Source organism: Brevundimonas sp. VNH65 (assembly GCF_049445955.1).
Taxonomy (GTDB): Bacteria; Pseudomonadota; Alphaproteobacteria; order Caulobacterales; family Caulobacteraceae; genus Brevundimonas.
In genome coordinates, this window is the sequence record NZ_JBMSDX010000004.1 from 221,300 (window position 1) to 267,439 (window position 46,140).

General features: G+C 67.8%; 50 protein-coding genes (1 of these 50 running past the window's edge). 18 read left to right on the top strand and 32 right to left on the bottom strand.

Going from position 1 to position 46,140, the window contains the following annotated elements; all coding sequences use genetic code 11:
* Nucleotides 1-52, bottom strand: the 5' end (the start) of a protein-coding gene (locus tag ACO2Q1_RS09430; RefSeq protein ID WP_423329250.1) for an LLM class flavin-dependent oxidoreductase. The gene continues 956 nt to the left of window position 1, outside the view; 52 of the gene's 1,008 nt are visible here — the first part of the coding sequence; it begins with the start codon at nt 50-52; its stop codon lies off the left edge, out of view.
* A gap of 157 nt (nt 53-209) precedes the next feature.
* On the opposite strand from ACO2Q1_RS09430, the gene ACO2Q1_RS09435 reads away from it, so the two are divergent.
* Entirely contained in the window at nt 210-1,157 is a 948-nt protein-coding gene (locus ACO2Q1_RS09435; RefSeq protein ID WP_423329251.1) for a hypothetical protein, read from the top strand.
* Between the two features lie 22 nt (nt 1,158-1,179).
* Here ACO2Q1_RS09435 and ACO2Q1_RS09440 read toward each other — a convergent pair whose 3' ends face one another.
* Nucleotides 1,180-2,343 carry an aminotransferase class V-fold PLP-dependent enzyme gene (locus ACO2Q1_RS09440; protein ID WP_423329252.1) on the bottom strand — a complete coding sequence of 388 codons (1,164 nt, stop codon included), beginning with the start codon at nt 2,341-2,343 and terminating at the stop codon, nt 1,180-1,182.
* Nucleotides 2,344-2,430: 87 nt separating this feature from the next.
* Nucleotides 2,431-5,286, bottom strand: coding sequence for a preprotein translocase subunit SecA (gene secA, locus ACO2Q1_RS09445; RefSeq protein ID WP_423329253.1), 2,856 nt, complete (start codon nt 5,284-5,286; stop codon nt 2,431-2,433).
* A 313-nt stretch (nt 5,287-5,599) separates the two neighbouring features.
* Here secA and ACO2Q1_RS09450 point away from each other — a divergent pair, with 313 nt between their 5' ends.
* Together ACO2Q1_RS09450 and argJ are read left to right on the top strand one after the other, a co-directional pair.
* Nucleotides 5,600-6,487 carry a foldase protein PrsA gene (locus tag ACO2Q1_RS09450; protein WP_423329295.1) on the top strand — a complete coding sequence of 296 codons (888 nt, stop codon included), beginning with the start codon at nt 5,600-5,602 and terminating at the stop codon, nt 6,485-6,487.
* Entirely contained in the window at nt 6,484-7,917 is a 1,434-nt protein-coding gene (gene argJ, locus ACO2Q1_RS09455; protein WP_423329254.1) for a bifunctional glutamate N-acetyltransferase/amino-acid acetyltransferase ArgJ, read from the top strand. Before ACO2Q1_RS09450 ends, argJ begins: the two co-directional genes overlap by 4 nt.
* A gap of 140 nt (nt 7,918-8,057) precedes the next feature.
* Here argJ and ACO2Q1_RS09460 read toward each other — a convergent pair whose 3' ends face one another.
* From ACO2Q1_RS09460 to trhA, 7 genes are all read right to left on the bottom strand, one after another.
* Nucleotides 8,058-9,665 (bottom strand): methyl-accepting chemotaxis protein, encoded by a 1,608-nt coding sequence (locus ACO2Q1_RS09460; RefSeq protein WP_423329255.1) that lies wholly within the window; start codon nt 9,663-9,665, stop codon nt 8,058-8,060.
* 2 nt (nt 9,666-9,667) lie between these two features.
* The gene (locus ACO2Q1_RS09465) at nt 9,668-9,997 is read right to left on the bottom strand and encodes a hypothetical protein (protein ID WP_423329256.1); all 330 of its coding nucleotides are present in this window, start codon (nt 9,995-9,997) and stop codon (nt 9,668-9,670) included.
* 186 nt (nt 9,998-10,183) lie between these two features.
* Entirely contained in the window at nt 10,184-11,356 is a 1,173-nt protein-coding gene (gene rlmN / locus ACO2Q1_RS09470; protein ID WP_423329257.1) for a 23S rRNA (adenine(2503)-C(2))-methyltransferase RlmN, read from the bottom strand.
* A gap of 263 nt (nt 11,357-11,619) precedes the next feature.
* Nucleotides 11,620-12,918, bottom strand: coding sequence for an ATP-dependent protease ATPase subunit HslU (gene hslU / locus ACO2Q1_RS09475; RefSeq protein ID WP_423329258.1), 1,299 nt, complete (start codon nt 12,916-12,918; stop codon nt 11,620-11,622).
* A 179-nt stretch (nt 12,919-13,097) separates the two neighbouring features.
* A complete protein-coding gene (locus ACO2Q1_RS09480) occupies nt 13,098-13,517 on the bottom strand; it encodes a hypothetical protein (RefSeq protein ID WP_423329259.1) in 420 nt (139 codons plus the stop codon).
* Nucleotides 13,514-14,173, bottom strand: coding sequence for a polyhydroxyalkanoate synthesis repressor PhaR (phaR, locus tag ACO2Q1_RS09485; RefSeq protein WP_423329260.1), 660 nt, complete (start codon nt 14,171-14,173; stop codon nt 13,514-13,516). The genes ACO2Q1_RS09480 and phaR overlap by 4 nt, the downstream gene beginning before the upstream one ends.
* 75 nt (nt 14,174-14,248) lie before the next feature.
* On the bottom strand, nt 14,249-14,953 hold the full coding sequence (gene trhA / locus ACO2Q1_RS09490; RefSeq protein WP_423329261.1) for a PAQR family membrane homeostasis protein TrhA: 705 nt from the start codon (nt 14,951-14,953) through the stop codon (nt 14,249-14,251).
* Nucleotides 14,954-15,145: 192 nt separating this feature from the next.
* Here trhA and ACO2Q1_RS09495 point away from each other — a divergent pair, with 192 nt between their 5' ends.
* Nucleotides 15,146-16,321, top strand: coding sequence for an acetyl-CoA C-acetyltransferase (locus ACO2Q1_RS09495; RefSeq protein WP_423329262.1), 1,176 nt, complete (start codon nt 15,146-15,148; stop codon nt 16,319-16,321).
* Between the two features lie 100 nt (nt 16,322-16,421).
* On the opposite strand, the gene dapD is transcribed toward ACO2Q1_RS09495, so the two are convergent.
* From dapD to argB, 3 genes are read right to left on the bottom strand one after another with little or no spacing between them, the layout of a single operon-like run.
* On the bottom strand, nt 16,422-17,279 hold the full coding sequence (gene dapD, locus ACO2Q1_RS09500) for a 2,3,4,5-tetrahydropyridine-2,6-dicarboxylate N-succinyltransferase (RefSeq protein ID WP_423329263.1): 858 nt from the start codon (nt 17,277-17,279) through the stop codon (nt 16,422-16,424).
* Entirely contained in the window at nt 17,276-17,938 is a 663-nt protein-coding gene (locus tag ACO2Q1_RS09505) for a pyrimidine 5'-nucleotidase (RefSeq protein WP_423329264.1), read from the bottom strand. Before ACO2Q1_RS09505 ends, dapD begins: the two co-directional genes overlap by 4 nt.
* A gap of 28 nt (nt 17,939-17,966) precedes the next feature.
* Nucleotides 17,967-18,893, bottom strand: coding sequence for an acetylglutamate kinase (gene argB / locus ACO2Q1_RS09510; RefSeq protein ID WP_423329296.1), 927 nt, complete (start codon nt 18,891-18,893; stop codon nt 17,967-17,969).
* Between the two features lie 254 nt (nt 18,894-19,147).
* Here argB and ACO2Q1_RS09515 point away from each other — a divergent pair, with 254 nt between their 5' ends.
* Nucleotides 19,148-20,314 carry an outer membrane beta-barrel protein gene (locus tag ACO2Q1_RS09515; protein WP_423329297.1) on the top strand — a complete coding sequence of 389 codons (1,167 nt, stop codon included), beginning with the start codon at nt 19,148-19,150 and terminating at the stop codon, nt 20,312-20,314.
* Between the two features lie 214 nt (nt 20,315-20,528).
* On the opposite strand, the gene ACO2Q1_RS09520 is transcribed toward ACO2Q1_RS09515, so the two are convergent.
* Together ACO2Q1_RS09520 and ACO2Q1_RS09525 are read right to left on the bottom strand one after the other, a co-directional pair.
* Nucleotides 20,529-20,726, bottom strand: coding sequence for a hypothetical protein (locus ACO2Q1_RS09520; RefSeq protein ID WP_423329265.1), 198 nt, complete (start codon nt 20,724-20,726; stop codon nt 20,529-20,531).
* A gap of 164 nt (nt 20,727-20,890) precedes the next feature.
* A complete protein-coding gene (locus tag ACO2Q1_RS09525) occupies nt 20,891-21,565 on the bottom strand; it encodes an OmpA family protein (protein ID WP_423329266.1) in 675 nt (224 codons plus the stop codon).
* A gap of 232 nt (nt 21,566-21,797) precedes the next feature.
* Between ACO2Q1_RS09525 and ACO2Q1_RS09530 the strand changes: the two genes are divergently transcribed.
* Complete coding sequence (locus ACO2Q1_RS09530; protein ID WP_423329298.1) at nt 21,798-22,709, top strand: isopenicillin N synthase family dioxygenase; 912 nt, start codon at nt 21,798-21,800, stop codon at nt 22,707-22,709.
* 36 nt (nt 22,710-22,745) lie between these two features.
* Here ACO2Q1_RS09530 and ACO2Q1_RS09535 read toward each other — a convergent pair whose 3' ends face one another.
* From ACO2Q1_RS09535 to ACO2Q1_RS09590, 12 genes are all read right to left on the bottom strand, one after another.
* On the bottom strand, nt 22,746-24,329 hold the full coding sequence (locus ACO2Q1_RS09535) for a pilus assembly protein TadG-related protein (protein WP_423329267.1): 1,584 nt from the start codon (nt 24,327-24,329) through the stop codon (nt 22,746-22,748).
* Nucleotides 24,330-24,531: 202 nt separating this feature from the next.
* On the bottom strand, nt 24,532-26,412 hold the full coding sequence (locus tag ACO2Q1_RS09540) for a M2 family metallopeptidase (RefSeq protein ID WP_423329268.1): 1,881 nt from the start codon (nt 26,410-26,412) through the stop codon (nt 24,532-24,534).
* Nucleotides 26,413-26,485: 73 nt separating this feature from the next.
* Nucleotides 26,486-27,175, bottom strand: a complete 690-nt coding sequence (gene mtgA, locus ACO2Q1_RS09545) for a monofunctional biosynthetic peptidoglycan transglycosylase (protein ID WP_423329299.1) — start codon at nt 27,173-27,175, stop codon at nt 26,486-26,488.
* A 119-nt stretch (nt 27,176-27,294) separates the two neighbouring features.
* Nucleotides 27,295-27,426 (bottom strand): hypothetical protein, encoded by a 132-nt coding sequence (locus ACO2Q1_RS09550; protein ID WP_423329269.1) that lies wholly within the window; start codon nt 27,424-27,426, stop codon nt 27,295-27,297.
* 56 nt (nt 27,427-27,482) lie between these two features.
* Nucleotides 27,483-28,451 carry a WD40 repeat domain-containing protein gene (locus ACO2Q1_RS09555; protein WP_423329270.1) on the bottom strand — a complete coding sequence of 323 codons (969 nt, stop codon included), beginning with the start codon at nt 28,449-28,451 and terminating at the stop codon, nt 27,483-27,485.
* Between the two features lie 17 nt (nt 28,452-28,468).
* The gene (locus ACO2Q1_RS09560; RefSeq protein ID WP_423329271.1) at nt 28,469-28,678 is read right to left on the bottom strand and encodes a DUF2093 domain-containing protein; all 210 of its coding nucleotides are present in this window, start codon (nt 28,676-28,678) and stop codon (nt 28,469-28,471) included.
* Nucleotides 28,675-29,079, bottom strand: coding sequence for a type II toxin-antitoxin system VapC family toxin (locus ACO2Q1_RS09565; RefSeq protein WP_423329272.1), 405 nt, complete (start codon nt 29,077-29,079; stop codon nt 28,675-28,677). The genes ACO2Q1_RS09560 and ACO2Q1_RS09565 overlap by 4 nt, the downstream gene beginning before the upstream one ends.
* Complete coding sequence (locus tag ACO2Q1_RS09570) at nt 29,076-29,351, bottom strand: AbrB/MazE/SpoVT family DNA-binding domain-containing protein (RefSeq protein WP_423329273.1); 276 nt, start codon at nt 29,349-29,351, stop codon at nt 29,076-29,078. Before ACO2Q1_RS09570 ends, ACO2Q1_RS09565 begins: the two co-directional genes overlap by 4 nt.
* A gap of 31 nt (nt 29,352-29,382) precedes the next feature.
* Nucleotides 29,383-30,528, bottom strand: a complete 1,146-nt coding sequence (locus ACO2Q1_RS09575) for a CobW family GTP-binding protein (protein WP_423329274.1) — start codon at nt 30,526-30,528, stop codon at nt 29,383-29,385.
* A 152-nt stretch (nt 30,529-30,680) separates the two neighbouring features.
* Complete coding sequence (locus ACO2Q1_RS09580) at nt 30,681-31,685, bottom strand: cation diffusion facilitator family transporter (protein WP_423329275.1); 1,005 nt, start codon at nt 31,683-31,685, stop codon at nt 30,681-30,683.
* 75 nt (nt 31,686-31,760) lie between these two features.
* Nucleotides 31,761-32,420 (bottom strand): hypothetical protein, encoded by a 660-nt coding sequence (locus ACO2Q1_RS09585; RefSeq protein WP_423329276.1) that lies wholly within the window; start codon nt 32,418-32,420, stop codon nt 31,761-31,763.
* Between the two features lie 59 nt (nt 32,421-32,479).
* Complete coding sequence (locus tag ACO2Q1_RS09590; protein WP_423329277.1) at nt 32,480-33,799, bottom strand: class I SAM-dependent methyltransferase; 1,320 nt, start codon at nt 33,797-33,799, stop codon at nt 32,480-32,482.
* Nucleotides 33,800-34,001: 202 nt separating this feature from the next.
* Here ACO2Q1_RS09590 and rplU point away from each other — a divergent pair, with 202 nt between their 5' ends.
* The 3 genes from rplU (at nt 34,002) to ACO2Q1_RS09605 (ending at nt 35,584) form a co-directional block, all read left to right on the top strand.
* Nucleotides 34,002-34,508, top strand: coding sequence for a 50S ribosomal protein L21 (gene rplU, locus ACO2Q1_RS09595; protein WP_423329278.1), 507 nt, complete (start codon nt 34,002-34,004; stop codon nt 34,506-34,508).
* A 90-nt stretch (nt 34,509-34,598) separates the two neighbouring features.
* Nucleotides 34,599-34,883, top strand: coding sequence for a 50S ribosomal protein L27 (gene rpmA, locus ACO2Q1_RS09600; RefSeq protein WP_423329279.1), 285 nt, complete (start codon nt 34,599-34,601; stop codon nt 34,881-34,883).
* Nucleotides 34,884-35,050: 167 nt separating this feature from the next.
* Nucleotides 35,051-35,584, top strand: a complete 534-nt coding sequence (locus ACO2Q1_RS09605; protein ID WP_423329280.1) for a GNAT family N-acetyltransferase — start codon at nt 35,051-35,053, stop codon at nt 35,582-35,584.
* A 119-nt stretch (nt 35,585-35,703) separates the two neighbouring features.
* Here ACO2Q1_RS09605 and ACO2Q1_RS09610 read toward each other — a convergent pair whose 3' ends face one another.
* Both ACO2Q1_RS09610 and ACO2Q1_RS09615 read right to left on the bottom strand, forming a co-directional pair.
* A complete protein-coding gene (locus tag ACO2Q1_RS09610) occupies nt 35,704-35,901 on the bottom strand; it encodes a hypothetical protein (RefSeq protein ID WP_423329281.1) in 198 nt (65 codons plus the stop codon).
* A gap of 109 nt (nt 35,902-36,010) precedes the next feature.
* Nucleotides 36,011-36,520, bottom strand: a complete 510-nt coding sequence (locus ACO2Q1_RS09615) for a hypothetical protein (RefSeq protein WP_423329282.1) — start codon at nt 36,518-36,520, stop codon at nt 36,011-36,013.
* Between the two features lie 186 nt (nt 36,521-36,706).
* Between ACO2Q1_RS09615 and ACO2Q1_RS09620 the strand changes: the two genes are divergently transcribed.
* From ACO2Q1_RS09620 to ACO2Q1_RS09645, 6 genes are all read left to right on the top strand, one after another.
* A complete protein-coding gene (locus tag ACO2Q1_RS09620; RefSeq protein ID WP_423329283.1) occupies nt 36,707-37,909 on the top strand; it encodes a threonine ammonia-lyase in 1,203 nt (400 codons plus the stop codon).
* Complete coding sequence (locus tag ACO2Q1_RS09625; protein WP_423329284.1) at nt 37,890-38,420, top strand: FKBP-type peptidyl-prolyl cis-trans isomerase; 531 nt, start codon at nt 37,890-37,892, stop codon at nt 38,418-38,420. The genes ACO2Q1_RS09620 and ACO2Q1_RS09625 overlap by 20 nt, the downstream gene beginning before the upstream one ends.
* Before the next feature lie 256 nt (nt 38,421-38,676).
* Entirely contained in the window at nt 38,677-39,660 is a 984-nt protein-coding gene (locus ACO2Q1_RS09630; RefSeq protein ID WP_423329300.1) for a TerC family protein, read from the top strand.
* Nucleotides 39,661-39,764: 104 nt separating this feature from the next.
* Nucleotides 39,765-40,430, top strand: a complete 666-nt coding sequence (locus ACO2Q1_RS09635) for a TetR/AcrR family transcriptional regulator (RefSeq protein ID WP_423329285.1) — start codon at nt 39,765-39,767, stop codon at nt 40,428-40,430.
* Between the two features lie 54 nt (nt 40,431-40,484).
* The gene (locus ACO2Q1_RS09640; protein WP_423329286.1) at nt 40,485-40,712 is read left to right on the top strand and encodes a hypothetical protein; all 228 of its coding nucleotides are present in this window, start codon (nt 40,485-40,487) and stop codon (nt 40,710-40,712) included.
* Nucleotides 40,709-41,614: a DeoR family transcriptional regulator gene (locus tag ACO2Q1_RS09645; RefSeq protein ID WP_423329287.1), complete on the top strand. Its 906-nt coding sequence runs from the start codon at nt 40,709-40,711 to the stop codon at nt 41,612-41,614. Before ACO2Q1_RS09640 ends, ACO2Q1_RS09645 begins: the two co-directional genes overlap by 4 nt.
* Nucleotides 41,615-42,059: 445 nt before the next feature.
* Here ACO2Q1_RS09645 and ACO2Q1_RS09650 read toward each other — a convergent pair whose 3' ends face one another.
* From ACO2Q1_RS09650 to ACO2Q1_RS09660, 3 genes are read right to left on the bottom strand one after another with little or no spacing between them, the layout of a single operon-like run.
* Nucleotides 42,060-42,686: a recombinase family protein gene (locus ACO2Q1_RS09650; RefSeq protein ID WP_423329288.1), complete on the bottom strand. Its 627-nt coding sequence runs from the start codon at nt 42,684-42,686 to the stop codon at nt 42,060-42,062.
* A 35-nt stretch (nt 42,687-42,721) separates the two neighbouring features.
* Nucleotides 42,722-43,207 (bottom strand): GNAT family N-acetyltransferase, encoded by a 486-nt coding sequence (locus tag ACO2Q1_RS09655; RefSeq protein ID WP_312573082.1) that lies wholly within the window; start codon nt 43,205-43,207, stop codon nt 42,722-42,724.
* A 31-nt stretch (nt 43,208-43,238) separates the two neighbouring features.
* Nucleotides 43,239-43,475, bottom strand: coding sequence for a hypothetical protein (locus ACO2Q1_RS09660; RefSeq protein ID WP_248119931.1), 237 nt, complete (start codon nt 43,473-43,475; stop codon nt 43,239-43,241).
* A gap of 26 nt (nt 43,476-43,501) precedes the next feature.
* Here ACO2Q1_RS09660 and ACO2Q1_RS09665 point away from each other — a divergent pair, with 26 nt between their 5' ends.
* From ACO2Q1_RS09665 to ACO2Q1_RS09675, 3 genes are all read left to right on the top strand, one after another.
* Nucleotides 43,502-43,951 carry a hypothetical protein gene (locus tag ACO2Q1_RS09665; RefSeq protein WP_409736061.1) on the top strand — a complete coding sequence of 150 codons (450 nt, stop codon included), beginning with the start codon at nt 43,502-43,504 and terminating at the stop codon, nt 43,949-43,951.
* Between the two features lie 169 nt (nt 43,952-44,120).
* A complete protein-coding gene (locus ACO2Q1_RS09670; RefSeq protein WP_412878650.1) occupies nt 44,121-45,575 on the top strand; it encodes a hypothetical protein in 1,455 nt (484 codons plus the stop codon).
* On the top strand, nt 45,572-46,021 hold the full coding sequence (locus tag ACO2Q1_RS09675; protein WP_423329289.1) for a uracil-DNA glycosylase: 450 nt from the start codon (nt 45,572-45,574) through the stop codon (nt 46,019-46,021). Before ACO2Q1_RS09670 ends, ACO2Q1_RS09675 begins: the two co-directional genes overlap by 4 nt.
* Nucleotides 46,022-46,140: the final 119 nt, after the last annotated feature.

The window sequence follows — 46,140 nt, forward strand, 5'->3', positions numbered from 1 at the left end:
CGTCGGAACCTTCGGGCACGGGGGCGAGGTCGAGAATGGAAAGCGTGGTCATCAGGCCCATATGGGGCGGGTCGCAGCCCATCCAAGATCGCGTATCGGGCGACCGGGGGCGACGCGGCGGCGTTTCCCGCGTTACAAGGGCGTGACGATGACGACGACCGCCGCCCGATGCCCCTGACACGACGACAGCCGAGTAGGACCGCCGCCGCATGCGCCGCTTTCTGATCTGGTCGGGCCTGGCCGCCCTGATCGGCCTGGTGCTGGCCATCGCCGGGGTCTGGGCCTACGGCCATTTCTACGCCCGGTTCCAGCCGGTGACGATCGATCGCAACCAGGGCGAGGTCGAACGGCTGCTGGCCCAGTCGTCATGGATTTCCGAGACCGAGGGCGGCGAACCGGCCGTCTATGTGATCGGCGCGCCGACCGATCCGGCCCTGCGCGGCTGGCTGGGGGAAGAGGGCGCCAAGCTGCGCGCAGCGGGCGCCCAGGTGCGGGTCGTCGCCTTCCTGCCGGCCGGCGAGGACGGTCGCCCGCAGGGTACGGCCGCCGATCGCGCGGCCCTGGCCGAGCTGTGGCTGGGGCGCGATCCGCGCCTGCTGCAGCAATGGCTGGCGAGCGCGCCCGGAAGCTGGAAGGCGCCGGGCCTGGCTCCGGCCGACGGCAATCTGGCCCGCAGCGCGGTGGCGGGCGCGGGCGCAGGCTTCGCCCGTGATCTGGCCGGCGAGCTGGGCCGGGCTGGAGTGCAGGTGCGGTGGCCGATGGTGATCTGGCGCGACCGCGAGGGCTTCCTGCGGGCCTGCGCCTGTTCGGACCGCCGGTCGTGGGCCTTCGTCCGCGACGAACTGAACGCGCCGGACGCCATCGGCCGGGACGCGGCGCCGGCCCTGCCGCTGGAGCCCGACGTCGAAGAGGTTCCGGCGACGCCCCTACCCGCGCCCCTGCCCTATCCGCAGCTCGGCCCCAGCCCCGCGCCGTCCCCGGCGCCTGAGGCCGCGACCCCGCCCGCAGCGACGCCGACACCCGCCCCGGCGGAACGCCCGGCCGCGCGACCGGCGCCGCCGTCGCGGCTGGAGCGGCCCACGCCCCGCCCCGCGCCCGCCAAGCGGGAACCCAGCCGTCCCCGGCCGCCGGAAGAGGAAGACACCCGCTTCTACTGACGTCGCCAGAGATCGGGCGGGATCAGTCCAGCGCCGCGCAGGCCGAGACCAGGGCTTCGACGTCGGCGTCATCCTGATAGAGGCCGAAGCCAAAACGGATCACGTCGTCGCGGACGTCCGTGACCACGCCGCGCTCGAGCAGGGCGGCGCGCCAGGCGGCGGCTTGGGGATGGCGCAAAGCCAGGAAGCGGGCGCGCGGCGCATCGTCCGTGATCGGATTGAGGGCTTCGGCGTGGCTGAGCGGCCCGCAATCGCCGTCGCCCAGGGCCTGGGCGAAGCGCGCCTGAAGTCCGCGTGCATGGTCGGCGATGCCGGCGGTGGTCAGGCCCTGGTCGTCCAGCAGGCGGCGCACGGCGTTGAAGCGATAGAGGGCCGAGACGTCGAAGGTGGCCCCCCAGAACCGTCCGCCGTCGGCGCGATAGCCGACGCCGCCCGCAGGCCCTTCCAGATCGCCGAACTCGGCGAACCAGCCGGTCATGACCGGTCGAGGGCAGAAGCCCGGCGGGGCGTGGAGGAAACAGGCGCCCTCGCCGGCCATGGCGTATTTGTAGCCGCCCGCGACATAGAACAGCCGGTCCGCCAGCCCCGACAGGTCGGTCGGCAGGGCCATGAAGCCATGATAGCCGTCGACGACGACCCAGGGCCCGTCCGGCCGGGCCAGGGCGGCCAGTTCGGCCAGGCGGTCGAACACCCGTCCCGAACGGAAGAAGACCTGGCTGACCAGGATCAGGTCATGGCCGCCTCGACGCGCGGCCGCCAGGAAGCGGTCGGCGAAGTCAGCGAACGGTTCGACGGCCACGCGCTCGACCACCGCCTGACCGGCCTCTTCCCAGCGTTGGGCCTGACGGCGGAAGGAGTGGAACTCGCCGTCGGTGGACAGGATGCGCGCCGGCGTCCGGTCGAGCCCGGAAACCAGCCGAACCAGCAGGTCATGGGTGTTGGGCGCGAAGACGACGCTGTCGGACGAGGGCAGGCCCAGCTCACGGGCGACGTGCCCCTGCGCCTCCGGCACGATCTCGCCGAAGATCAGGTCCCACTTGCGATCGGCATGCCGCGCCGCATCGTCCCAGGCGGCCTGCTGGGCGTCGAAGCTGACGTCCGGCCAGAGATGATGGCTGTGGGCCGCGAAATGCAGACGGCCGGGCGCCAGGGACAGGGCGCGGGAGAAGAGGGGCTTGAACGACATCGGCCGACCCTAGCGCGGGCCGGCCGATGCGTCACGAAGGCGACAGGCAGGGAAGGCGAGCCGAGCATGGCGCGGCGCGTCAGCGCCTCAGATCAGCGCACCGTGGCAGTGTTTGAACTTGCGGCCCGAGCCGCAGGGGCAGTCGGCGTTGCGCGAGGTGCGCTCCCAGCCGACAGGCAGAAGTTCGACCGGCAGGCGCGAACGATCGTCGCCGGTGAACTGACCTTCGGGATTCTGGGACGCCGGGTTCAGCATCTCGTTCTCGCCGGTGCCGGGGTTCAGGTGGATTTCCTGGAACTCGGGCATTTCCAGCTCAGGCGGCGGGGCGAAGCGGAACTCGACGGTCATCAGCCAGCGGGTGACGTTCTGACGCAGTTCGTGCAGCAGACCCTCGAACAGGTTGAAGGCCTCGGTTTTGTACTCCTGCAGCGGATCGCGCTGGCCGTAGCCGCGCAGGCCGATGACGCCGCGCAGATGGTCCAGATGCACCAGGTGCTCGCGCCAGGACATGTCGATCTGCTGCATCAGGAACTGACGCTCGATCCCGCGCGTCTGGTCGGCGCCGATGAGCTCCAGTCGTTCGGCGGCGCGGGCGTCGGCGGCGGCCTGGATGCGCTCCTCGACCTCCTCGTTGGACACGCCTTCCTCGGCGGCCCAGTCGTGCAGCGGCAGGTCGAGGCCGAGGATGTTCTGGACCCGGTCCTTGAGCGAATCGATGTCCCACTGTTCGGCATAGGCCTTGGGCGGCATGAACCGCTCGACCAGGTCGGAGATCACGTCCTGGCGGAACTCGGTGACCATGTCGGACAGGTCGGTGGAGTCCATGAACTCCTGACGCTGTTCGAAGATGGCCTTGCGCTGGTCGTTGACGACGTCGTCGTACTTCAGAAGGTTCTTGCGGATGTCGTAGTTGCGGGCCTCGACCCGCTTCTGGGCCGTCTCGACCGCGCGGTTCAGCCAGGGGTGGCTGATGGCCTCGCCCTCGGCCACGCCGAAGTTGCGCATGATGGCGTCCAGCCGGTCGCCGGCGAAGATGCGCAGCAGGTCGTCCTGGCAGGACAGGAAGAATTTCGACACGCCGGGATCGCCCTGACGGCCGGTGCGGCCGCGCAGCTGGTTGTCGATGCGGCGGCTCTCGTGACGCTCGGTGCCGAGGACGAACAGACCGCCGGCGGCCAGGGCCTGTTCGCGCGCCACGGCGATCTCGGCCTTGAACTCGGCCTCCTTGGCCTCGTGCATGGCCGGAGTGACCTCGACGGCCATGTTGCGCTGTTCCTGGGACCAGCGTTGCAGGCGCATCTCCAGGTTGCCGCCCAGCTGGATGTCGGTGCCGCGACCGGCCATGTTGGTGGCGATCGTGACCACGCCGGGCAGGCCCGCGTCGGCGACGATATAGGCTTCCTGTTCGTGCTGGCGGGCGTTCAGGACGCTGTGGGGGATGCCCTTGAACTCGGTGCGCCATTTGATGTCATAGGCGGCGTCGCCGACCTTGGCCGCCTCCTTGTCCTTGCCGGCGAACTCGGGCTTGAGCGTGCGGGACACCTCGGTCTTGTGCTCGTAGGTGTCGAGCATCTTCGAGAGGGTCTCGGACTTCTCGATCGAGACCGTGCCGACCAGGATCGGCTGGCCGCGCACATGGCAGTCGGCGATCTGGGCGCAGATGGCGTTCAGCTTCTCGGCCTCGGTGCGGAAAACCTCGTCGTCGTGGTCGATGCGCAGGACGGGGCGGTTGGTCGGCACCTCCATCACGTCCATCTTGTAGATGTCCATGAACTCCTGGGCCTCGGTCGCGGCCGTGCCGGTCATGCCCGAGAGCTTGGTGTAGAGACGGAAGTAGTTCTGGATGGTGACCGAGGCCAGGGTCTGGTTCTCGGGCTGGATCTGGACGCCTTCCTTGGCCTCGATGGCCTGGTGCAAGCCTTCGGACAGGCGGCGGCCGGTCATCATGCGGCCGGTGAATTCGTCGATCAGGACGACCTCGCCGCCCTTGATGATGTAGTCCTTGTCGCGCGCATACAGGGTGTTGGCGCGCAGGGCCTGGTTGACGTGGTGCACCAGGGTGATGTTGGCGGCGTCATAGAGGCCGGTGGTGTCCTCGGCCAGGTGACCGCCGGCGATCAGCATCTCCTCGATGCGTTCCGAGCCTTCCTCGGTCAGCAGGGACTGTTTCTGCTTCTCGTCCAGATCGAAGGTGGCCTTGTCCTGGATCAGCTCCTTCACCAGCACGTCGACGATCCGGTAGAAGTCGGAGCGGTCCTCGGTCGGGCCGGAGATGATCAGGGGCGTGCGCGCCTCGTCGATCAGGATGGAGTCGACCTCGTCGACGATGGCGTAGTGGTGCGGGCGCTGCACCATCTCGGCCCGGTCATAGACCAGGTTGTCGCGCAGATAGTCGAAGCCGAATTCGTTGTTGGTGCCGTAGGTGATGTCGGCGCCGTAGGCCGCCTGGCGCTGGCCGGACGACAGGCCGTTGACGATGACGCCGACCTCCATGCCCAGGAAGCGATAGATCCGACCCATCTGTTCGGCGTCGCGTCGGGCCAGATAGTCGTTGACGGTGATGACGTGGACGCCCTTGCCCTCGAGCGCGTTCAGGTAGACGGGCGCGGTGGCGACCAGGGTCTTGCCCTCGCCGGTGCGCATTTCCGAAATGCCGCCCTCGTGCAGGATCATGCCGCCGGCCAGCTGAACGTCGTAGTGGCGCTGGCCCAGGGTGCGCTTGGCCGCCTCGCGCACCACGGCGAAGGCCTCGTTCAGGATCTTGTCGAGGGTTTCGCCGGCTTCCAGACGGTCGCGGAACGTCTGGGTCATCATCCGCAGTTCGTCGTCGGAGAAGGCGGCGAACTTGTCCTCGAGGGCGTTGATCTTCTGGACGCGGCTCATGAAGTCCTTGACCTTGCGGTCGTTGGAGGAGCCGAACAGTTTCTTGGCGAAGCCGAGCATTAGGATTCCGAAGGCGGTCGAGCGTCCGAAGGGCTCTGATGAGGCGGGACCGACGCCGGGTCGAGGACCCGGGACGAGAGCGATGGGGCGCGCCGGAAAGCGGCATTCTCCACCTGCGGTCCGCCGCGCCGCGCGGGCGCGCCAAAGGGCCGCGCAGATGGTCGAAAACCCCTCGACTTGGGCGCAGGCGGGACTTAAGCACCGACCCTATCCCTGTCAACGCGAGGGGTCTTTTCCGCCCGAGCCGAGGAGGCTGTTCGTGAACCCGATCCGCGCGCCCCGCCCCGCCGTTTCGCAGGCCCTGTCGGCGCTGATGCTGGCGGCCACGCTGGTCCTGGCGGCCTGCGGCGGCGGCGGCGAGGCGGATCGTCCGCCCGAGCCCGGCGACCGCGCCGTGGCCCGCGTCCAGGGCCAGACGGTCTGGGCGTCCGACGTCAAGCGCGAGGCGGTGGCCCAGGGTCTGGTCGGCGAGGGCGAGCCGCTGGACGTCACCTCCGAGCTGTTCCGCCGGGTGCTGGACGAAGTGGTGGACCAGAAGCTGTTGGCCCGGGAGGCCGAGCGGCGGGGGCTGGACAATTCGCCGCTGGCCCAGCGCCGGCTGCAGGCCACCAAGGAACGCATCCTCGGCGACATGCTGGTCGAGAACGAGGTCAACGGCCGCATCAACGACCAGCGGGTGGAGGCCCTGTATCAGGAGCAGCTGCGTCTGGCCCGCACCTCGGAGGAGATCCGGGTGCGGCTGATCCTGTCGCGCACCCGGCCCGAGGCCGAGGCGGTGGTCGGCCTGCTGAACCAGGGCGCGGCCTTCGCCGCCGTGGCGCAGGAGCGGTCGATCGACGAGGCGACCCGGTTTTCGGGCGGGGACCTGGGCTATTCGACCCTGGACGTGATGCCCGAGGCCTACGCCAACGCCCTGCGGACGGCGCCGCCGGGGGCGACGGTCGGACCGTTCCAGACCGAGGCGGGCTGGGCCGTGCTGCGGGTCGAGGACCGGCGTCGCGAAAGCCCGCCGACCCTGGAGCAGGCGCGGCCGCAGATCGTTCGCTACCTGACCTATGAGGGCGTGCGCCGTCTGCTGGAGGATCTGCGCGGCAAGGCCGAGGTCGAGATGCTGATGGCCGCGCCGCCGTCGGCCCCGCCCGAACCGGCCTCCGCCCCGCCCGCCGCCACGCCCGCCCCCGCTCCAGGCTCCGCCCCATGAAGACGCCCTCCAAGACCTCGCCGAAGCCCGGATCCGCCAAGACCCCCGCCCAGACGCTGGAACGCGCCTTCGAGAAGACGGCGGCGGCGATCAAGGGCTCGATCCAGGCGGCGACCTCGCCCGCCCCGGCCGGCAAGTCCGCGGCCAGGCCCACGGCCGCAGCGCCCGGCAAGCCGGGCCTGAAGGTGTCGCCCCTGGTGGTGCCGTTCCCGACCATTCCGCCGGTCGGAGGGGTCGAGATCGCGACGGCCCGCGCCGGCTTCTACAAGCATGAGCGGGACGATCTGGTGGTGTTCCGCTTCGCGCGCGGCACGACCTGCGCCGGGGTGTTCACGCGGCACAAGATCGGTTCGGCGCCGGTCGACTGGTGCCGGCGTCATCTGGACGCCGAGGACGGCGGCAAGGACGTGCGCGCCCTGGTGGTCAACGCCGGATGCGCCAACGCCTTCACCGGCAAGGCCGGGGCCGACGCCGCGCGTCGCACGGCGTCCGAGGTGGCCAAGCGCTTCGGATGTCGCCAGCGCGACGTCATGCTGGCCTCGACCGGCGTGATCGGCGTGGTGCTGGACGACAAGAAGATCGCCGCCCAGCTGCACGCGGTCGAGACGAAGCTGGACGGCGAAGCCCATCCGACCGACCAGTGGACGGCGGCCGGTCTGGGCATCATGACCACCGACACCTTCCCCAAGGGGTCCTACGCCGAGTGCGAGATCGACGGCGAGAAGGTGCGGATCGCCGGCATCGCCAAGGGTTCGGGCATGATCGCGCCGGACATGGCCACCATGCTGGCCTTCATCGTAACCGACGCCGCCATCGCCCCGCCGGTGCTGAAGGCCCTGTTGAACGTGCATGTGCGCACCACCTTCAACTCGGTGACGGTGGACGGCGACACCTCGACCAACGACACCTGCCTGCTGTTCGCCACCGGCGCCTCGACCGCGCCGCGCATCGGGCGGGTGGGCGACCGACGGCTGAAGGATTTCTCCGCGGCCCTGGACCGGGTCATGCTCGACCTGGCGCATCAGCTGGTGCGCGACGGGGAGGGGGCGACCAAGTTCGTCAAGGTGACCGTCAACGGCGCCGCCAGCCCGGCCTCGGCCCGCAAGCTGGCCAAGTCGATCGCCGACAGCCCCCTGGTAAAGACCGCCATCGCCGGCCAGGACGCCAACTGGGGCCGGGTGGTCATGGCCGTGGGCAAGACCGAGGAGCCGGTCGATCGCGACCGCCTGGCCATCTGGTTCGGCCCGCACCAGGCGGCGGTCGACGGCGCGCCCTCGCCGACCTACGACGAGGCGAAGATGACCGCCTATATGAAGAACGCCGAGATCGACATCACCGTCGACGTCGCCTCCGGCCGGGCGGCCGCCACGGTTTGGACCTGCGACCTGACCAAGGGCTATATCGAGATCAACGGGGATTATCGGAGCTGAAGCGCGGCCTGCCCGACCGCCATCCCCTGAGGACGGCGGCCTTCGGCCTGATCGAACCAGCGGATCGGGTCTTCGGGAGCCTTCAGTGGCCCCGGACATGATCGCGACCGCAAGGCGGGTTGTGTCCCGCCTCCGGCACGTCAGGCGACCATGGCGAAGGCGTTGGCGTCGGCGTTGCGGTCGGTCAGCTTAAAACGTCCCACAAGCGCCGCCAGGCGACCCGCGTCCTGATTGAGCGCTTCACAGGCGGCGGTGGATTGCTCGACCATGGCGGCGTTCTGCTGGGTCGTCTGGTCCATGTCGTTGACCGCTCGATTGATCTCCTGGAGCGTGGTCGCCTGTTCGCGTGCGGAGGCGGTGATCTGGGTCACATAGTTGCCGATCTCGGTGACGCGTTCGGCGATCGCGCCCAGGGCGGCGCCGGTGCGGCCGACCAAAACCACACCGTTTTTCACCTGGTCGCGACTGGTGGAGATCAACGCCTTGATGTCCCGAGCCGCTTCCGCCGAGCGCTGGGCCAGGGCGCGGACCTCGGACGCCACGACGGCGAAGCCGCGGCCGGCGTCGCCGGCACGCGCCGCCTCGACGCCTGCATTCAGCGCCAGCAGATTGGTCTGAAACGCGATTTCGTCGATCAGGCCGATGATCTGGTTGATCTGTTCCGACGAAGCCTCGATCTCGTCCATAGCGGACATGGCTTCCTTCACAACCGGGCGACTCTGATCCGCCTCGGCCTGGGCGCGCGACATGGCGCCCGACGCCTGTTCCGCCCCGTCGGCCGCAAGGCGAACGGAGGCGGCGGCCTCATCGAGGGCGGCGGCTGTTTGTTCCAGCATGGCGGCCTGGCGCTCGGTGCGCGACGACAGGTCGTCAGCCGCGCGGCTGATCTCGGCGGTTTCACCGGCAATCCCGTCGGCATTGGCCCCGATCTCGGACATGGCCTGCTGCAGCGAGGTCATGGCGGAGTTGAAGTCGTCTTGCAGCTTCAGATAGGCCGCCGGGAAGCGGCCCGGAATCCGGTAGGAGAGGTCGCCCGCGGCCAGTGCCGCCATGCCGGCGGCCGTCTGGCGCACGATTTCAGCCTGTTCCTCGGCCGAGGCCCGATCGCGTTCGGCGACGGCGCGCGACTGCTGGTCGGCCTGGTGACGGGTGCTCTCGGCTTCCTGGGCGGCTGAACGGGCCTGCTGGGCGGATTCCTCGGCGACCTTCTGGCTGGCCGCCGTGCTGTCGAACATGGCGTTTACGCTGGCGGCGCTCCAGGCCAGAACGCCGGCTTCAACGACCAGGATCACGGCGTGCACCAGCACTCGACCCAGGCTCGCCGAGCCGGGAAAGACCATTTCAGGCAGCAGAAAACTCAGGACAAGGTGGTGGACGGCCACGGTGGCGGCGCCGACGAGGATCACGCGCCAGTCGCAATGGATCATGAGCACAGCGAGGGCGGCGAAATAGGCCATGTGCAGATCGATCTGCCAGGCATGACCGTCAAGGGCTGCGACGAGCAACGACACCTGCGCCATGAGCAAGATCGCTGCCAGCGTTCGCGCGCCCCCGCCTTCCTTACCGAAGCGCCATACGCCGGTCTGGATCAGAGCCAGGGCGAGGGCTCCGGTGCTGGTGGCGACGACGGCGCCATGCAGCATCAGCGACCACAGGACCGCGCTGATGCACAACGCCCATGCGAGGATCAGAACCACGACGGCTCCGAAACGGCGTTGTTCGGCCAGCGACCGGGTCTGGAAAATCATCTTCAGGTTCCGTTGGAGTTGCAGCCGGCGAACCGGGGGTCCAGCACGGCCCAGGCGCCAGCCTGCTTCAGTTGTTGCTCTAGTTGCGCGCCGCCCGTCACGCTCACCACGGCGCCGAACCGGCCGTGGCCGGTGACGACGCCAAAGTCGACCACGGCCGCCTCGACGCGGGCCCGGTCCCACCACGGTGGAAACACGGCGGCGGCGGCGAACGGCTGATCAGGCTTGCCCGCCACCGCGATGGCGGGCGCGACGCTGATCAGGACGACGCCGACCAGTGCAAATCCCCACATGCAGTAGGGAAAAAGGCTGCGGGATGAGCTTCGGGACATTGCCACACTCGGGATTTCCCCGACGAATGCACACCGCGCCTTTCCAAAACCTGAACGATGATACGCAAACCGTCCAGAATACGTATTGGTACTGATCCTGGCGGCCTGAACGCCGCCTTTGACGGACCACATCCCAACGAGGTGGCCTTCATCGCCCCAACAGGGCCCGACCCAGCGCTCGCCGGCTCAGGCGGCCTCAGCCCCTGCCGCCTGCTCCCCCTTCCTGAGCGCGCTCGCCCGGACCTTTTCGCTCTCGGACTTCAGCTGGCCGCAGGCGGCGAGGATGTCGCGGCCGCGGGGGGTGCGGATGGGGCTGGCGTAGCCGGCCTTGTTCAGGATGGCGGCGAAGACCTCGATCGTCTTCCAGTCCGAGCACTGATAGTCGGTGCCGGGCCAGGGGTTGAAGGGGATCAGGTTGACCTTGGCCGGGATGCCCTCGATCAGCTTCAGCAGGGCGCGGGCTTCGGCCGGGCTGTCGTTGACGCCCTTCAGCATGACATATTCGAAGGTCACCCGGCGGGCGTTGGACAGGCCCGGATAGGCGCGGATGCCGGCCATCAGCTGGGCCAGGTCGTACTTCTTGTTCAGCGGCACCAGGACGTCGCGCAGCGGATCGTTGGTGGCGTGCAGGCTGATCGCCAGCATGGCCTGGGTGCGTTCGCCGAGGGCCTGGAGCTGAGGCACGACGCCTGAGGTCGATACCGTGATCCGGCGCCGCGACAGGGCGATGCCCTCGTTGTCCGAGATGATGTCGATGGCGTCGGCGACATTGTCCAGATTGTAGAGGGGTTCGCCCATGCCCATGAAGACGATGTTGGACAGGCGGCGGTCCTCTTTCGGGGACGGCCATTCGCCGAGGTCGTCACGGGCGACCTGCACCTGGGCCACGATCTCGGCGGCGGTCAGGTTGCGGACCAGTTTCTGGGTGCCGGTGTGGCAGAAGGTGCAGTTCAGGGTGCAGCCGACCTGCGACGAGACGCACAGCGCCCCGGCGCGGCCCACGTCGGGGATATAGACCGCCTCGATCTCGATGCCCGGCGCGGTGCGGATCAGCCATTTGCGCGTGCCGTCCCTGGACACCTGGCGCTCGACGATTTCGGGGCGGGCCAGGGTGAAGTGCTGGGCCAGCTTCGCCTGCATGTCCCTGGCGACATTGCTCATGGTGGCGAAGTCGGTGACGCCGTGATGGTGGATCCAGCCCCAGACCTGCGACGCGCGCATCTTCGCCTTTTCGGGCGGGCAGACCCCGGCGTCGATCAGCGCCTGACGCAGGCCCTCGCGCGTCAGCCCGCTGAGGTTGACGAGAGGCTTTTCGGCGGGCGTCGGCGAAACGCGCGTGAGGTCGAGCGTGTGGCTCAAGGTCGGGAAATCCTGTGTGGAAGGCGCGCCTTATAGCACGGATCGCGGCGTTTTGCAGGCCTGCCCCCGGACGTTGGAAGCCGGGTCAGACTCGCCGCGCCGCCAAACCCTTTCCGTCATCCTCGGGCTTGTCCCGAGGACCCATTTTTAAGCAGTCCCAATTCACCCCGTGAAGCAGCCGCCCTTCGATTATTGGCTCAGCTCATGCGGGTTCAACCATGGGTCCTCGGGACAAGCCCGAGGATGACGGCGTGTGGAGGAGATCAGAGAATATACCGGCTCAGATCCGCGTTCCTGGCCAGGTCGGCGATCTTTTCGCGGACCTTGTCGCCGTCGAAGGTCAGGGTCTGGCCGGACAGGTCCGAGGCCTTGAAGGAGGCCTCCTCCAGCACCCGCTCGATGACGGTGACCAGGCGACGGGCGCCGATGTTCTCGACCGCTGAATTGGCGGCGACGGCGGCGTCGGCCAGAGCGTCGACGGCGTCCTCTGTAAAGACCAGTTCGACGTTCTCGGCCGCCAGCAGCGCCTGGTTCTGGCGGATGAGATTGGCCTCGGGCTCGGTCAGGATGCGGCGGAAATCGTCACGGGTCAGGGCCTTGAGCTCGACGCGGATCGGCAGACGGCCCTGAAGCTCGGGAAGCAGGTCCGAGGGCTTGGCGACATGGAAGGCGCCCGAGGCGATGAACAGCACATGGTCGGACTTCACCGGCCCGTATTTGGTCGAGACGGTGGTGCCCTCGATCAGGGGCAGGAGGTCGCGCTGGACGCCCTCGCGGGATACGTCCGCGCCCCCCTTGTCCTGCCGGCCCGCGACCTTGTCGATCTCGTCGATGAAGACGATGCCTTCCTGTTCGGCCAGGGTGACAGCCTCGCGGGTCAGGCTGTCCTGATCCAGAAGCTTGTCGCCCTCCTCGGCGATCAGGGGTGTCCAGGCGTCGCGGACGGTGGTCCTGATGGACTTCGTCCGGCCGCCGCCCATCTTGCCCAGCATCTCGGACAGGTTGATCAGGCCGACATTGCCGCCCGGCAGATCCAGGCCCGGCAGGGACGGCCCGGTCTCGGCCATCTGGACCTCGATCTCCTTGTCGTCCAGTTCGCCGGCGCGCAGCTTCTTGCGGAAGCTGTCGCGGGTGGCGGGTTGCGAGCCCGGCCCGACCAGGGCGTCGAGGATGCGGTTCTCGGCGGCGGCCTCGGCCTGGGCGCGGACGCCCGAGCGTTTCTGGTCGCGGACCATGACGATGGCGGCCTCGACCAGGTCACGCAGGATCTGATCGACGTCGCGGCCGACATAGCCGACCTCGGTGAACTTGGTCGCCTCGACCTTGAGGAAGGGCGAGCCGGCCAGCCGGGCCAGGCGGCGCGCGATCTCGGTCTTGCCGACGCCGGTGGGGCCGATCATCAGGATATTCTTGGGCGTGATCTCGGGACGCAGGTCCTCAGGCGCGCGCTTGCGCCGCCAGCGGTTGCGCAGGGCCACGGCGACGGCGCGCTTGGCGTCGTCCTGGCCGACGATGAAACGGTCCAGTTCGGAGACGATTTCGCGGGGAGACAGATCGGTCATGCGATCCAGATAGGGGACCGCAGCGCTTTCCGGGAGGGGTCAGTCCGTCACAGGAAGAGGGCGAACACCAGGGCGACGGCCAGGACGTCGAAAATGCGGAAGGCGAGGGTCATCGGGCGGGATCCGGAGCGGCGAATCCTTCCCGGCGTGCAAGGGCCGTGCCGCGCCGGAACGACGGGTCAGAGATCGGTCTTCTTCACCGATCCGGCCGCCGGACGGCGGTCCTTCTCGCCCACATATTCCGCCTTCAGATAGGTCGTGCGGGCCGCGTCCAGCACGGGGGCGCCGCCGCGCAGACCGCGCTTCTGCCCCTGCTGCCCCATCATCTGGGCGGCGAAGGCGGCGTCGGCCTGGGTCGGGTCGGCGGGGCGCGGTTCGCGGCGCGCCGTCGTGTCATGGTCCATGCGGTCGCCGACCGGGACGAGATCACGGCCGGGCTCGGCCTTGTCGGCTTCGGCGGCCGCCTTGCGTCGCGAGGGGCCGCGACGATCGCCGGAGCGGCGGTCGCCCAGGCGGCGCTCGTCGTCGCGCGCGCTCGGGACGCCCGGCGTCAGGCCGGACGCGCCGGACGATCCGACGGGGCCGACCGGTCGGGTCACGCCCCGCCCTTGGTCCCGCCGGACCCGGCCAGCCGCTCGATCTGGGCGCGCATCTCGTCCATCTGGGCCTTCATCTCGGCCAGGGCCTCGGCCGGCGGCTTGGCGGGGGCAGCTTCGGGCGCGGGCGGCGGCGGCGCGGCGGGCGTCGCCTCGGTCGCCGCATAGCCGAAGCCGGGGAACATCTTCATGGCCCGCTCGAACATGGCCATGTTCTGCTTGACCGCCTCCTCCATCAGATTGGCGCCGGGGCCGGTCCCGAAGGCGCGGCTCATCTGGCTGCGGAACTGGTCCTGCTGGCGGGAGAAGTTCTCGAGCGAAAGCTCCAGATAGCTGGGCAGGACGCCCTGCATCTGGTTGCCGTAGAAGCCGATCAGCTGACGCAGGAATTGAACCGGCAGCAGGGCCTCGCCCCGGCTTTCCTCCTCGAAGATGATCTGGGTCAGGATCTGACGGGTCAGGTCCTCATTGGTGCGGGCGTCATAGACCAGGAAGTCCGTGCCTTCACGCACCATCCGCGCCAGGTCGTCCAGGGTGACGTAGGCGCTGGTGGCCGTGTTGTAGAGGCGGCGGTTGGCGTATTTCTTGATGACGACGACCTCGTCGTCCTTCGCCTTTCCGGCGCCGGGCGAGGCGTTGCGCGATTTATCGTCGGCCAAGGACGTTGCTCCCATAGTTTCGGCCAGTATTCCGCACTGCGGCGCGAACCGCCAGCGCCTTGTGGCGATGCAAGATCAGGCGACGGCCGGGACCAGCACCACGCCCAGCAGCACGGCCGCCCAGTGCAGGCCCGCCCCGGCGATCACGAAGCCGTGCCAGATGGCGCGACGGAAACGCAGCGACGGCCGGATGAAGACGAAGACCCCGGCGGTGTAGATCAGCCCGCCCGCCGCCAGCAGGATCAGGGCCGGGGCGTGCACGGTCTCCAGCATCGGCTTCATCGCCGCCACCGCCAGCCAGCCGAACAGGACGTAGACGACGCTCCAGAACCGGTCGGACAGGCGCGGCGCCACCATCTTGGTCGCCACTCCGGCCAGGGCGATGGTCCAGACCAGGGCGGTGAAGCCCAGGGACCAGCCGCCCTCGAATCTCTGGGTCGTGAAGGGGGTGTAGCTGCCGGCGATCATCAGGAAGATGGCCGCCTCGTCCAGCCGGCGCAGCACCGGCCGCGCCGGAGAAGGGCGGGTGCAGTTATAGACCGTCGACGCCGCAAGCATGGCGATCAGACAGACCGCATAGACGGCGGCGGCCAGGGCCGCGCCGACGCCGCCATGGATCGCCGCCAGAAAGGCCATGATCACCCCGCCCGTCGCCGCCAGCGACAGGCCGGTCAGATGCACCCACAGATCCGCCAGCCGCTCGGCCCGGGTCTGATAGTGTTCGATCATGTCGAGGGCGTCCGCCGTGCGGATGCGGTCCCAGAGTTTCGCCAGACGCATGGACACCCACTCCTTTCCGGAGGCGCCGACGCGGCGCCGACCCTTCTGGTCCAACCTGTCGTTCAGCGACGGCCGAGGCCGTCCGTTCCCGCATTTCAACCCAGAGCGGTGAGAATTCCGTGAATCCTTGCCCCGGCGCCCTCGCCCGGCTTATGTTGCAGCGCACAAGAAGATTGTCAGGGAGTGAAGTCCATGGTCGAGGTCGTCATCGTTTCCGCCGCACGCACGCCGGTCGGATCGTTCCTGGGGGCGCTGGCGCCGCTGTCGGCGGCCGAGCTGGGCTCGGTCGCCATCAAGGCGGCGCTGGAGCGCGCGGCGGTCGCCCCGGCCGAGGTCGACGAGGTCGTCCTGGGTCATGTGCTGCAGGCCGCCGCCGGACAGGGGCCCGCGCGTCAGGCCGCCATGGGCGCGGGCCTGCCCAAGGAGACCCCGGCCTGGAGCCTGAACCAGATCTGCGGCTCGGGCCTGCGCGCGGTGGCGATCGCCGCGCAGCAGATCGCCCTGGGCGACGCCCGGATCGTGATCGCCGGCGGACAGGAATCGATGAGTCAGGCGCCGCACGCCCAGCAGCTTCGCGCCGGGCAGAAGATGGGCGACCTGAGCCTGATCGACACCATGATCCGGGACGGATTGTGGGACGCCTTCAACGGCTATCACATGGGCCAGACGGCCGAGAACATCGCCGAAGCCTTCTCCATCACCCGCGAGGACCAGGACCGCTTCGCCGTCGCCAGCCAGAACAAGGCCGAGGCGGCCCAGAAGGCCGGCAGGTTCGCCGACGAGATCGCCCCGGTGACCATCGCCACCCGCAAGGGCGACGTCGTTGTCGATCAGGACGAATACATCCGGCACGGGGCGACGCTGGAGGCCATGGAGAAGCTGAAGCCGGCCTTCGTGAAGACCGGATCGGTGACGGCGGCCAACGCCTCGGGCCTGAACGACGGAGCCGCCGCCCTGGTGCTGATGTCGGCGGACGAGGCGAAGGCGCGCGGGCTGGAGCCCCTGGCCCGCATCGCGTCGGCCGCTACGGCCGGTGTCGATCCGGCGGTCATGGGCACGGGCCCGATCCCGGCGTCGAAGAAGGCGCTGGAAAAGGCGGGCTGGACCGTCGCCGATCTGGATCTGGTCGAGTCCAACGAGGCCTTCGCGGCGCAATCCCTGTGCGTCCTCCAGGAACTGGGCCTCGACCCGGCCAAGGTCAACGTCAACGGCGGCGCCATCGCCATCGGCCACCCCATCGGGGCCTCGGGCGCCCGCATCCTGACCACCCTGCTGCACGAGATGAAGCGCTCGGGCGCGAAGAAGGGCCTCGCCACCCTGTGCATCGGCGGCGGCATGGGCGTGGCGATGTGCGTGGAGCGCGGATGATCAGGTGAAGAGTGAAAAGTGAGTCGTGAATGGTGAAGAGCGGGCGGGCGGAGGCGGTGACGCCGCCTCTACTCACGACTCACTCTCCATTACTCACCTTTCAGTCCCGCAACAGCTCGTTCACCCCGGTCTTGGCCCGGGTCTGCGCATCCACGCGCTTGACGATGACGGCGCAGTACAGCGACGGGCCGCCGTTCGGGTCCGGCAGGCTGCCCGGCACGACGACGCTCCAGGCCGGGACTTCGCCCCGGAAGACCTCGCCGGTGGCCCGGTCGACGATCTTGGTCGAGCCCGACAGATAGACGCCCATGGCCAGGACGGCGCCTTCACGCACGATGACGCCCTCGGCCACCTCGGCGCGGGCGCCGATGAAACAGCCGTCCTCGATGATCGTCGGATTGGCCTGCAGCGGCTCCAGCACCCCGCCGATGCCGGCGCCGCCCGACAGGTGCACGTTCTTGCCGATCTGGGCGCAGGAGCCGACCGTGGCCCAGGCGTCGACCATCGAACCCTCGTCGACATAGGCGCCGATGTTCACGAAGCTGGGCATCAGCACGACGTTCTTCGCCACAAACGCGCCCTGACGCACGATCGCGCCCGGCACCGAACGGAAGCCCGCCGCCTGATAGTCGGCCGCCGTCCAGTCGCCGAACTTGTTGGGCACCTTGTCCCAGAAGGGGCCGATCCCCGGCGCGTGCGAGGTCGGGCCGCGATCGCCGGCGCGCAGGATCTGGTTGTCGTTCAGGCGGAAGGACAGCAGCACCGCCTTCTTCAGCCACTGGTGCGTGGTCCACACGCCGTCGGCGCCGCGCGAGGCCACGCGCGCCTGACCGGAATCCAGCAGGGCCAGGGCGGTCTCGACGGCGTGGCGGACGTCGCCGTGGGTGGCGGCGGAGACGTTCGCCCGGTCCTCCCAGGCGGCCTCGACGACGGATTCCAGATGCGACAGGTCGGTCATGCGGCTGCGTCCTTGAAGGTCAGATCGGTCAGGAAATCGAGCAGATCGGGAGCGATATGATCGACGTGGTCGCCGATCGGCTTGCCGTGTCCGTCGCCGATCAGGACGGTCGCCATGCCCAGGGCCTTGGCGGCCTCCAGATTGCGCGGCGTGTCCTCGAACATCACGGCCTGGCGCGGCTCGAAGTCGAAGCGGTTGATCATCCGGCGATAGGCCGAGGGCGCCGGCTTGGGCGTCAGGTCGCCGTCCTCGATGGCGAAGACGCCGTCAAAACAGGCGGCGATTCCGATCCGCTCCAGCACGCGATGCGCATAGCCGCGCGCGCCATTGGTGAAGACGAACCGGCGGCCGGGCAGGCGCATGAGCTGCTCGGCCAGGCGAGGGTTGGGTTCGACGCCGTCCAGCGGGACGTCGTGGACCACTTCCAGGAAATCCTCGGGATTGATGGTGTAGTTGGCCATCAGCCCGGCCAGGGTCGTGCCGTGTTCGTCCAGGAACTGGCGTTGCAGCACCTTGGCCTCCTCGGGCGCCAGGCCCACGGCCTCGACGACATAGGCGTTGATCCGCCCCTGGACGAGCGCCATCAGCCCCTGCTCGCGGGGGTAGAGGGTGTCGTCCATGTCGAACACCCAGACGGCGGTCCGCGACAGGTCGGTCAAGACGCCTTCGCTCCCTGAAGGTTCCGGCTCACGCCTTCACCAGAGTGCCGGCGCCGTGCTCGGTGAACAGCTCCACCAGCATGGCGTGCGGACGGCGGCCGTCCAGGATGACCACGGCCTCGACCCCGGCGCGGACGGCCGCCATGGCGGTCTCCAGCTTGGGGATCATGCCCCCGGTGGCGACCCCGGCGTCGATCAGCCCCTGGGCGTCGTCCAGCGTCATCTGGCGGATGATCTCCCCGTCGGCGCCCTTGACCCCCGGCACGTCCGTCAGCAGCAGCATGCGCTTGGCGTCCAGCGCCCCGGCGACGGCCCCGGCCACGGTGTCGGCGTTGACGTTGTAGGTCTGGCCGTCCTCGGCCACGCCGATCGGGGCGATGACCGGCACCCAGTCCTCGGTCTCCGAGGCGATCAGCCCCGCGATCAGCTTGGGATCGACGCGCGTCGGTTCGCCGACGAAGCCGAGATCGACTTCATGTTCGATCATGCTGTCGGGGTCACGCCGGGTGCGTTTGGTCTTCTCCACCGTCAGCAGGCCCGCGTCCTTGCCCGACAGGCCCACGCCGCGCACGTCGGCCTCCTTGCCGGCCATGGTGATCCAGTGGGCGATCTCCTTGTTCACCGCGCCGGACAGGACCATTTCGGCCACCTGCATCGTGGCCGTGTCCGTGACCCGCAGACCGTCGACGAAGTTGGATTTCACCCCGGCCTTGTCCAGCATGGCGCTGATCTGGGGTCCGCCGCCGTGGACCACCACCGGATTCACCCCCATCAGCTTCAGCAGCACGACATCGGCGGCGAACTGCTTGGCCACGGCCGTCTCGCCCATGGCGTGGCCGCCGTATTTGATGACCACGGTCTCGCGGTCATAGACCTGTATATAGGGCAGGGCCTCGGCCAGGGTCCTGGCCGTTTCCCACCCGCGTTCCTCGGACTGACGTTCGATCTCTTCCATGACGGGCGGGCTGATAGCCGTCGCGGTCGTCCCTGTCACGGCCAATCCCGGTCCGATCCGCGCCTGATCGGGCGTCCCTTCGCTGGTCAGAGCCGATTTTGTCGTGTAGCTTCAACGCCACGGTCCTCCGGCAACCCGGCAGGACGGGGCGTCTTTGCGCCTCGACCCGCCAAGGCAACGCTGGTAAGGGACTGTGAGGCGGTGAGACCGCCGCATCTTCATTTTCGCTTGCGGAGGGCTCGCTACCCATGCGTATCAAGACTTTCATCCTGGCCTCCAGCGCGGCGGCTGCGCTCGCTCTGTCGGCCGGTGCGGCGTCGGCGGAGCCGGACGGTTGGTATGGCGCGGTTGACGCCGGCTATCACCACATGTCGGACCCGATCAACGCGGAATCGCAGATCACCGGCAACAACTGGAACTTCGACGTCAACGACGGCTGGGCGGCGTTCGCGCGTCTGGGCTACCGGTTCAACCCGAACTGGCGCGTCGAGCTCGAGGGCGGCTACCGCTCGGGCGACGTGGCCACGGTCCGCGCCGTCAGCGGCGCCGCCGGCATCTGCAACGTGACCCCGGCCACGGGCGCCTGCCACTCCCCGGACGGCGACATCACCTCCACCACCCTGATGGCCAATGTCATCTATGACTTCGGCGACGAGAGCTGGGCCCTGCGTCCGTTCGTCGGCCTGGGCGTCGGCGTCAACCGCGTCAACAGCGACATCGTCGGCACCCTGCGTCACAACCGTCTGGTCGGCTTCGGCATCGACGACTCCTCCACCGAGTTCGCCGCCCAGGCGATCGCCGGTCTGGCCTGGGCCGTCGGCGACCGCGCCAACATCGACCTGACCTACCGCTATCTGACGGGCGACGCCTCGTTCAACAGCTTCGCCGGTCTGGCCGCCTACAACCAGGGCGTCTTCGAGGGCGACTACGACCAGAGCCACACCGTGACCCTGGGCCTGCGCTATGCGTTCGGCGCCGAGCCGCCTCCGCCGCCTCCGCCCCCGCCGCCGCCGCCCCCGCCGCCGCCTCCCCCGCCGCCTCCGCCGCCGGTCCGTCCGACCCCGCCGCCGCCGCCGGCCAAGCCCGCCGCGCGTCAGTTCGTGGTCTATTTCGACTGGGATCGCTCCAACCTGACGGCTGAGGCCTCCTCCATCATCAACCAGGCCGCCGCCTACGCCCGCACCGGTCAACCGACCCGCGTGCTGGTCGTCGGTCACGCCGACACCTCGGGTTCGGCCGCCTACAACGTCGGCCTGTCCAACCGTCGCGCCCGCACGGTGGCCGACGCCCTGGTCGCCCAAGGCGTCAACGGCGGCGTCATCTCCCTCGACGGCAAGGGCGAGACCCAACTCGCCCGTCCGACCGCCGACGGCGTGCGCGAACCCCTCAACCGTCGCGCCACCATCGACATCAACTTCTAAGACACAAAGCGCCAGGGGGAGGGACCAACCCTCCCCCGAACGCACACCAACTCAAACGCCGGCCGGGCCAACCCCGCGCCGGCGTTTCATTGTCCGGAGAGCCGGTCTGAAGACGCCAGGTGAAAGTGCCGGCGTCGCGAACGGTTCGCCGAATGCGGCGACGCGACAAGACTTCATGGACCGGGAGCAGCCGGGGCCCTGCGGCGATCGGGCCTCAGCCGCCGGCGAGGGTCAGCGTGACATCGGGGACGGACGGCGTCGCTGCGGGTCGCGTGTCGAGAAACAACGATCCGAGGCCGATGACCAGGGTGGCGGACATCGCCGCGCAGACCAGCGCCACGGCGGCGAGGCCGAGTCCCTGCATCAGACCGGCGGCGCTCCGGTCTGGATCTTCGTCATCGTCGGCGAGCATCACCACACATCCCGCCGGGCTCTTCGCGAACCCGGTTCGGCCAGTTCTGCACGATCGTGGACGCCAGGCAAGCGGTCGGCGGACCTTTCCGCCCGCAAACGAAGAGCGGCGGAGGCCCCCACCTCCGCCGCCCCGTTTTCCTGCGGCCTTGCGCCTGCGCCGGATCAGCCGGTGAACGGACGGATCAGGATTTCGACCCGGCGGTTCTGGGCCCGACCGGCCGGCGTGTCGTTGGACGCAACCGGATTGCGCGAGCTGACGCCGGCGACATAGAGGCGCTCGCGCTGCACCCCGTTGCGGATCAGGGAGTCGGCGACGGAAACGGCGCGACGCTCGGACAGGGGCTGATTGATCGCGTCGCCGCCCGAGGAGTCGGTGTGGCCGACGACGTCGACGATCGACTGGTCGTACTGACGCAGCACGCCCGCCACGTCGGCCAGGGTGGCGTCGAAGCGCGGGTCAATGCTGGACTGGTTGGTGGCGAAGGTGACGTCGGACGGCATCCGCAGCACCAAATTGTCGCCCTGGCGCGCAACGCCGACGCCGGTGCCGGACAGTTCGGCTTCCAGCGCGCGCTGCTGGCGATCCATATACTGGCCGACCGCCGCGCCGCCCAGGGCGCCGATGCCGGCGCCGATGAGGGCGTTCTTGCGGCCCTGTTCGCCGTTGGAGGTGTTGGTCAGATAGCCGAGCACCGCGCCGCCCAGGGCGCCGGCGATCGCGCCGGTGGCGGTGTTGTTGCGGCGGGGCGTCGAGCTGTAGGGATCGGCGGTGGTGCAGGCGGTGGCGCCGAGCAGGGCGGCGACGGCGCCGACGGTGATCAGTGAATGGGGACGCATGGGGGATTCCTCTGTTTGACGCCTTCGAGGCGGACGGACCCTCGCGGGAACGCCCCCTTATAGTGAAGGTTCCTGTCTGACGCCCAGATGAACGGCGGCGGCCCGCCGGGCGCCGATCTGCCAATTTCCGGCTTTAGGGCGTATGGGTTCACTCCGAACCGTTCACCTCAGGATGCCGAAATTGAGCGCCCCCCTTCCAGATGCCGAAAAGCGCGGCGTCGTCCCTGTTTCGATGACCGGCTATGACGCCGACTTCCAGGCGTTCAGCGACGCCTTGGGCACCTCGTTCCGTCGCTACGGCTTTGCGGTGATCTCCGATCATGGACTGGACCAGCCGACGATCGACGCAGCGATCGCCGACGCCAAGGCCTTCTTCGCCCTGCCTGAAGAGACGAAGCGTCAGTATCACGTGCCCGGCACGGGCGGCGCGCGGGGGCTGACGCCGTTCGGGGTCGAGGCGGCCAAGGACGCCAAGGCCGTAGACCTGAAGGAATTCTGGCACACGGGGCGCGAGCTGCCGGAAGGCCATCCCTACCGCAAATACATGCGCGACAACCTGTGGCCGACGGAGATCGAAGGCTTCCGGTCGCATGTCTACGGGATGTTCGAGGCCCTGGACCAGCTGGGCGCCAGGCTGTTGCGGGCCATCGCCCGTTATCTGCGGCTGCCGGACGGCTATTTCGAGGACAAGGTCCAACTGGGCAACAGCGTGCTGCGCCTGCTGCACTATCCGCCGGTGCTGGCCGATGCGCCGGGCGTGCGCGCCGGGGCGCACGAGGACATCAACGTCATCACCCTGCTGCTGGGCGCCGAGGAGGCGGGGCTGCAATTGAAGGACGCGGACGGCGAATGGCTGGACATCGCCCCGCCGCCGGGCGCCCTGGTGGTCAACATCGGCGACATGCTGCAGCGGCTGACCAACCACTATCTGCCGTCGACGACGCACCGCGTGGTCAATCCGGCGCCCGAGCGGCGCGGCTTCGCCCGCTATTCGACGCCGTTCTTCCTTCACTTCAACCCGGACTTCGTGATCGAGACCCTGCCGTCCACGATCACCCCGGACAGTCCGGACCGCTATGCCGATCGCGCGATCATGGCCGAGGATTTCCTGACCGAACGGCTGCGTGAAATCCGGTTGATCTGACGTGTCGCGCTCAGGTCGCGAGCGTAGCGCAGCAAATCATTTGCTGATGCGAAGCTGGGTGATGTCGCGGCCGATAGCCTGGAAGGCGGCGACCAGCTGGGTCCCGCTCGAAGCCACGAAGGCCTTGTCGGCGTTGCTGGCGCACCCGTTCAGCAGGGTGGCGGCGCCGCTGTCGGCGGCGACGGAAAAGGCGACGGTGTAGACCGTGATGCCCTTGGCCTTCATCGCCGTGCAGAGCTGGGACGCCTGGGACGCCGAGGCGCCGTTGGTGGCGTACTGGGCGATCTTGTTCTCGTTGGCGCCCGAGCCGCTCAGGGCGTCACCGGCGATGACGCCCGAGCTGTAGGGGGTGTTGAACTCGCCGTCCGTCATCAGGACCACGACCTTGACCGTCTCGGCGGTGTTGTAGGCGTTGGCGGCGGCCGAGCTGTTCCACAGGCCGTTGAAGCTGGGGGACAGGGCGTACCAGCCCCACGCCGTGCCGATATGGCCCGCGGTCGATCCCACGGCGGTCAGGTCGCTGATCCGCGATTTCAGGGTCGCGCGATCACTGCTCAAGGGCATGATTTCGGTCGAGGGGCAGGCGTTGTCGGAGCCCCACATCGGATAGTTTCGGCCCACGGGATAGGTGGTCGGCGAGGCGTCGGTATAGGCCTGACCGCCGGTGCGTTCGGTCACACAGGTGCTGATCTTCTGAACCGAGATCCCGCCGGCCATGTTGGAAAACCGGAAATAGCCGCAGCCTGCCGTGACGCAGTGCAGTCGGCCGCCGGTCACGCTGGTGCTGGGATTGCGGTTGAGGGTGAACTTCAGCGTGTTGGTCGTGCGCTCGGTCACGCGATAGCTGGAGTTCTCGGGCGTGTTCAGCGAACTGGACCCGCTGGGCGCGCTGTCGAGGACGAAGCGGTCGCCAACCGCGAACCCATGACCATTGGCGGTCAGGGTCACGGTGCAGGTGGTGCTGCTCCAGGACGAGGTGCAGGATTTGGAGGCGCTGGCGACCGCCTTGCCGTCGGTCGTGGCGCCGCGGGCGTTCACTGCCGCCGCGCCGAGGTTGACGCCCATCGAATAGGGCACGATGGCGACGCGCGAGGTGTAGGGCGTCTGCTGATCCTTGACGACCGCATCGATCATGCCTTCAGCCGCCGTCTTCAGCGAGGCGATGTCGTCCCCGTCCATAGACCCCGTGACGTCGAGCACCATGGCGACTTCGAGGTTCTTGGCCGATCGGGTCACTTCCGAGGTGGAGCCGACCGGGATGTAGTCGTTGAACAACCGGCCGGTCGAGGGCAGGACGATTCCGGCGACCAGGGTCTTTACATTCACCGTCGCGCTGGCGACGACCGTCTGGGATTCATCCAGGGTGAAGGTGGCGGTCTGGAGCGTGGCGTCCGGGAACCGCTGCATGTTGGCGTTCAGGACGCGGTTGCCGATGGCGTTGATCTCTTCCGTGGTCGTGGCGGAGGAGCGGGCGGCGGCCAGGGCGGCGGCGTCCAGCGCGTCCTGCAGGCTGGCCTTGACGGTGGCGGCGCGGCTGATGTCCACCCCGCCCATGGTCACCATGACCAGAACCGGCATGGCCACGGCGAAGATCATCGCCACATTTCCGCGACGGGACATGGCGAAGCGCCGCGCGAACGCCTTCAAGGCCGCACGCGCGGAGCCTCTGCTTACGCCGAAAAAGTCTGGCCGAATCCACATCTTCGGTCGTTCGCTCCCACATCGCGCGGGAGACCGCGCGCATCATCGAACGGGCCGAGACTAGGTCGTCGGGGTTAACGGCGTGGCCAAGCCACGCGGTTAACCCCAGGATAACGGCGGATCACCAGCCGCAGGGCTTGCCGCGGTTCTGTTCGGTCAGCCAGGCGTTCAGCGGCGCGAAGTAGTCGGCTACGGCGGAGGCGTCGTTGCGGCTCTCGCCGGTGAAGGCCTGCATCGCCTCGGGCCAGGGCTTGGACTGGCCCATCTCCATCATGGCGTTGAAGCGTCGGCCGACCTCGGTGTTCCCATAGACCGAACACTTGTGCAGCGGCCCGGTCCAGCCCGCCTGCTTGCAGGCCGCGCGGTGGAACTGGAACTGGTAGATGTGGGCCAGGAAGTAGCGGGTGTAGGGCGTGTTGCCGGGCACATGGTATTTGGCGCCCGGATCGAAGGCGTCGGCCGGGCGCGGCCCCGGCGGAACCAGACCCTGGTATTTCAGCATGTCTGCGGTCCAGGCCGCGTTATAGCCGTCCGGCGCCGTCTCGCCGCTGAAGACGTCCCAGCGCCAGCGATCCACCATCAGGCCGAAGGGCAGGAACGCGATCTTGTCCAGCGCCATCTTGAGCAGGAAGGGAATGTCCTCCTCGGCGCCCGGCGTGCTCTTCAGCAGGCCGATCTGGTTCAGATAGGTGGGCGTCAGGGCCGACAGGCCGACGAAGTCGCCGATCGCCTCGTGGAAGCCGTCGTTGGCCCCGTTGCGGAACAGGATCGACTGTCCCTTGTAGGCGCGCTGATAGACGTTGTGCCCCAGCTCGTGGTGGACGGTGTAGAAGTCGTCGCCGTTCACCTGTGTGCACATCTTGATGCGGATGTCGTCCAGATTGTCGAGGTCCCAGGCCGAGGCGTGACACACCACCTCCCGGTCGCGCGGGCGGGTGATCATCGACCGCTCCCAGAAGGTCTGGGGCAGGGCGGCGATGCCCATGGAGGTATAGAAGCCCTCGCCGGTCCGGACCATCTTCTCGGCGTCGTAACCCGCAGAGACCAGCAGGTCGGTCAGGTCGTAGCTGGAGGCGCCGCCGGTCTGCGGCGCGACGACGTCATAGATGTTGCCCCACTGCTGGGACCACATATTGCCGAGCAGGTCGGCGCGGATCGGCCCCGTCGCGGGCTGGACCGCGTCGCCGTATTTCTCATTCAGCCGACCGCGCACATAGCAGTGCAGCTGTTCATAGAACGGCTTGACCTGTTCCCACAGCCGGTCGGTTTCGGCGGCGAAGGCGTCGGGCGCCATGTCATAGCCGGAGCGCCACAGGGCGCCGGTGTCGTCAAAGCCCAGTTCGCGGCTGCCCTCGTTGGCGATCTCGACCATGCGCGCATAGTCGGCCTTCATGCCCGGCGAGACGGTGCGCCAGCCTTCGTACAGCGCCTTGGTCTCTGCGGGGTCGCGGCTCTCGGCGATCAGCTGCGTCGCCTCGTCCAGGGTGATGGTCTTGCCCTTGAAGTCGAACTTGCCGGTGGCGTAGGTCGAATCCAGCCGCGTCGTGATGTCGGCCAGCTCGGTCGCCGCGCCCGGACGGGTCGGGGCGGGCAGGACGATGGCCAGCTTGAGTAGGTTCAGCTTGCGGCGGACGTCGGCCGGAACCTGAACGTCGTTGAATCGGGCGGCCTCATTGGCCAGCCGCACCTGGGTCTCGGTGACCTCGGCGTTGACCTTGGCCTCCAGCCATATGGTGTCGAAGGTGATGTTGGTGGCGCGCGTCCACTGGATGCGCGCGGCGCGTTCCAGAAGCTCGGTCAGGGTGGTTTCGGCCTCAGCGATGAAGGCGGCGGCGCCCTCGGCCGTGGCGGGGTGTTCGATCGTGGAGGCCTGCCCCGCAGGGGCGGCGGGCGCCGTCGCGGCGGTGTCGGCCGCTTCCGTCGTGGCGCAGGCCGCGAGGCCCAGAGATGCGGCGGTCGTCAGGGCGACCAGCGAACAGGCGGCGATGAGGGTGCGCTTCATGGAACTCTTTCTCCGAACAGGCGCGGATGGGAGACCCGGTGACGGAGAAGGTCAAGAGCGGACAGGCCGATGGTTAGCCGGTCACGCAGGTCGCCAGTCCCTGGTTGCGGACGATCCGGGCGTTGGCCTGAACGCGGGCGGCGCGACGGCGGACGTAGGGGCCTGGGGGAGCAGCCTTGTAGCGACGCGGGCTGGGCAGGATGGCGGCGAGACGGGCCGCCTGCTGCGGCGTCAGGTCGGCGGCCGAGACGCCGAACCAGTGGCGCGCGGCGGCCTCGGCCCCGTAGACGCCGGGACCCATCTCGGCGACGTTCAGATAGACCTCCATGATCCGGCGCTTGCCCCAGATCGTCTCGATCAGGACGGTGTAGCCGGCCTCCAGCCCCTTCCGCACCCAGCTCCGTTGCGGCCAGAGGAAGACGTTCTTCGCCGTTTGCTGGCTGATGGTCGACCCGCCGCGCACCCTTCCGCCGGCGTCGTTGTGGTCCAGCGCCTTCTGGATTGCCTCCATGTCGAAGCCGCGATGGGAGCAGAAGCGCGCGTCCTCGGCGGCGATGGCCGAGGCCACGAGATGCGGCGAGATGCGGTTCAGCGAGCGCCAGCGGTAGTCGAGGCCGTCGCCGGCGGCCAGGCGCTGCAGCATCAGGATCGTCACCGGCGGCGGGATCAGGGCTGTGGTCAGGACCGAGACGACCGGGAATAGGACGATCAGCAGGGCGAGAACCAGCAGGGGGCGGCCCTTGCGGCGCCGGGGACGCGGCAGCGTCGGATCCTCAGGAGGCGGGGCCGCCTGCGGCCGCGGCGTGCCGATGCGGGGATAGGCGGCGTCCAGGGTCGGCGCGGACGGATCGGACGGCGGCGGGACGCCGTCGCTCGGATCGGTCACGGTTGGGCGTTCACGTTCCACAGGAAGATCACGGCGAAGCTGGCGACAGGCACGATCATTAGGACCAGCGCGGCCAGACATCCATAGCCGGCCAGTCCGGCGGCGGAAGGGTCGCGGGGGTTGGACATGCGGCGGGCTCGCTCGGCTCCCGGTGGAGCGAAGCGGACATTGTGGCAGTTCGGGGTTAAGCCTCCGTCACACCGGCCCGGCCGTCCTCGTCGGCCCAGGCCACCCGGCGGCCGTCCGGCGACAGGGCCAGGGCCACGATGGGCGGGCCGCGATCCGCCTTGACGAAGTCCAGACCCTGGGCCGACGGATCGGCGACCCAGACGCGGCCGTCCGTCAGACCGGCGGCCAGGCGCGGGCCCTTGGGCTGGGCGGCCACCAGATTGACCATGGCGTTCTCGTCATAGCCGATCTCGGTCGCCTCGCGCCCCATCGGACCATTGGCGCCGACGAACGGCCACAGCACGGCGCCCTGAGCCCCCGAGGTGGCCATCAGCTGGCCGTTCGACAGGAAGGCCAGCGACCGGACCTTCGACGGATAGCCGCCCATGCGCAGGTCCTTGGCGTCCTTCAGCCGCCAGCCGTGCAGCTGATTGTCCTGCATGGCGGTCAGGACGAAGGCGCCGTCGGGCGACCAGGCGACATGGGTGTGCGATCCGCCCCATTTCAGCATCGTCGGCTTCTGCTGTTCGATGCGGGCGTACCAGAGGGCGGCGCCGCCATAGGTGGCGCAGGCGATGCGCCGACCCTTGGGGTCGAAGGCGACGGCGGCGACGGTGCGCTCATGGTCGAAGTCGCGACGGAAATGAGCGTCGGTCGCATCGATGACCGACAGGGTGCGGCCGGACGAGAAGGCGATCAGCTTCGTCTCGGGCGAGGCGTCGAGGGAATCGATCCACTGGCTCCTGGTCGATTTGGCCAGGAGACCCGCCTCGCCCTTGCGGCTCCAGATCACCTGGCCGTCATCGCCGCCGGTGACCAGGCCTTCGCCGGAGGGATGGACGGCCGCGCACAGGGCCGCGCCGTCGTGGACGGCGTCATAGTGGCCGTCCTCGAACCGGACCGTGCCGTCGCCGAGGGCGAAGACGGCCCCGTCGCGTTCGAACAGGGCGGCGGTGACCTGGGCGTCGAAGGAAAAGCTGGGCATGGCGGGCTTGTAGCGGCTTATCCGCGCGTTTCCAGCCAGCGCTGCGTCATGGCGGCGGCGGAGGCGTAGGCTTCCTGAAGGTCCACGCTCCAGTAGTTCAGCGCGTCGAGCGGAATGCGCCGGCCCGTGACGGCGCACAGGACGTGGTCGCCGGACTGGACCACCTCGAACTCCGGCGTGTCGTAGCGCAGGACGGCGAGGCGGGAAGATGTGGGGGAAGGCGTCATTCGGTCCCTGCCAACCTGGCCTTTTCGCCGATGCGGCCCAACCGATCGACCGCCTTGCGGTCGAAGGTGACGAGGTGTTCGGCGCGTCTGGAGCGGCCCTGGCGGGCGATGACGCCGTCCGCGAAATCCCCTCCGAGATCCAGCATGGCGAGGCCGGCCTCGACTTCGGCTCGATCGCAGTCGATGGAGGGGGTTTCGATGAGTCGTCGAAGGCTTTCGGCGATGACAGGCCGGGAGAATTTGTAGCTGCGCTGCATCACCCATGCGGCCTCGCATATTGCGAGCACGGGAAGAACCACCGTATCGGCATTCTCGACTTCCCGAAGCGCGATGCGTGTCTGGGTCTCGTCATCCCGGACCAGCAGTCGCAGGATGACATTGGTATCGACGGCGATCCTCACCTTGAGGTCAGTCCCGCAATCCCGGCGGCGGCGCCGGCCTCGGCGATCGCCTCGTTGATCTCCTCGATCGTCAGGGACACGCCCGTTGGCGGCACCATGCTGCCCGCAAGGTCAGACAGGGCGCCGCGCCGCCTTTTAACAGGAGGTATCACCAAGCCGCCGTCAGGCCGGACTTCGACCTGCAACCGGTCCCCAGGACGAGCGCCCAGCCCATCCAGCAACGCCTTGCGGATGGTGATCTGGCCCTTTGCCGTGATGGTCAGTTCGGTCATGGCTCCAGGGTAAGGCGGGCCTGCCTTACTTTCAAGCCGCGCAGGCCTCGAACCCGGCCTTCAGCGCGGCTTCGTCGAGGTCGCGGCCGATGAAGACGGCGCGGGACCAGCGGCGCTCCTTGGCGCCCCATTCGCGTTGCAGGTCGCCTTCCAGGATCATGTGCACGGCCTGGAAGACCAGGCGACGGTCCTCGCCCTTGACGTCGATGATGCCCTTGGCGCGCAGGATGTTCTGGCCCTGCTCGCCCAGCAGCCGATCCAGCCAGGCGGTGAATTTCGTGCCGTCCAGCGGCCGGTCGAGCGACAGGCTGATCCCGCGAATGTCATCGGCATGATCGTGCCCGCGCGCCCCCGAAACCGGCGCGGAAACCGAGTCGGTAGAGTCGGTAGAGTCGGGACCGTCCGCATGACCATGCCCGTGATGGTCATGATCATGGTCATGATCGTGCGCGTGGTGGTGGTCGTGGCCGCAGTGTTCGTCGTGGACGTGGCCCTCGGCGCCGTGGGGCGGGTTCACCCAGTCGGGCTTGACCTCCAGAATACGGTGCAGATCGAAGCCGTGCTGACCCAGCACCTGATCCAGCGGCACGTTGGAGCGTTCCGCGCGAACGATGGGCGCCAGGGGGTTCAGGCCGCGCAGCCGGGCCTCGACTGCGGCGAGCTCATCCGGCGTGGCCAGATCGATCTTGTTGAGGATGATGCGGTCGGCGAAGGCGACCTGTTCGCGCGCCTCCCTGGAGTCGTCCAGCCGCGCCATGACGTGTTTGGCATCGACCAGGGCCGTGACGCTGTCCAGCTTCGTCCTGGCCTTGACGTCCTCGTCGACGAAGAAGGTCTGGGCCACCGGGCCGGGGTCGGCCAGGCCAGTGGTCTCCACGATGATGGCGTCGAAGGCGGGCTTGCCGGGACGTTGCCGCTTCATCAGCCCGGCGACCACGCGGATCAGGTCGCCGCGCACCGTGCAGCAGACGCAGCCGTTGTTCATCTCGAACACGTCCTCGTCGGCGCCGACCACCAGATCGTTGTCGATGCCGATCTCGCCGAACTCGTTGACGATGACGGCGTATTTCTTGCCGTGGTCCTCGGTCAGGATCCGGTTCAGCAGGGTCGTCTTGCCCGCGCCGAGATAGCCGGTGAGGACGGTGACGGGGGTCTTGGCGAGGGTGGCGTCGGTCATGCGCGCACACTTAAGAGCGGGGAGGGCCGTGCGCCAGTCGGGGCGGCGGTGATCGGTCAGTGAAGAGTGCTAGTGAGTCGTGAATAGGACCGCTTTGATCCGTGCATGGGTCCACTCACGACTCACTAGCACTCTTCACTAGATTCCTCTCGTCAGCAGTCCGCGCAGTCCAGCGCCGCACCGGATTCCAGCTGCAGCGTCGTGTGGCGGATGGAGAATTTCTGGCGCGCCAGGGATTGCGCCTCCGCCAGCAGGGCGTCGCCGTCGGTGCGGTCGTGCACGAGGTGGGCCGTCAAGGCGGTCTCGGTGGTGGACAGGCCCCAGACGTGCAGGTCGTGGATGGCGGTCACGCCGGGCAGGGCGAGGAAGGCGTCGCGGATGGCCTCGACCTTCACCCCGCGCGGGGCGGCGTCCAGGGCCAGATCGACGGAATCGACCAGCAGGCCCCAGGTGCCGATGACGATCACCGCCACGATGATCAGGCTGACGATCGGGTCGATCAGGCTCCAGCCCGTGAACAGGATGGCCGCCCCGGCGATGACGACGCCCAGCGAAACCCCGGCGTCCGCCATCATGTGCAGATAGGCGCCGCGCACGTTCAGATCCGTGTGCTGGTCCTTCATGAACAGCAGAGCCGTGCCCAGATTGATGACGAAGCCGATCCCCGCCACGACCATGATCACGCCGGAATCCACGGGCGCGGGTTCGTTGAAGCGGCGGAAGGCCTCGAAGGCGATGAGGCCGCAGGCGAACAGCAGCAGGATGGCGTTGGCCAGGGCGGCCAGGACGGTCGCCTTGCGGAAGCCGTAGGTGCGTCGCGATCCGGCCGCCCGGCGCGCCAGCCAGGCGGCGCCGCCCGCCAGGGCCAGGCCCAGGACGTCGGACAGGTTATGACCGGCGTCGGCCATCAGGGCGGTCGACTGGGCGAACCAGCCGGCGCCGAACTCGATGATGACGAACAGCAGATTGACCGTCAGTCCGACCAGATAGCGCCAGTCGCCGGTGTTCGCCGGCGCATGGGAATGGCTGTGGCCGAAGCCATGGCTGTGGGAATGGCTGTGGGCGTGATCGGGGGAATGACCGGGCGTGGGGACGGGACCGTGACCGGAGTGATCATGGTCGTGGTCGTGATCCGCATGATCGTGGTCGTGCCCCATGGGCGGCCTTTAGTCCCCGATCGGTCCCGGCGTCAAATATGGCATGCACTAAGACGTTGAATGTAAATGTATAACCTAATGCTGGTGGGTGACCACAAGCAGGCCGAGCGCGATCAGGGCGACGCCCAGCACCGCGCCCTCGTAGCGGGCCCAGCGCTCCAGTCTGAGGATCGAGAAGCCGGCCCTCGCCACGGCGGTCAGCAGCACCATCCCGCCCACGGTGCCGAGGGCGAAGACCAGGGTCAGCAGGGCCAGGACATGCAGCCCTTCGGTCGCCGAAGACAGATAGAGGGGCAGCAGCACCTCGCCCGGCGACAGGGCCATCATCGCCACCAGTCCGCCCAGCGCCGCCGCGTCGGACACGCGCGGTTCGGGAAGCTCAAGCTCCGGCCCGCCCGCGACGACCGGGCGTTTGAGCAGGGCGCGGCTCAGATAGAAGGCGCCGAACAGGAACAGCAGCACGGCCGACAGATGCGGCAGCAGGCCCTCGACCCAGCGGTCCAGCGCCAGACCCGCCGCGACGATCAGACCGCCGACCACGGCGGTCGACACGATATGGGCGATCCCCGCCGCAGCCGCCGCGCCCAAGGTCCGCCCCATCCCCCAGCCTTGCGCCCGGCCGACCAGCACGAACGGCAGCCAGTGCGTCGGCAGGACCGCATGCAGAAACGCGGCCACGAACCCGCCGCCCAGAAGCGACAGCAGGACCGGTTGTTCAAGATCGGACGGCGACATCGCCGACCCCATAGCGCGTTACTTTATAACAGTCGAGGGGGTTTTCGCGTCGTCCGGCCTCAGCTGTACAGCGACGCCCGATCCAGCGGCAGGCCGGACGGGCCGGGGCGGCGTTTCTGGGCGACGGTCTGGTAAACCAACACCGAGCCGCGCTCGAAGGCCTTCTTGAATAGGGCGAAATAGATCAGCCACAGCCGGGTGCGAGCCTCGCCGACGAGGGTGTAGGCCTCTTCGCGCCGGTCGTAGAGCCGGTCTTCCCAGTGTTTCAGCGTCAGTTCGAAATGCTCGCGCATGTCTTCGACGTCGAGGGTCTCGAAGCCGAGGCGGCCGAGGTTGGTCACCGTCATGCCGATGGTGTCCAGTTCGCCGCCGGGGAAGATGAAGCGGGTGATGACCTTGGTGGTGTTGGTCGGCTTGATCGGATCGCGGCCGCCGCGCCGCACCGAGGCCTGATGGAAGTAGAGGCCGCCTGGCTTGAGCAGGCGCTTCATCTCCAGAAAGTGCCGCTCGTGGTTGGCGAAGCCGACGTGCTCGAACATCTCGACCTGGCTGATGGCGTCGTATTCGCCCGAGGAGGTGATGTTGCGATAGTCCTGCAGCTCCAGCGTGATGCGGTCCTCAAGCCCCAGCGCCTTGACCTTGGCGCGACCGAAGTCGAGCTGGGCCTGGCTGAGGGTCACGCCATGAACGGTGACGCCGTAGTGCTTCGCCGCCCAGCAGGACAGGCCGGCCCAGCCGCAGCCGACGTCGAGCAGCTTCTGGCTCGGCTTGAGCCGCAGCTTCTTGCAGATGCGATCCAGCTTTTCTTCCTGCGCCCGCTCCAGCGACGTGTCGTGGTCCAGGAAATAGGCCGAGGAATAGACCATCTCCGGATCAAGGAAGAGGGCGTAGAAGTCGTTGCCGACGTCATAGTGGAACTGGATGAAGTCCTTGTCGCTTCGGCCCGCCTTGTCGGCGCCGATGCCGTCGTTGCCGGTCTTGTCCCATTCGGGCAGCTCGGTCGCCCCGGCGTCGGAGCCGCCCAGCAGGAAGGGGACGGCGGCCTTGGCCACCAGCATCTTGTCGGCGCGCCTGGCCAGGTGGACGGCGTGGCCGTGGTCCCAGCGATCGGCCGCCTCCAGAGGACTGCCGCCCTCGATCCGGACATCGCCCGTGGCGAACAGCTCGAAGAAGGTCATCAGGCCAGGCTTCAGCAACAGCCGCCGCACGGCGGAGGGACGGGCGATGACGATCTGGATGTCGTCGCGCGCCTTCGGACCCAGGGGCAGGACCTCTCCGTTCCACAGTCGCAGCGACAGGTCGGCCTGCAGCAGGTCGGCGACGTGGGCGACGATTCGGCGTGCGGCGACGATGCGGCTGTCGGAGACGTCGGAGGGCATGAAGGCGTCCTGGGTTGGCTTCGGCGTTCTATGCACACAGATATAAGGAAGGGCCAGAGCGGGAACGGTTTCGAGGCGGGGGCTGCGTTTTGCCGCCCTTCGGCGTTGACTCGGACCGCCCTGTCCGTATATGTCGCCGCTCTTCGCCCGCGGGGGTCCCCGACGGGCGCTTCCTTTTTTGCGTTTGCGCCGAGGCTTCAACATGTACGCGGTGATCAAGACCGGCGGTAAGCAGTACCGGGTCCAACCGGGCGATACGATCGTCGTCGAAAAGCTGGCTGGTGAAGCCGGCGCTGACGTTTCGCTGGGCGAAGTCCTGATGCTGGGCGGCGACAAGGGCGTGACCCTGGGCGCGCCGCTGGTCGAAGGCGCCACCGTGGCCGCCACCCTGGTCGAGACCCGCAAGGGCGAGAAGATCAAGATCTTCAAGAAGACCCGCCGTCAGGGCTATCGCCGGACCAACGGTCATCGCCAGCCGGAATCGGTCCTGCGCATCACCGGCATCGAAGGCGCCGGCGAGAGCGCCAAGTGGGACGGCGAAGTCTCGCTGCTGACCAAGGCCGAGATCAACGCCCGCGCCCGTGGCCTCGCCGCCCGCGTCGAGGCTCCGGTCGTCGCCGAGGAGGCCCCCAAGGCCGCCAAGAAGGCGCCGGCCAAGAAGAAGGCCGCCCCCGCCGCCGAAGCTGAAGTTTCGGGCGACGAGGCCTAAGAATTTCTGTCGCGCCGGGGACGGCGCGGCGGTGTAGATCAACGGTGTCGACGGCCAGCGGGCCGGGGACGCAAAAGACGGAGTAGAGCCATGGCTCACAAGAAATCCGGCGGTTCGTCGCGCAACGGTCGCGACTCCGAGTCGAAGCGCCTCGGCGTGAAGAAGTTCGGCGGCGAGAAGGTTCTGGCCGGCAACATCCTCGTGCGTCAGCGCGGCACCAAATTCCACCCGGGCACGAACGTCGGCCTGGGTCGTGACCACACCCTCTTCGCCCTCGTACAGGGCGCCGTGTCGTTCGCCCGCAAGGCCAACGGCCGTTGTTACGTGTCGATTCTCCCGGCCAATGACGACGCGAAAGCCATGGCCGCCGAGTAACGCGAAGCCCGACAGTTTCGGATCGCGTTGCTCTTCAGACAGCAGCCGATCCGGACCAGGGAAATATTCCGCGGGGAGTCTGGATCACCAGGCTCCCCGTTTGCGTTTCCCCGCCTCGAAGTCCGCCCGAGCCCTTCAAGGAGGCGGACCCGAATGAGGCGGACGTCATGTGCATCATCGAGACCCAGCCGGTCATAGAGACCCGGCGCCTGACCCTGAGATCGCCCGGCGTCCAGGACGCGCCGCGCATCGCGGCCCTGGCCAACGACCCGGACATCGCGCGCATGACCTGCCGCATGCCTCACCCGTTCGGACCGGGCGATGCGGAGGACTTCATCCTGGCGGTGGCGTCGCAGGATCCGGCGCGCGCGGCCACCTTCCTGATCGAGCATGAGGACGCCGGACCGGTCGGCGTCGTCGGCCTGTTCGAGGGCGACGACCGGGTGCCCGAGACCGGCTACTGGATCGGGCGAGACTTCTGGGGTCGGGGCTATGCGACCGAGGCGCTGCAGGCGGCGACGGCCTGGGCCCGCGCCCGGTGGCGGCGGCGCGCCCTGGTCGCGGGGCATTTCTCCGACAATCCGGCGTCCGGCCGGGTGCTGGAAAAGGCGGGCTTTCTCTACACCGGCGAGACCCGTCGCCAGTTCAGCCGCGCCCGGGGGCAGCTGACCGACACCCGCATGATGGTCTGGCTGGCCTGACTTAGAGCGAGATCGGTTCGAATGCGGTCGCATTCGAACTCAGATCCTCGCTCAAGGCATTGGACGAGGACCAAAATCTGAGTTCGGATTGGTTCAATCCGAACCGATTTTGGTCTAGGTCAGCCGGCGATCAGCCCCGGTCCCACTATGATTCCGACGGCGATAAGGGCGCCCAGGGTGGCCACCCCGGCGCCGGCCGCGAAGGCGGCGATGATCCGCAGGCGGCGGCGCCGACGGCCGCCGGCCGGCAGTTTGCGGATCAGGATGAACGGGCCGCGCTTGAACGCTTCCGAGCCGGTGATGTTATGGCGGGACAAAGGTCGCCTCCCCCTTACGCTACGCGCCCCTGTTCAGGCGGGGGATGGGGCTGAATGAAGGCGAACCGCGGTCGTCGACGTCTTCGTGATCCGCCTGACCGTGTTCGGTCTACATGTTGACGACGATGACCCGGCCGCCGCGCGTTTCGACCCGGCGCATCAGCACCACGCGGTCGTCGCCGCCGGCCGAGACCGGGACGATGACGAACCAGCCGCCGTCCGGCAGGCCGGTGATCGAGAACCGGTTGTCGGCGCAGGTCCCGGCCCGGACATAAGAGCGGTAATCCGCGTTCGGATCGGCCACGGTGCGGGCGCGCACCACGGCCTCGGGCACGGCGGCGGCCTGGGTCGAGCCGTACAGGCTGTGGAAGCGGGCGCGGGTATAGGGCGTCTCGGGCGTGACCGCGACCGAGCCGGTGCAGCCATAGACCTGACCGCCCTGGCGATAGGCCACGCGGCCGTCGATGGCGGCCTGGCCCTGACGCGTCGACCAGCCGAAGGCGGCGGCGTCGAAACCGGCGGGCGGGGGCGGGCCATAGGCGGGGCCGCCCGGAACGGTCGAACAGGCGGCGGCGCCCAGGGCCAGGGCGGCGATGGCCAGGATGGAACGAACGGACATGGCGTTTTCCCCTTGATGCGACACGGTCCCTGTCGCCGGACCTGCCGAAATGCATACGCCGGGCATGTGACAGGTCAAGGCGCGACGGCCGCGCCATCGGGTCACGGACGGTTGCGGCGGACCTCGTGCGGCGCCACAACCGGGACAACGGCCGCGACAGATCGGCCGACAGTTCCAGGGATCCCCATGACCGTCGCGTTTTCCGACATCCAGGCCGCGCGCGCGCGCATCGCGGGCCAGGTCGACCGCACCCCCGTCCGCCATTCGCGCCGCCTGTCGGAGCTGACCGGGGCCGAGGTCTGGGTCAAATACGACAATCTGCACTTCACCGGCAGTTTCAAGGAGCGGGGGGCGTTGAACCGCCTGCTGCTGCTCAGCGAGAGCGAGCGGCGGCGCGGGGTGGTGGCGGCCTCAGCCGGCAATCACGCCCAGGCCCTGGCCTATCACGGGGGTCGTCTGGGCGTGCCCGTGACCATCGTCATGCCGGAGGGCACGCCCTTCACCAAGGTCGACGGCACCCGCCGCCACGGCGCCAATGTCGTGATCCACGGCCTGGACTTCTCCGGCTCGACCGAAGAGGCCAAACGGCTGGAGCAGGAAAAGGGCTTCATCTTCGTCTCGGCCTTTGACGACGCAGGCATCGTCGCCGGTCAGGGCGTCTGCGCGGTCGAATTCCTGGAGGACGCGCCGGATCTCGACAGTCTGATCATTCCGATCGGCGGCGGCGGCCTGATCGCGGGCTGCGCCATCGCCGCCAAGGCCATCAAGCCCGACATCCGCGTCTTCGGCGTCGAGGCGGCCATGTATCCGTCCTTCACGGCCAAACGGCGGGGCGAGCCGCCCCGGTGCGGCGGGGCCACCATCGCCGAGGGTATCGCCATCAAGGCGGTGGGCGACATTCCCTTCGCCCTGGCCGATCCGCTGATCGAGGACGTCATGGTCTGCGACGAGGAGGATTTCGAAAAGGCCGTGGCCTTCTACGCCACCTACGAAAAGACGGTGGCCGAAGGCGCCGGCGCGGGCGGTCTGGCGGCCCTGCTGCGCCACCCCGAACGGTTCGCGGGCCACCGGGTCGGCCTGGTGCTGTGCGGCGGCAATATCGACGCCCGGATGCTGGCGGTGGTGCTGAACCGCGAAATGGTCCGTGAACGGAGATTGATCGTTTATCGCATCCTCGGCGACGACCGGCCGGGCATGCTGTCGGCCATGGCGGCGGTGATCGGCGGCGTCGGCGGCAACATCATCGACGTGGTGCACAACCGCCTGGCCCTGGACGTCCCCGCCAAGGGGGCGGAGTTCGACATCATGGTCGAAACGCGCGATAGCGCCCACGCCGACGAGATCGGTCAGGCGTTGAAGGACAAGGGTTATGCGCTTCGCATGGGGTAGGGTGGCCGCCCTGACGGCCGCCGTTTCGGTTCTGGCGGCGTGCGGCCAGCAGGCAGGCGTCAACGCCGCCGACTCTCAGGCCAACGCCGAGGCCTCGGCCGCCTTCCTGATCCGCAACGGCAAGGCGGACGGGGTGGTCACCCTGCCGTCAGGGCTGCAGTACAAGGTGGTGACGCCCGCGCCCGCCGGCGCGCCCAGTCCGGACCGCAACGACCTGGTGCGCGTCGACTACGAGGGCACGCTGATCGACGGCACGGTGTTCGACAGCTCCTTCGAAAAAGGCGTCCCCTACGCCACGACGCCGGAAGAGGTCGTGCCCGGCTGGACCGAGGCCCTGCAGAAGATGAAGGTCGGCGAGGAATGGATCCTCTATGTCCCGCCGGCGCTCGGCTACGGCGAACAGCGCGCGGGACGCATTCCGCCCAATTCGGTGCTCGTGTTCCGTCTCAAGCTGCTGGACATGCTGCCGGTCGCCGGCGGCGGCCGCGGCCCGGGAACGGCCGACGGGTGATCTCCCCGAGGCCCGTGAGATGCCTGTCATCCAGAGAGCGCCCGCCGAAATGACTTCTGGCGAGTTGATGGAGCGGTTGAGTTCGGCGCAGGTCCGAACTAATCTGGTGACAGCGGCCCGGGCCCCTCTGGCGTCTGATGGCAGACGTGATGTCGGTCCGCATCGAGCAAGCTCGGTGCGCGACGACCTGTCCGGTCGATCTCTTTTGTGCGCGCCGCAGTTCGCTCCTTGAACAAGGGGTGTCCTGATGGACCTTATGAGTCTGTTCCTGGCCGAGTGGCTGGGCAAGCTGGCCTGGATGTGGCTGGCCTTCATGTCTTTGGTGCTGGTCCTTCTGGTGCTGGACCTCGGGGTCCTCCACAAGGATCAGCACGAAATCGGCGTGCGCGAGAGCCTTCTGCTTTCGGGCATGTACATCGCCTTCGCCCTCGCCTTCGGCGGATGGGTCTGGTGGGAACTGGGCCGCCAGTCCGGCATCGAGTACCTGACCGGCTTTGCGATCGAGAAGTCGCTGGCAATGGACAACGTCTTCGTCATCGCGATGATATTCGGCTATTGCGCCATCCCCCGCGCGCTCCAGCACCGGGTGCTGTTCTGGGGCATCATCGGGGTGATCGTGCTGCGGGCGCTCATGATCGGGGCCGGTGCAGCCCTGGTCAGCCAGTATGGCTGGGTGCTCTACATCTTCGCGGCCTTCCTGATCTTCACCGGCGTCAAGATGTTCTTCGCGGGCGACGGGCATGCCGATGTGGGCGACAATCCCATGGTGCGGTGGATGCGGCGACGCCTGCGCGTCACCGACCGTTTGCACGGCCAGAAGTTCTTCGTGCGCGAAGCCGACGCCAACGGCCGGATGGTGCTCTGGGCCACGCCGATGTTTCTGGCGCTGGTGATGATCGAAATCGCCGACGTGATCTTCGCGGTGGACTCAGTGCCGGCGATCTTCGCCATCACCACCGATCCCTACATTGTCTACACCTCGAATATCTTCGCGATCCTGGGGTTGAGGGCGCTCTATTTCGCTCTCGCCGCCGTGATCCACCGCTTCGCCTATCTGAAGCAGGCGCTGGCGGTGCTGCTGGTTTTCATCGGCGGCAAGATCTTCGTGGCCGACCTGCTGGGCTGGGAGAAGTTTCCGGCCGAGTGGTCTCTGCTGATCACCGCCGCCATTCTGGCGGGCGGGATCGTGTGGTCCCTCTGGAAGACACGGGGGAACTCTTCGGCTGCCGGCAGCCTATGAGCTGGGCCCCCGGCAGGATGCGACGGCGTCATGTCTGATGGGGCGCACGCCCGTTGCGACTAAGCTATAGGTTCGGGGCGAGAGGTAGGGGCCGGGGGCGAGCCATGGCGAGACAGAGCGAGGCGGGCGGCGACGCGCGGGACACCCGTTCGGAACTGCTGCGCGTCGCTCTCGAAATCATCGAGGCGGAGGGTCCGGAATCCCTGTCCATCCGCCAGGTCGCCAAGCGTCTCGGGATATCGCATCAGGCTCCCTACAAGCACTTCGAAGACCGGAATCACCTGATCGCCGAGGTCGTCGGTGGATGTTTCGAGGAGTTCGGAGCCTGGCTGCGGGCCGCGGGCGCCGCCGAATCCGACCCCAGCCTCGCGCTGCGCGCCATGGGTCAGGCCTATCTCGGCTACGCGATGACCCACCCGGGCAAGTATCGCATCATGTTCTCAAATCCCCTGCCGCCGTCGCTGCGCCACCGGTCGATGGTGGCGCGCGCCTCCAGCGCCTACGACGCCTTGCGGTCGGCTCTGCTGGATCTCTACCGGCTGCAGCATCGCGCGGCGCCGGATGTCGAGGCCGAGGCGGACGCCTTGCAGATCTGGATCGTGATGCACGGCCTGGCCACATTGCTCAGGCATGACTCGCTCTCGGTGCTCGGTCTGGATCGCGCCCTCGTGGCCGCCGCGCCCGGGCTCGCGTTCGACCGCATTCGCACATTTCTTCAGCCGCCTACATCCGGCCCAAATCCGGTGCCCGGCGACGAACGTCCTTGTTGACACTGTCTACCTGACGGTTTGAATACTCCCGTTCCCTGGGAGGAATTCGGCGGGATGCGGGAAAAGGTTGATCCGACGCGCGACCACAACGCGTTTCGAGGCGACGGCGCTTCCGGTCGACCACAGGCTGTGCTCGCCGACGTCTGCCGGGCGCTGGTCGAAAATCGCTCTCCGCTGGTGACGCCCGACGGGCCGCGCTGGCGACTGTCGGATGCGGGCGAGACCCTCTTTCGTCGGCGTGCGTTCGACGCACGCGGCCGCGTGCGCCGGCTGTCGGCGTGACGCATCCCGACACACGCACAGAGGCGGCGGTCGCCTGGCTCAACCAGGGCCTTGTGCTGGATCTCATCCACATCACCCGACGCAGGGTGTTCGATGACCTCACGGCCGTCCTCGTCCTGGCGGCGGTCGCGGACGCGAGCTATTGCCCCTCAGGCCCGCGACCGAAGCTGGAGGCCCGGTCGGCAAGGCGCATGGTCGCCCGCGCCGATCACCGCAGGCCCATCGCGACATCCCGGATCGCCTTGTCGATCCGCCTCCCCAGAGAAACCGCTCGCGGCAAGGCGTTGGGGCTCCTGGGACGCGGATGGCTGGAACGGCGGCCCGACGGTTTCGTGGCCCATCCGGCGCTGGGCGCGATCGACGGTCCGCTGCTGGCCCCGTTCACGGAGCGCCTGTGTCGCTATTTGGATGATCTCGAAAGACTGGGCGTTGTGGGGCAGACGTCGATCGCGGGCCTGTCGATCCGTGACGTCCATGCCGCCACCGAGGTGTTGCGTGTTTTGGCGCGCCACAGTCTGAGGCAATGGGAGAGATGGCGGACCACCGCTCCGTTCGAGCCGCATCTGCAGACCTACATTCTCGCGGACCTGTCCCAGGCGACGGGCGCGCATTTTACGGCCGCCGGATGCGAACCGCCGCCCTGGACCCGCGTCACGCCCCGAAGCCATGGGCTCAAGATCGCCGCGAGGCTCTCGCTGCCGCCCGAGACCGTCCGCCGCAACCTGAACGCCCTGTGCACGGCCGGCCGGATTGAGCGCGGCTATGGCGGCTTTTCGGTCGCCGCCATCGCTTCGGGCGCCGACGTCGGGACGGCAGACTGCCCGGCGATTGCATCGGCCAAGCGGTTAGTGGTCCAACTCAACGCCCTCGGACCCGACGCACCTCTGGCGATGGCGGGTTGAGACCGCCAAACGTCGCGACCCACAAAGTGGCTTGCCTCGCTCTGGAGCCCGCAGGAGCGCAATGTCACGGTGAAGGTTCAGCGACGGAACTGCGGCCCGTCCGCCATGGTGTGGATGGGGCGACGGGCGGGCCGCACATTCGCTGAGCGTCCTGAGCGAACGCACTACCCTATTCGGCGAGTCGAAATCTCGCCCAACGGCAGACTGCCCTGATTTGGTGACAGGCTCCCTGAATGTGCAGGGAGAAATGGCGCACCCGAAGAGATGGCTCGGTTGGCTGATGTCGTCGGTCATCTGTCGCTCATGATCTGGAGCGTCCAGCCATCGTCACCGAGGCGATTCCGGTCAACGGTCCGGGCACCGGCGAACGGGCGTGTGCGACCGATCCTGTCGGCTCCGGGCGGGCACGATGTCAGCAAGCCATAGTCGGTTGGCTACGTCCGGTTCAGGCGTGCGCCACGCTCTCCAGACGGTCTTCTGCAACCGTGGTCATAGCGTGCTTGATGCGCTGGACGGAGGCCGTGGAGGTGCCGGTCGCTCGCGCTACCGCACGGATGCTCAAACCGTCCTTCAGGGCTTTCTCGACCCTCGCCACACGGTCTGGCGACAGGCTGGGCCGACCGAACTGGACGCCTTTCGCACGAGCACGCGCCAATCCGGCTCGGACCCTGCCCCTGATCAGTTCACGCTCGAATTCGCTGAACACGGCCAGCATCTGGAAGAGCATCCTGCCCGAAGGCGTGCTCGTATCGACCGACTGCTGGTGCAGATAGAGATCGCAGCCACGGGCTTGGATGTCGGAGAGGAAGGCCACCAGATCGCTCAAGGAGCGTCCCAAACGGTCCACCGCATAGGACGCGCAGATGTCGATCTCTCGGCGATGGACGGCCTTCAGGAGGGCGTCGTAGCCCGGCCGTTGATCCCGCCCCTTGGCGCCGCTGATCCCGGCATCCTCGAACACCCTGACGATGGTCCATCCGGCTTTCTCGGCGACATCGGTGAGGATGCGAATTTGGTTCTCGACCGTCTGCTGGTCGGTCGAGCAACGAACGTAGAGACCGCATCGCTTCATCCACCAGAAGGTCTCACGGATCGGCGGGGCGTCAATCAGATCGGCGCGGAGAGGGCCTTGGCCATGCGGTAGTTGCGGAAGGTTTCGCCCCGGAGTTCGACGTCCTGCGCCTCGATCACCTCGAAGCCGTTGCGTTCGAAGAACGGGCGGGCGGTGATGCTGGCCTCGGTGAACAGCCGGTCGATGCCGTGTCGGTTCGCATGGTCGTGGATGTGATCCAGCAGGGCACGCGCGACGCCTCGGCCTTGGTGGTCTGCATGGACGAACATCATGTCGATGTGGCCATCTGGCTCCAGATCGCTGAAGCCCGCGATTTCTCCGGCGACTTCCGCCACGAAGGTCGGTCGGCCGCCGAGGCGCGTCGCCCACTGCTCTCGGTTCACAGCGACCGGCGCCCATGCGTCGATCTGGGTCGGGCTGTAGTCCCGGCTGGCCACCTGCCTCACTGATCCAGCGAACAGGTCGATCAGCACATCGAGGTCTTCTGCGCGGTAGGCGCGGATATGGATGGTGTCGTTCATGGCGTCGCCTGATGTCAGAGGGGCGACGCCTTTAGCTGGGCGAGCGGATGTCGTCCAAGGGCATGACGAACATCTGGCTGTAGCCTCGGTGGCCATCGCTGGTCGTGAAGACGACGAACTCCTCGCCCGCCTGTTCTGCCGCCTCGCGCACGATGTCGCTGAACTCGTCGATGTGGTCAGGCTTGCCGATCAGCGTGAAGCCGTCCCGCTCGACCTTTACGTCGTAGGCGGGGGCGCCGCGCTTCAGCTTGTCGAGCAGCCGTCCCATCGACCGTTAGAAAAACACCGGTCATTTTGTCGGTCAAGCCGAGTGGGCCTGTGGTTTTCGCGGGTGTCTTTCAGCACGCCGAAAACGGAGTCTGGGAGGCCCGGATTTGCTGGGTTCTGAAGGGCCGGATTCAGAAGGTTTTTGTCACGCCCCTCCAACCCGTTCGCGGCGTGCTTGATCGGCCTTCGGCCTCGTCACCAGAATTGTTCGGCGCCGACGAGATGGAGGTCTTCTACATCGGCGGATCAATGAAACGGCCCGACGTCAGTCGGGGCGTTCATGGTCTGGCCGAACGACGTCGTGGCCGGAGCAAGGCGACGGACGCGGCTCGTCCGACCGGGCTATGGTTGTCCTATCGCCGGGACGGCCAACCGCTCACGCGGTCGTCCGCTCCTGACGATGATATCCCGCAGATCGCCTCGGCCTTCGGCCTCCTCGATCCACGGCCGATCATTCATCAGTCGTTGGCGGATTGATCTGGTCCGATTCCTTCACCTCGGCTCCTCGACAAGAACCCGGACCCGGCAACCCATTCGCACCTTTCTCTATAAGCACGCTGCGAATGGGTTGCCCCTGAACCCTTCCTTCACTCCGTCCGGGGAAGAAGGTTGGGACGGGTAACCTTGAGCGTGGGGGAATACGGGCGTGGCGAAGATGAAGGTGACCGTGCTCACCGGGCCGCAGGGCAGCGGCAAGAGCACGGTGATGCGGCAGGAGGCCATCGCCCAGCCCGGCCTCTACCTGTTCGCCGCCCCGACCCACGAACTGATCGACGAGCAGACTGCCGCCTTCAAGGCGGAAAAGCGCGGCCTGAAGCTGTGGCCCGTCCATTCGAAAACAGGCGGCAAGGGCAAGGTCGAGGAGCGGCTTGAACACGCGCGCTCGGAAATCGTGCGCGAAGGCCACCGTCACGCCGTGATCCTGACGACGCACGACGCGATGATGGGCAGCGATCTGTCCCTCTTCGCAGGATGGCATGCTCGGATCGACGAGGCACCCGCTGCGGTTCAGGCTGGCTCGTTTAACATCAGCGAGGTTCGGGCGGCTTTGAAGGAGCGGTTCGCTCTGCACACCAAGCCCGGCCACGACTGGGCATCACTGACCCTGAACGGGAACAAGCCAAGCTGGAAGCGGCTTCAGGGGAGCCTCGCCGCAAGCGATCTCGTCGAGTTCTACAAACAGGCCGCCAACCCCGCACGGGTCTTTGTGCGAACCCCGAACTGGGATGCGCTCGACGACATCGACTGGTTCTCGATGTGGACGCCGCTGGAACTCGCGGGCTTCGCCTCCGTGCAGATCGCCGGGTCCAGCTACACCCGCAGTGTGGGCTACCTCGGAGCACAGGCTCTCTATGAAGACCTGTTGGAATTCGACGAGCGCGAAGTGCCGGTCGTCCGCAAAGGTCAGCCGTCGATCAGCATCCACTACTTCACCGGGGGGCATCGCGGCTCGACGGCCTTCTGGGGGAAGTCCGAAGGGCGACTTCAGATCAAACACGTCTGCGACTATCTGGCGAAAACGTTGCCCAAGGCGTCGTTTTGGTCGGGCAACACTGTGGTCCAGCATCTCATGGAGCACCGGATCAAAGGCGAACTCATCGCGGCGAGCGCGGCGGGTCTGAACAAGCACCGCAGAAAACAGTGCTGCGCCATCATCTTCAGCGGCAAGGCGACGAAGGCCGACCGGGGCATGATGAAGGTCTTTGGCCTGACCGACGACCACATCGAGCGCGCCCGCGAAGACGAACTAATCCGACAGTTCGCCATGCGCGGCGCCATCCGCGATCCGGCCTTCGACGACGCCTATGACATCTACGTCTACGAGAAGGTTCAGGCGGAACGGCTGAAGGAGCACTTCGAGGAATTGCACTTCGACACCGTTGAACTGATCCCGGTAACGGAAGCGCGCCTGATGACGGTGCGCCGGAAGTCAGACGGCCCCACCGATCAGGAGCGGGAAGCAAAGAAGGTGGCTCAAAGGAAGAAGGCGGCGGATCGACAGCGCGCGAAACGTGCAGCGGATGCGAAGGCCGCCGGGCGTGAGGTCGGTCAGCCGGGTAATCCGAAGCTGAAGGCCCAGTCCAAGGGTCGCAGCATATGAACAAGCCGCGCTCCATGCGCTCGCCGGATGTTCGGGCCGCCAGACGCGCCATGCTCGACCTGCCCCATATCAAACCGCTGTCTGACTTCGCGGCTGATCTGCGTGTCCGATACGGCGTCGAAGTGCCCGAGTTCGATCCACTCGACGGCGGGATCAATGCGCGCATCTTGTTCCTGTTCGAAAAGCCGGGGCCGATGACTTCCGATCTCAAAGCAGGACGGGTCGGATCGGGGTTCATCAGCCGGGACAATGATGATCCCTCCGCTGAAGCCACGTTCAACTTCATGGCTGACGCCGGAATCCCACGGGAGGATACCGTGACGTGGAATGTCGTTCCCGGCTGGAACGGCACCCGGAAGATCACCGGGACGGAACTTCGCCAAGGCGTAGCGGAGGCTCGCAATTTGCTCGCTCTTCTGCCTCGCGCCCGAACGGTCGTGACGTGACCCCCGTTTCTCATCCAGCCATAACAAGAGTCCGTCGTTGATCTGAGCTGGGGTTGTTGGGGTTGGCAAGAGGCCGGTCTGCGCAGCCATCAACCAGCGCAGCAGGCCGGCCGATCTGT

Bases quoted from the DNA above. Each gene is read 5' to 3' on its own strand.
- ACO2Q1_RS09590 (WP_423329277.1), bottom strand. From the start codon at position 33,799: ATGCCCTCCGACGTCTCCGACAGCCGCATCGTCGCCGCACGCCGAATC.
- ACO2Q1_RS09530 (WP_423329298.1), top strand. From the start codon at position 21,798: ATGACCGGCTATGACGCCGACTTCCAGGCGTTCAGCGACGCCTTGGGC.
- ACO2Q1_RS09580 (WP_423329275.1), bottom strand. From the start codon at position 31,685: ATGGGGCACGACCACGATCATGCGGATCACGACCACGACCATGATCAC.
- ACO2Q1_RS09650 (WP_423329288.1), bottom strand. From the start codon at position 42,686: ATGAAGCGATGCGGTCTCTACGTTCGTTGCTCGACCGACCAGCAGACG.
- ACO2Q1_RS09435 (WP_423329251.1), top strand. From the start codon at position 210: ATGCGCCGCTTTCTGATCTGGTCGGGCCTGGCCGCCCTGATCGGCCTG.
- secA (WP_423329253.1), bottom strand. From the start codon at position 5,286: ATGCTCGGCTTCGCCAAGAAACTGTTCGGCTCCTCCAACGACCGCAAG.
- trhA (WP_423329261.1), bottom strand. From the start codon at position 14,953: ATGCGTCTGGCGAAACTCTGGGACCGCATCCGCACGGCGGACGCCCTC.
- ACO2Q1_RS09440 (WP_423329252.1), bottom strand. From the start codon at position 2,343: ATGTCGTTCAAGCCCCTCTTCTCCCGCGCCCTGTCCCTGGCGCCCGGC.
- ACO2Q1_RS09675 (WP_423329289.1), top strand. From the start codon at position 45,572: ATGAACAAGCCGCGCTCCATGCGCTCGCCGGATGTTCGGGCCGCCAGA.
- rplU (WP_423329278.1), top strand. From the start codon at position 34,002: ATGTACGCGGTGATCAAGACCGGCGGTAAGCAGTACCGGGTCCAACCG.
- ACO2Q1_RS09655 (WP_312573082.1), bottom strand. From the start codon at position 43,207: ATGAACGACACCATCCATATCCGCGCCTACCGCGCAGAAGACCTCGAT.
- ACO2Q1_RS09550 (WP_423329269.1), bottom strand. From the start codon at position 27,426: ATGTCCAACCCCCGCGACCCTTCCGCCGCCGGACTGGCCGGCTATGGA.
- ACO2Q1_RS09640 (WP_423329286.1), top strand. From the start codon at position 40,485: ATGCGGGAAAAGGTTGATCCGACGCGCGACCACAACGCGTTTCGAGGC.
- ACO2Q1_RS09570 (WP_423329273.1), bottom strand. From the start codon at position 29,351: ATGACCGAACTGACCATCACGGCAAAGGGCCAGATCACCATCCGCAAG.
- dapD (WP_423329263.1), bottom strand. From the start codon at position 17,279: ATGACCGACCTGTCGCATCTGGAATCCGTCGTCGAGGCCGCCTGGGAG.
- ACO2Q1_RS09460 (WP_423329255.1), bottom strand. From the start codon at position 9,665: ATGATTTTCCAGACCCGGTCGCTGGCCGAACAACGCCGTTTCGGAGCC.
- ACO2Q1_RS09585 (WP_423329276.1), bottom strand. From the start codon at position 32,420: ATGTCGCCGTCCGATCTTGAACAACCGGTCCTGCTGTCGCTTCTGGGC.
- ACO2Q1_RS09555 (WP_423329270.1), bottom strand. From the start codon at position 28,451: ATGCCCAGCTTTTCCTTCGACGCCCAGGTCACCGCCGCCCTGTTCGAA.
- ACO2Q1_RS09535 (WP_423329267.1), bottom strand. From the start codon at position 24,329: ATGTCCCGTCGCGGAAATGTGGCGATGATCTTCGCCGTGGCCATGCCG.
- ACO2Q1_RS09525 (WP_423329266.1), bottom strand. From the start codon at position 21,565: ATGCGTCCCCATTCACTGATCACCGTCGGCGCCGTCGCCGCCCTGCTC.
- ACO2Q1_RS09540 (WP_423329268.1), bottom strand. From the start codon at position 26,412: ATGAAGCGCACCCTCATCGCCGCCTGTTCGCTGGTCGCCCTGACGACC.
- ACO2Q1_RS09615 (WP_423329282.1), bottom strand. From the start codon at position 36,520: ATGTCCGTTCGTTCCATCCTGGCCATCGCCGCCCTGGCCCTGGGCGCC.
- ACO2Q1_RS09575 (WP_423329274.1), bottom strand. From the start codon at position 30,528: ATGACCGACGCCACCCTCGCCAAGACCCCCGTCACCGTCCTCACCGGC.
- ACO2Q1_RS09620 (WP_423329283.1), top strand. From the start codon at position 36,707: ATGACCGTCGCGTTTTCCGACATCCAGGCCGCGCGCGCGCGCATCGCG.
- argJ (WP_423329254.1), top strand. From the start codon at position 6,484: ATGAAGACGCCCTCCAAGACCTCGCCGAAGCCCGGATCCGCCAAGACC.
- ACO2Q1_RS09495 (WP_423329262.1), top strand. From the start codon at position 15,146: ATGGTCGAGGTCGTCATCGTTTCCGCCGCACGCACGCCGGTCGGATCG.
- argB (WP_423329296.1), bottom strand. From the start codon at position 18,893: ATGGAAGAGATCGAACGTCAGTCCGAGGAACGCGGGTGGGAAACGGCC.
- ACO2Q1_RS09660 (WP_248119931.1), bottom strand. From the start codon at position 43,475: ATGGGACGGCTGCTCGACAAGCTGAAGCGCGGCGCCCCCGCCTACGAC.
- ACO2Q1_RS09605 (WP_423329280.1), top strand. From the start codon at position 35,051: ATGTGCATCATCGAGACCCAGCCGGTCATAGAGACCCGGCGCCTGACC.
- ACO2Q1_RS09635 (WP_423329285.1), top strand. From the start codon at position 39,765: ATGGCGAGACAGAGCGAGGCGGGCGGCGACGCGCGGGACACCCGTTCG.
- ACO2Q1_RS09450 (WP_423329295.1), top strand. From the start codon at position 5,600: ATGCTGGCGGCCACGCTGGTCCTGGCGGCCTGCGGCGGCGGCGGCGAG.
- ACO2Q1_RS09560 (WP_423329271.1), bottom strand. From the start codon at position 28,678: ATGACGCCTTCCCCCACATCTTCCCGCCTCGCCGTCCTGCGCTACGAC.
- ACO2Q1_RS09625 (WP_423329284.1), top strand. From the start codon at position 37,890: ATGCGCTTCGCATGGGGTAGGGTGGCCGCCCTGACGGCCGCCGTTTCG.
- hslU (WP_423329258.1), bottom strand. From the start codon at position 12,918: ATGACCGATCTGTCTCCCCGCGAAATCGTCTCCGAACTGGACCGTTTC.
- ACO2Q1_RS09520 (WP_423329265.1), bottom strand. From the start codon at position 20,726: ATGCTCGCCGACGATGACGAAGATCCAGACCGGAGCGCCGCCGGTCTG.
- rpmA (WP_423329279.1), top strand. From the start codon at position 34,599: ATGGCTCACAAGAAATCCGGCGGTTCGTCGCGCAACGGTCGCGACTCC.
- ACO2Q1_RS09630 (WP_423329300.1), top strand. From the start codon at position 38,677: ATGAGTCTGTTCCTGGCCGAGTGGCTGGGCAAGCTGGCCTGGATGTGG.
- ACO2Q1_RS09465 (WP_423329256.1), bottom strand. From the start codon at position 9,997: ATGTCCCGAAGCTCATCCCGCAGCCTTTTTCCCTACTGCATGTGGGGA.